This window comes from Pseudidiomarina marina (assembly GCF_003987045.1).
Taxonomy (GTDB): domain Bacteria; phylum Pseudomonadota; class Gammaproteobacteria; order Enterobacterales; family Alteromonadaceae; genus Pseudidiomarina; species Pseudidiomarina marina.
Genome location: NZ_PIPZ01000001.1, coordinates 1 through 57,671, shown reverse-complemented (window position 1 = coordinate 57,671; position 57,671 = coordinate 1). Strand labels below are relative to the sequence as shown.

Sequence of the window (57,671 nt, the reverse complement as noted above, 5' to 3'; positions counted from 1 at the left end):
CGTCTTTTGCCATGAGTACTTGGTCAACGGTTTCGCCGGCAACCATACTGAAGCGTCCGGTAAGTGGTTCACCCTGCGTTCGCGCAGAAGGCAGCGCATGTGCTTCGCACGAATAGCTGCGCCCCGAACTATCAAGGAATACCACTTGTTGATTGCTCTTACCTACAGCTTGCGCTAAGAAGTTATCGCCCGACTTGTAGGCTAAGTTTGCACCATCAACATCGTGTCCTTTCGCGGCGCGCACCCAGCCTTTCTTCGAGAGCACCACGGTAACAGGCTCAGCTGGAGTCAAATCACGTTCACTTAGCGCTTTTGCTTCTTGGCGTTCAACCAACGGCGAACGACGATCATCACCGTACTTTTCCGCATCGGCGAGAATTTCTTTACGAATGAGGGTTTTCATGCGGCGATCTGAGCCAAGCAGGAGCTCAAGTTGCTGACGCTCTTTCTCTAACTCCTCTTGCTCACCTTTTAGCTTAAACTCTTCCAGTTTGGCTAAATGACGCAATTTCAATTCTAAAATAGCTTCTGCTTGCGTATCGGTTAAACCAAAGCGCGCCATCAGTACGGGTTTTGGCTCATCTTCATGACGGATGATAGCAATCACCTCGTCAATATTGAGATATGCAATGAGCAAACCTTCCAAAATGTGCAAACGCGCTAAGATTTTGTCGAGTCGATACTGAACACGACGAGTCACGGTTTCCTGACGGAACACCAGCCACTCTTTGAGCACATTAAGAATTGGTTTTACTTGTGGGCGACCATCAAGACCTAACATGTTTAAATTGACACGGTAGTTTTTCTCGAGGTCTGTTGTCGCAAATAAGTGTTGCATCATTTGCTCAACATCAATTCGGTTCGAGCGCGGCACAATCACCAAGCGGGTTGGATTTTCATGGTCCGATTCATCGCGCAAATCAGTCACCATCGGCAATTTTTTGGCCTGCATCTGCCCCGCAATTTGTTCGAGTACCTTCGCGCCTGAGGCTTGATGTGGCAGCGCTGTAATGACAACTTCGCCATCTTCCATGTGGTATTTTGCACGCATCCGAATGGTGCCACGGCCAGATTCGTATATCTTGACGATTTCATGGTGAGGCGTGATGACTTCAGCGTCCGTTGGATAATCAGGACCACGAAGATGCTCCATGATTTCACTCAAATCAGCGCTAGGTTTCTCAAGTAACAAAGCACAGGCATGTGCCACTTCGCGTACGTTATGAGGAGGTATGTCGGTTGCCATACCAACCGCAATACCAGTCACGCCATTTAATAGAATATGTGGCAGGCGTGCCGGTAACATGCGCGGTTCTTTCATGGTGCCATCGAAGTTAGGCGTCCAATCAACGGTTCCCTGACCTAGCTCGCTTAATAAAACTTCACTAAAACGAGACAGACGAGCTTCGGTATAACGCATTGCTGCAAACGATTTCGGATCATCAGGCGAACCCCAGTTCCCCTGCCCGTCAACTAACGGGTACCGATACGAAAACGGCTGCGCCATCAACACCATGGCTTCATAACAAGCACTGTCACCATGCGGGTGGAACTTACCCAATACGTCACCGACGGTACGTGCTGACTTCTTGTATTTTGCCAGCGCCGATAAGCCGAGTTCAGACATGGCATAAATAATGCGTCGCTGAACTGGTTTCAAGCCATCGCCAATATGTGGCAGCGCACGATCCATGATCACATACATGGAATAATTGAGGTACGCGTCTTCAGTAAACTTGCGTAACGGGAGTTGCTCTAAAGCATCCATAGACATGTGAATAATTCTCCTTAAAGCTCGGCCAAGTCGACTAAGTTGCCTTTACTTTCCAACCAGTCGCGACGGTCACCCGAACGTTTTTTAGCAAGTAGCATATCCATTAACTCTTCGGTCGCTTCAGGTTCATCAACTGTTAGTTGTACTAAGCGTCGAGTATTCGGATCCATGGTGGTTTCGCGCAATTGCAGCGGATTCATTTCACCCAAACCTTTAAAGCGTTGAACGTTCACCTTGCCCTTTTTCTTTTCCGCTTCGATGCGATCTAAAATGCCCTGCTTTTCGGCTTCATCTAATGCGTAGAACACCTCTTTGCCAACGTCTACTCGGTACAATGGAGGCATTGCCACATACACATGACCATGATCGACCAGAGCTCGGAAATGTTTGACGAATAATGCACAGAGCAAAGTCGCGATATGCAAGCCGTCTGAATCAGCATCGGCGAGAATACATATTTTACCGTACCGCAGTTGCTCCAGATCGTCAGAGTTAGGATCAACCCCTAAAGCGACCGAAATATCATGAATTTCTTGCGAGCCTAGAATTTGATCAGACTCAACTTCCCAAGTATTGAGAATCTTACCGCGTAATGGCATCACCGCTTGGAAATCACGATCACGGGCTTGCTTTGCTGAGCCACCTGCCGAGTCACCCTCGACTAGGAATAATTCGCCGCGAGCCGGATCTTGGGTCGCGCAATCGGTCAGCTTACCGGGTAATGCAGGCCCCTGAGTTACTTTCTTCCGCACCACTTTCTTGCTGGCACGCATCCGTCGCTGGGCGTTGTTAATACACAATTCAGCGAGTTGCTCAGCCTGCTCTGTGTGCTCGTTTAGCCACAAACTAAACGCATCTTTTACCACCCCAGAGACGAATGCGGCGCACTGACGAGATGACAACCGTTCTTTGGTTTGACCAGCAAACTGCGGATCTTGCATCTTCACCGACAAAATATAAGCACAACGATCCCAAATATCCTCTGGCGTTAATCTTACGCCACGCGGCAACAAATTACGGAATTCACAAAACTCTCGCATGGCGTCGAGTAAGCCCTGACGCAAACCATTCGCATGGGTTCCGCCTTGAGGCGTTGGAATTAGGTTCACGTAACTCTCGGTGACACCTTCACCGCCTTCTGGCAGCCATGTAACGGCCCAATCAACGGCCTCATCATTGCCAGCAAAGGCTCCAATGAATGGCTCTTCAGGTAGCGTTGGTAGTTCACGAACAGCCTCTACGAGATAATCCCGCAAACCATCTTCGTATAACCACGTTTGCTCTTCATTATCGACGAGATTCCGGAAGGTAATTTTTAAGCCTGGGCACAATACCGCTTTTGCACGTAATAAATGCGTTAATTTCAGTACTGAAAACTTGGGAGAATCAAAATACTTCGGATCTGGCCAAAAACGCAGGTTCGTACCGGTGTTGCGTTTGCCGACAGTGCCTGTCACCTCGAGTTCAGAAACCTTATCACCATTCTCAAAGGCCATTTGAAACACTTGACCATCACGTTTTACGGTTACGTCTACTCGAGTGGATAACGCATTTACAACGGAGATACCTACCCCGTGCAAACCGCCCGAAAACTTATAGTTTTTATTAGAAAATTTACCACCAGCGTGAAGCTTGGTCATGATCAGCTCCACCCCAGGCACACCTTCTTCAGGGTGAATATCAACTGGCATACCACGACCATCATCTTGCACTTCTAATGATTGATCAGGGTGTAACGTCACCACCATTTCGCGTGCATGGCCAGCTAAAGCTTCATCAACACTATTGTCGATGACTTCTTGGCCTAAGTGGTTGGGGCGCGTGGTATCGGTGTACATTCCCGGTCTGCGACGGACCGGTTCGAGGCCATTGAGGACCTCTATCGCATCGGCTTTGTAATCTGACATGCGCTAATCTATCTCGTGTTGCACGGAATCGTTGTTATAGGAATGCCCATATACTGTTACAGGACGTCGAGAAACTCAAGCACAGCTGGTAAGTAGCGCGGAAAATCAACAAAACTGTGATCACCGCCTTGCTCAACAAGCATTCGCTGAGTTCGATAATAGTCTCGGGCGAGCCGATAATCCAAACGCTCGTCGCCAGCTTGAAGCAGCACCATTAACTCCACATCTTGCGAGAACTGCTGCTCTGCTGCAATCAAAACTTCACGATCGTGAGAATCGAGTCGGTAATGTTCGTTGGTATAAGGGTGAACGCGCTCAGTTACCTCTTCCGGCATCCAACTGTAAGGTCGCACCGCTGGATTAATCAGAACGCCGCGAACATGGCGCTGGCGTTGGCGCAATTTACTAACAACATAATGCGTCCAGAATCCCCCCAGCGAGCTTCCCATCACCGCTTTAATTGGACGATGTTCAATCAGGTCATCAAGCAACGCTCGTATTTCGGCCATGCGTGATGGCTGCTGCGGAGCGTATAGCAAATCGGCACCGGCGCCATGCGCTTTCAAATAATCTTGTGTTTGAATGATTTTTAAACTGCCCGGCGAACTTTCAAATCCGTGTAAATACAGCAACAAGGCTTAAACCTCCTGGAAATAGCCATTCGCTCGAATAAGTTGGAGCCACTCTTGCAAAAAGTGATTCACTTGATGTTTTTCATCGGCATGGTACATGCTTGGATTTGGCACGTCATAACTGGCCTGTAATCGAGAAACGCCTTGGCTTCTGACCACTTCAGCGAGCTGAGCATCGTGATAGAGACGCACATCTATTTGCGTCTCTCGCAATCCTGGCAACTGCTTTAGTAACGCCTGCTGTTCAATTCTCACTTCCGTTGTATAGGGTGCTGTTTCTAGCACTGTCACCGCAAAGCGTAATTGCTGCCCAACCTTGATGACTTTCGAGCCTGATTGCTTGACGCCAGCAACCATTGGGCGCAACGCAGCATAGTTGATTGCCGCGAGCCGTTGTAAGGCTGCGAGATCAAACTTATAGCGTTTTCGAATCACATCGGTTGTCATAAATCCTCGAACTGGCGTTTATGTAATTGCAACCATTGTAGCCCAATCACGCTCGCCGCATTGTTAATTTTTCCTGCTTCTAACAACTGCACCACGTCACCATAGGGCAAAACGTGTACGCGGATATCTTCATGTTCTGTCGCCAAACCGGCGTGGCGAGCTGCTTTATCGCTATCAACTAGTGCAATGTATATCGAAATTTTCTCGGTACATCCGCCCGGTGTGGATAAGTAGGTAAGAGCGTAATGTAAGCTATTCGTTGCTAACCCAGCTTCTTCTTGAAGTTCACGATGAGCTACCTGCTCCGCCGTCTCATCGTTACTATCGTACATGCCAGCAACAAACTCGAGCAACCATGGCGAAGCATCCGTACCTAACGCGCCAACCCGGAACTGCTCTAACACCACGAGTGCATCTTTTTGTGGATCATAGGGCAACACGACCACAGCATGCCCACGGTCCATCACTTCACGGTCAAATACTGGCGACCAATCGCCCTCAAATAAGCGATGCTGCAACCGTAATTTATAAAGACTAAGAAAACCCTCTCGTATCAGTGTTTTCTCAATAACTTTTACGTCATTTTGATTATATTTTTGCACAAGCAACCTTTTCTCGTTGTTTAACGTCTTATGTACTCGATTGAACGCGAAATTGATTCATAACAATTGTAAAAAAAACCATCTTTGGCACATAATTAGTTACACTTGAACCTACTCTGTTGCAACTGGCGCCATGCATTTAAATTCGTTTCACAGTAAACTAGTAAACATTCACGAGTGTATGTAAAATGGCAGCCAGTTTTTTGGCAAGATGATGCTTTCAAATAATTAGGACACCCTATCCATGAAAAAGCACGTATTATCAGTTTTAGTTGGCTTAACGCTAAGCGCGACCAGTACTGTCGCCTATGCCGACGACCTTGCACAAGTTTTCCAGCTTGCATTGCAGAACGATCCTACACTACAACGAGTTGATGCTCAGCGTCGCGCCGCACAAAAAGGTATCGATATCACCAAATCAGCTTTTTGGCCGCAGGTGAGTTTCTCGGCTGGTTACTCACGCTCAGAATCAGAGAGTGCAAATTATGATTCTGTTGCGCAAAGTTTTATTGTTATTGATAGCGAGAACCGCGGCTGGAATGCTGGGGTAAACTTAACCCAAACGGTTTTTGATATGAACGTTTGGGATCAAGCTGCATTAAGCGAAAAGCAAGCTTACCAAGCTGAAGTAAATTACCTAAGTGAGCGTCAGCAATTGATGATTCGCGTAGTGAATGCCTATTTCACGGTTCTGGAGCGCATAGACGACTTAGAGTTCGCAACTGCTGAGAAAAAAGCAATTGAACGTCAACTTGAACAAACCAAGCAACGCTTCTCTGTTGGCTTAACCGCGATTACCGATGTGCACGAAGCTCAAGCACAATACGACACGTCGGTGGCGTCAGAAATCCAAGCGAAAAATGCCGTTGAAATTGCACAAGAATCATTGCGCGAAATCACGGGTCGTTATCATCAAGATTTAGCTCAGCTAAACACCGAAACTTTTTCGCCTGAAAGCCCAGAGCCAGCGGATGCCATGCAATGGGTAAAAATTGCAGAAGACAAGAACTTACAGTTATTGGTTCAGCGCGTGTCGGTTGAAATTGCTGAGCAACAAATTGATTTAGCGCGCAATGGTCACTTACCAACCGTGTCGTTGAATGGTTCATACTCGACTCGCGATACCACCACCACGGCACGCGGTAACGAAATTGATATGCCACGGATGGATTCCAACTCGATCGGACTCTCTTTGAATGTGCCGATCTTCACCGGTTTCCGCACGTCATCTGAAGTTGACCAAGCGCGTGAAAACTTTGTCGCCTCAAGCCAAGAGCTTGAGGGAGTTCGTCGCGGTGTCGAACGTCAAGTTCGCAACGCTTATTATGATGTTGTCGCTTCGCAATCAACAATTCGTGCGTTCGAACAAGCGGTTGTTTCAGCTGAGAGCGCGTTGAAAGCCACGCAAACTGGTTTTGAAGTTGGTACCCGCACAATCGTCGACGTATTGAACAGCACCCGCAATTTGTACAATGCTCGGCGTAATCTATCGAGCGCCCGTTATGGATACATTCGTCAGTATTTGACTCTGAAACAAGCTTCAGGTCAGATTAGCGAACAAGATTTAGTAGCCATTAACGCAAGCTTGATTAATGAAAATAATTGAAAAACCGCACTTTGAGCCACGGTTTTTATTACCGAAGTACTGGTTAACGTGGCTTAGCGTCGGCATTCTCTACACCATTTCTTGGCTGCCATATCGTTGGCAGCTAGGAATGGGCAGAGTTTTAGGTCGACTATTCTATCGTTTCGTTCCTCGCCGCGCAGGCATTGCTCGCCGCAATCTCGAATTGTGCTTTCCGAATATGTCGCCTAGCGAAATCGAAACGCTCGTTCGAAAAAATATGCAGAATACTGGTATCGCCTTCTTCGAAACGGGCATGGCTTGGTGGTGGCCAGATTGGCGCATTCGTCGTAAATTACATGTTCACGGCGAAGAACATCTTCATGCAGCCCAAAAAGATGGCAAAGGCGTTTTGCTGTTACTGTTTCACTTCTTGAGCCTAGAAGTTCACGCCAGATTACATGGTTTCGTTAAACCAGCCGTAGGCCTTTACCGACCGCATAACAACGCAGTAATGGAATACCTACAAACCTTAGGACGCGGCCGATCAAACAAATACATGATTCCGCGCACCGACGTGCGGAGCATGCTACAAGCACTCGATCAAGGTGAGATTGCCGGCTACTTGCCAGACCAAGACTATGGCCGCAAGCGCACTGTATTTGCACCACTATTTGCCGTTGAGAAAGCCAGCACCACGACCGGCACGTTGTTATTTGCAAGCAATGCGAATTGCGCAGTATTACCGGTAACTTGTTTTCGACGCGATGACGGTTCTGGGTACGATATGACGTTTTACCCTGAGTTCGAGAATTTCCCGACTGGAAATGACGTCGATGATGTCACTCGCGTCAATCACATGATTGAATTTGCCATTCAGCAAAAACCTGAGCAGTACATGTGGATACATCGACGCTTTAAAACGCGACCGAACGAAAGTGACCCCGACCTTTATAAACCTTAATCCGCTAACCAATGTCGCCATGCTTGAATAACCGTATGGCGATATTCTTCTAAGTCCATTCGTGTAACATTACCACGGTCATCAAGCGCTAACTGATGAATCACTTCACGTTCGGAAATATAAGCTTTCATTAGCTCCTGTGCGCGTTCGGCACTCATTAACCCGACCTGTGCAGCACCTTCTAATATGCGAATATTATCGGTAAATTCAGTTAACGTCGGATGTTCCGGAGCGAAACGTAGCACTAAATATTGAACTAAAAACTCTAAATCAGTGATACCTCCTTCGCCCTGCTTAACGTCAAACTCCTGCCCTTCTACTTTGGCATGTAAGTGCTCGCGCATTTTTTCACGCATACTAAGCACTTGCTTTCTCAGTTCCGCTTCATCACGACTTTGACAGAGCTGTTGCTGACGTATTTCTATTAGCTTTTGACACAACTCAGGACTGCCGAAGACTGGACGCGCTCGCACTAAAGCTTGTAACTCCCAAGTCCAAGCGTCTTCACGCAGATAACTGGCAAAAGTATCCAAGCGCGATACTAACAAACCGGCTTTACCCGACGGTCGCAAACGCATATCGACTTCATACAACGTACCGACCACCGTTCTTGTGGTAAACAAATGCAAAATACGCTGCGCTAAACGAAGATAAAACTGTTGAACCTCAATAACTTTGGCCCCGTTAGTTTCGCCTGAATAATCTGAGTCAGTAATAAATACTAAGTCTAAATCAGAGCCATAGCCCAGCTCCAAGCCGCCGAGTTTGCCGTATGCCATCACAGCAAACCCCATATTGTCGATATCACGACCAGGAGGCACGCCGTGTTTCTCCGCTAACTGAAACCATGCTAAACGCACAACTTTTGCAATAATTGCTTCAGCAAGATAGCTCAGGTGGTCACTGACTTTCATAAGCGGTAGCGCACCACTTATATCAGCCGCAGCAACTTTCAGTTGCAACACTTGACGAGCCTGACGTAGCGCATCCATTTGCGCCTCAAGTTCTTGTTCTTGCTCTGGTAGTCGCATCAAAAACTCATCCAAGAGCGACGGATAATCTTCCAATTTAGGTAGTTGATACAAATGTTGTGGATCAATTAACTCATCGAGCAGCAGCGGATACAACGCAAGTTGATGAGTTAACCACGAGCTGGCACGGCATAACTTAATAAGTTGCTCGCGTGCACCGCTATTTTCAACTAACAACTCAACATACGCAGTACGTGTCATTATCTTTCGCAACACTTGAAGCACGCGCTCGAGTACAGAATCGGAATCAGCAAATTGCACAATCCGCTCCAGCAACAATGGAACCAAACGCGCCATTGCCTTACGCCCACGGGGGCCTGAACCGCGCTTACGAACATCCATCCGTAACTGATTGACTTGTTGCCATATGAGTTGCGCCGTGGCTTTCGCAAGGCCAACATCAACAAGAACGTCGACTGCCGTATCATCTTCAATCATATCCTGCCACAGCAGCTGTAGTTCCCCTGCTTCTTCGTCTTCAGCATCAGGATCGCCAATTACCTGACGGAAGTGCTGATGAACTTTTACCATCGTCGTCTTAATTAACTCATCCACTTTTTGCCAAGGCTGCTGATAAGCCAAGCTAATACGCTCTTGCAATGCCTTCTCAGTAGGTAAGGTTTGCGTTTGTTCATCGTTGAGTTGCTGCAGTACGTGCTCCATTTTGCGCAGCACGGCATAACACGCCAGCAACTCATCAACCGACGATTGCGGAAGAAGCCCGAGTTCGGCAATGGCTTGGTAGGCTTGATAAATCGACTGAGTTTGTAATTGTCGTTGTTGGCCGCCACGAATAAGTTGAAAAACCTGTGCAATGAACTCGATTTCGCGAATGCCGCCGGGACCTAACTTGATGTTGTGTTCGAGCCCTTTTCGTCGCGTTTCCTGGGTGATTAAACTCTTCATTTTACGTAATGCATCGATTGCGGAGAAATCGATGTAGCGACGATAAACAAATGGCCGCAGTAACGCTGATAGCTGTTGCTGATAGTTGGCATCAGCGCCGATGATTCTTGCCTTCACCATGGCATAGCGTTCCCAGTCTCGACCCTGCTCTTGATAGTAGTATTCGAGTGCCGACAAACTGGCAACAACCGGGCCTGATTGACCAAATGGACGAAGTCTCAAATCAACCCGGAACACCCGCCCATCGACAGTGATTTGATCAAGCATACTCACCAAGCCTTGGGCAAGTCTGGTGAAGAACACACTGTTCTCAATTGGTTTACGCGGATGGTCCGTTTCACCTTGCTCTGGATAACAAAATATAAGGTCAATATCGGATGAAAAGTTGAGTTCGCCGCCGCCCAATTTGCCCATCCCAATGACTAACAACGGAAGTGCATCGCCGTGCTCGTCACGCGGCGTGCCAAACCGGTCACAAAACCGCGGATACAACCACGCTAATGAACTGCTAATAAAAGCATCTGCAGTCGCGGTAATGTGCGCTAACACATCCTCTAACGGCATTTGTTGCAGTAAGTCGGCTGCCGCAATGGTGGCGTACCATCGTTGCCGTAATTGCCGTACCAGTTTATTCGCTTCAGCCTCGTTAGTGCAGTGCTCTAAACTCGCATTTAACTTGGCTTGATAATCGCTCGGTTGAGGGAGAACAACTTTTTCCCCCTGCCACTCGATGGCATCGGGATATTGCTCGAGTACACGAGCGACAAATTCACTAATTGATGTTACCCGCGCCAACTTATCCACAGTTACAGTATCCAGTACGGCTCTTGTTTCAGTGCAGCTCTGCGCGAGCGCTCCAAGGCGTATAGCAGTGATTCAAGTTGTACCTCTTGCCAACTCAACAATTTGTCCGTGTTGATGTCGTCGGTATCTTTAATCGCTTCGCGTAAGAGCTTCAAGGCCATGATTTCTCGAATACCACGCAGCATGTCTTGCCATGGTGCACGAAAACTTTCGCGGTCTTCAGCATCGAACAAATAACCCACGCAATACCCCAGTTGCAACGAGCTTTGTAACTGCGGTAGCAGTTTTAAATATTGATCTGCACGCATTTCGTCATGACGCGTAAACGCTTCAACAACCTGTTGCCAATCTTCACGCAAGCGCTGTGCCGCCCATTGCTTTAGTGGCAATTGTGTTAGCTGCTCGTGACGAGGCTGCTGCGCACAAAGTTCGCCCAGCTCGAACAAAGTAAGCTGATAATCATCGCGTTTGCTGAGGTTAATGACTAATTCCAATTGAACCGCATGTTCTTGCTGCTCAAGAATTTCATCGTACAACTTTTGATTTTGCTCAAGTGCGCGGTGGTAGGCGCCATCTTCGGCGGTTAGCTCATTGAGTCCGTCGTAACGACTTAACCACCCGAGATGCCCCAACATTTGCTCTAATCGCACAATGTGATCACTTACATCAATTTCAAAAAGAGCGAGTTGCTGTAGCACCACTTTACATAAACGAATACCGTCGGTAATTCCAGCCACAGCACGCACGCTCGGTTGTTCATTTAAACATGCGTCATTGTGTTGCCAGTATTGCAACGCATACGCAAGAGCGCGATATAGGCCGCTACCAGCATCATCGTTTGGTTGCTGGCGAACAAAGTGAGCATGCGTAAATGGCTCTAACACAGATTTTTCTGCCAACAAATAGCCGCGTGCAGCCTTACTCAAGCTGCCCACTCGTGCATTAACTCGCGTAATAAAACGTCGCGCAAACTTATATGCTTGAGCTATCTCGCCACCTTGAACCTCTAGCTCAACTTCGCAAATTGGTCGCACTTTATCGTTAGCAATAACCTGACCTTCGTCGAAAACCAGTTCAATTACGCCATCACCGCTTGCTATTTGCCAACGATGCCGGGTGAAATCGGTACGAAATATTTCGGTAAGCTCACGCTGTATATCAAAAACTGGGAATTCGTCTGGCCAAATATCTTCTTCAAACAACGTCAAATCAGGTTCGTCGCGGGTTACTACGACATTGTATTCAGGGCGAGAATGCATCCCCCCAAGCACTTGGCCAGCTAGCTTAATGGTTTGTTCACGCTCATCACCACGGCGACGAATACGTAAACCGATGTCGTGCTGACGCAATTGCAGATCCGGCGTGTCAAAGTACGCATTGCTTAATTCCAGTTGGCTGGGTTGCGTTTCTTTGGCTAGCTGTTGGCACAATGCTAGAACCGCATCTCGCTTAGCTGGTTCTACCAGTAACTTTAGTTCGATTTCTTGACTCACGAGTGGTCTCTTACACGTTGATTTTGCTTGTTTCATACGGTACTCGTACTCAATGTGCGGGTCAACTTAAATGGGCTTGACAGCTGTGTTTAAAAAATGCACCGTGGGCGCGATTTAGAGAATTAAAAAAATGTGATCAGACTAGCTTTACGCGCGCCAAAAAAGTCATATACTGGCGCCCGAAATATGTCACCGCCAGCCTTGGGCTGAGTCCAACAGGAGATGCTATGTTCAAAGCGAGTGAAGTACTTGCGGCTCAGTATACCGGCGCCGACCTTGGTCGACTCCAACAAGCAATAACTGCCAACTATTTGGTAGATGAAGATGCTTATTTGCGTGAGCTATTGCCTTTAGTCCCTCAAGAGGATTCAAATCTTGATGCGGTTACTCAGGCAGCAACCGATTTAGTAAATAAAGTTCGCGACCGTGCTGACGGCGGTGGCGTTGATGCGTTTTTGCAAGAATACAGCCTTGATACCAAAGAAGGTATTATTTTGATGTGTCTTGCAGAGGCCTTGCTACGTATTCCAGACGCCACCACAGCTGATGCACTCATTCAAGACCGTTTGTCCGGCGGTGATTGGCAAAAGCATATGGGACAAAGTGCGTCGTGGTTGGTTAATAGCGGCACATGGGGGCTTGCGTTAACCAATTCGATGATTAATCCAACCGGTCAGCCAATGGAAACGCCACGCGGTGTTTTTCGTCGCATGGTTCGTCGGCTGAGTTCACCAGTAGTACGCAAGGCAACCTATGCCGCTATGCGCATCATGGGAACGCAATTTGTTTTAGGTCGGACAATTCAAGAAGCTCTCAAAAACAGCCGTAATAATCGCGACAAAGGCTATACACATTCATACGACATGTTGGGTGAAGCAGCATTAACTATGACTGATGCGCGCCGTTATCACGCCGACTATGTCAACTCAATCAAAGTGGTTGGGAAAGAGAATTTCAATAATCCGAACGCACCGCGACCGACAATTTCAATCAAATTATCTGCGTTACATCCGCGTTATGAAGTGGCCAATCATGAACGGGTTCTTACTGAACTCGCTTCAAGCTTGACCGAATTGGTGAAACTCGCGAAAGAAGCCGACGTTGGCGTGAGCATTGATGCCGAAGAAATGGATCGCTTAGAACTTTCACTCGAACTGTTCGAGAAAGTTTATCGCAGTGGTGTCTGTAAAGGTTGGCCGCGTTTTGGTTTGGTTGTACAAGCTTATTCAAAGCGCGCATTACCCGTATTATGCTGGGTAACCGCTTTAGCTCGTGAGTGCGGTGATGAAATTCCAGTACGTCTCGTAAAGGGCGCTTATTGGGATACTGAGATTAAACTGTGCCAAGTAAACGGCCTAGAAGGCTATCCTGTTTATACTCGTAAAGCGAATACCGACGTATCTTACTTAGCTTGCGCTCATTATTTGATGAGTCCGGCAACCGATGGTGCTATTTATCCACAATTTGCAACGCACAATGCGCAAACTGTTGTCGCTATTCGTGAGTTAAACAACAAGTACCAACGTCGAATTGAGTTCCAACGTTTGCATGGAATGGGTGATGATCTTTACGATACGTTGCTTGAGCAAGACCCGAAAGTTACGGTTCGTATCTATGCTCCAGTAGGCGCTCACAAAGACTTACTTCCGTATTTGGTTCGCCGCTTACTTGAAAACGGTGCAAATACTTCGTTTGTGCACAAGTTAGTCGACCCTGAAACGCCGGTAGCCGAGCTCACCGAACATCCGCTTCGCACCATGCTGAAGCATGAGCATTTCGCAAACCATAAGATTCCATTACCGACGCAGATTTTCAGCGATCGGAAAAACTCGTTAGGATTGAATATGAACATTCACTCGCAAGCTGATGATTTTATCAACGCCGTTCATCAATATCGTGATAAGCAATGGCAAGGTGGACCAATTGTTAACGGTGATGTGGTTGATGCGCACCACCGTGTTGCTATTCACAGTCCACAAAATACCAGTCAGCAGATTGGTACCATTTGTTGGGGTGACAAAGCTTTAGCCGAGCAAGCATTGCAAAGTGCTAATGCCGCTTATCGCCGTTGGCGCGATACCGATGTTGAAGTGCGAGCAGCCTCACTCGAGAAATTGGCTGACTTGATGGAAGCTAATCGTAATGAACTGATTGCCCTGTGTACCATGGAAGCGGGTAAGAGTTTACAAGATGGTATCGATGAAGTTCGCGAAGCAGTCGATTTCTGCCGTTATTATGCGCAACAAGCTCGTGAACTTATGGGTGACGGCACCACCTTGCCAGGTCCAACAGGCGAAACCAACGAACTATTTTTGCAAGGTCGCGGTACGTTTATCTGTATCAGCCCGTGGAACTTCCCTTTAGCAATCTTCATGGGACAAGTAGCAGCGGCTTTAGTTACCGGTAACTGCGTGATTGCCAAGCCAGCTGAACAAACAGGTTTGATTGCCTTCCGTGCTGTTCAATTGGCATTAGAAGCAGGTATTCCTGGTGACGTTTTACATTATATGCCGGGTAGCGGTGCTGAAGTTGGTAGTTTCTTGGTGTCACAAGAAGATATCGGCGGTGTCTGCTTTACCGGTTCAACTTACACCGCGCAATCAATTAACCGCGCATTAGCCGCTCGTACCGGTGCAATCGTGCCATTGGTTGCAGAAACGGGTGGTCAAAATGCAATGTTGATCGATTCAACTGCATTGCCAGAACAAGCCGTTACCGACATCGTTGCCAGCGCCTTCAAGAGCGCCGGTCAGCGTTGCTCTGCGCTACGCGTATTGTTTGTTCAAGACGATATTGCTGACCGCGTGATTGATTTGCTCAAAGGTGCCATGGCTGAACTGAAGGTTGGCGACCCAATGTTGCATGAAACTGACGTCGGCCCAGTGATTGATGGTGTGGCGAAAAGTAATCTCGAGCAGCACATCAATGATATTTCGCAAGCAGGCCGCTTAATTGCTCGTGCCCCAATGCCGGAATATACTAATGGCGGTACTTTTGTGGCGCCAACTGCGATTGAAATCGATAGCATTAATCAGCTCGTTAAAGAAAACTTCGGTCCAATTTTGCACGTTATTCGTTACAAAACGAGCGAACTTGATCAGGTTATCGAGAGCATCAACGGTACTGGTTTTGGCTTAACATTCGGTATTCATAGCCGCAATGAAACCTTTGCAGCAGATATCGCGCGTCGTATTGATGTAGGTAACGTGTATATCAACCGAAATCAGATTGGTGCTGTAGTTGGCGTGCAACCGTTTGGTGGGCGCGGCATGTCAGGTACTGGCCCGAAAGCGGGTGGTCCACACTACTTAACACGCTTTGTGACTGAAAAAACGCGCACCAACAATATAACCGCTGTTGGTGGTAACGCTACCCTGTTGTCGCTAGGTGACTAGCGACAACACGTTATTGCGCTGAGAACACAATAAGTGGGCGATTAAAACTCGCCCACTTCGTGTTGATACAGGCTCTCACTTCCGTCCTCAATAGCTCCAATTAAACCGTGAATACGCGGCAAAATACGAGCCATATAGAACTTCGCTGTCTTCACTTTACTTGCTAAGTACGGGCGCTCATCAACTAATGGCTGAGCAACCTTGGCCATGCGTAGCCACATATAGGCAAATGCCACATAACCGACCAAATTTAGATACTCAACGGCGACGCTATTGATGATGTTTTCATCTTGCGCCACACGCTCCAGCACATGTTTTGTAACCTGATTAATTAATTGAGTCGCTTCCGCAAGTTGTTGATATTCTTTTTCTAAACCGGCTTCGGGCTCAGCCAATAAGGCTTGAATATCGTCTAGCAGTGGTTTGAGTAATTCACCACGCGAACCCGCAACCTTGCGGCCAAGCAGATCGAGTGCTTGGATACCATTAGTCCCCTCATAAATTTGAGCAATACGAGCATCTCGAACTAACTGCTCTTGTCCCCACTCACGTATAAACCCATGACCACCAAATACCTGCTGACCAATAACCGTCGTTTCAAAACCGGTGTCGGTTAAGAACGCTTTGGCAACCGGTGTGAGAAGTTGAACCAGTGCTTCCGCTCGTGCTTTTTGTTGTGGATCTTGAGCGTATTTCGCAATATCTAATTGTTGCCCAACGTAGGTTGAGAATGCCCGACCGCCTTCGACGAAAGCTTTCATCGTCAACAGCATACGGCGGACATCACCGTGTACAATGAGAGGGTCGGCTTCTTTATCAAGTTCACGTGTTGCCTTGGCACCGCGCCCTTGAATACGGTCTTGTGCATACTCTAAAGCGTTCTGGTATGAACGGGCGGCGGCGCCTAAACCCTGAATACCAACGCCGAGACGTTCATAGTTCATCATCGTGAACATGGCTGGCAGGCCTTGATGAGGCGCACCAACTAACCAGCCCTTGGCGCCGTCAAAGTTAAGTACACAGGTCGCTGAAGCATGAATCCCCATTTTATGTTCAATCGAGCCACAGTTAACGCCGTTACGTTCGCCAATCGCTCCGTTTTCATCAACGAGAAACTTCGGAACGAGGAAAAGGCTAATACCTTTGCTGCCAGCTGGTGCGTCAGGTAACTTCGCAAGCACCAAATGAATAATGTTTTCGGCAAGATCATGCTCGCCGCCAGTGATAAAGATTTTGGTACCTGAAATGGCAAAGCTACCATCGTCATTTGGTACGGCTTTGGAGCGAATAATACCTAAATCAGTACCGGCATGTGGCTCAGTTAGACACATTGAACCCGTCCACTGACCAGCAATCATTTTCTCGAGATAAGTAGCTTTTAGAGTGTCGTCAGCGTGCTGATCGATGGTCATGATCGCACCGGCGGTTAGACCTGGATACAAAGAAAACGAAATATCTGCTGCACACAGCATTTCTTCGTACTGAGCTGATACGCTTTTCGGCAAGCCCATGCCGCCAAACTCAGGGGTTGCGGTAACACCAACCCAGCCGCCTTCGGCGAGTTGTTTAAAGTTTTCTTTGTAGCCTTTTGGTGTTGTCACCACGCCATTCTCAAATGACACGCCCTGTTCGTCAGCAGCGCGTGCGTTTGGCGCAATGAGGGTCTCAGCTAGCTTGGCGCCTTCATCAATAATCGCAACAGCGGTTTCAATATCTAATTCTGCGAGTTCACCGAACTGAGCCCAATCTTTATCAACTTTAAAAACGTCCTGCAGCACAAACTGCATATCTTCACGTGGAACACGATAATCCGCCATAACAACACCTCTTTGCTGACGATGATTTCACGCTGAAATCAAACAGTAGATTTAAACAGGTGTTTTAATAACAGATTCGTTATGGCTTTGTCCAGTCTTCTAAAGCCGGTTGTTGAAAAGCTTGATCATTCTTTGACAACACCACATGAGCAGGTGCGATAGCTAAAATAGTTAATCCCTGATAGCTCTCACCTTCAAATAAGCGTACACCACCGAGTTCAATCCAGCGCGAATTTGGCCGCGATGAGTACTGATGTCCATCATAGGTAAAACTTGGCACTGAACGCTGAAAGCTTGGGCTTAACTGTGATAACGCTGGTACCACACTTAAGTTTTCCCCTTGCTCGCCTAATGCACTTTCAAAAGCACTAAGCATTTCAGGAGAAATTTGCTTGAGGTCAATTGCTTGATTGGAATTTACTACAGAAGTGTTGGCTTGCCGCTCTGCCGTGCTAATGAGTTCATCGCCTTCCTCCGCGTCGCCTGCTGGCTCCGACTCTTCCTCAATACGCCAATTGGGTTGAATTACGGACGCCACAGATCCTAATTGATAGCTTGGGGAGACAGTCGGTGACTGAATCTCTTGTGACGCGACTTCAGATTCGGCTATTCCAGAGAGCAATTGCTGACTGATGAACCATCCTGCAATGATCGCCATGATGATGACCAAGGTGGTAATGATCGCTTTTGCGAACGTACCGGTACCCTGTTGTGCTGATTGCAAAGAGATAGTTCCAGGCTGTTGAATCAACGGCGATTGTTGATTGCGCAATGCTTTAAGTACTGATGACATTAACGCACCTCCGAGTTTTTCGATTTAGCTAATCGCGGTCCTGATTCATTTTCGTTTGCACTCAACCATGCTAACGTCAACGCATCCAGTTGCCCTGTCACTTTCACTCCAGCTTGCTGTTGCACATGACGCACTTGTTCCGCTATACCATCGCGTCTATCAACCCCATGCTCGCTCAGCTGTCGTGCAAGCCATTGTTGATATACCGATTGCTCAGCGTCGGCATCGACGTCGAAATACCCCGGGGGTTGCGCAATTACGATTACGAATTCTCCAGTCCAATCGTTGTTTGGTGACGCATCAACATCATTCACAAACTGATAGTCACCGTTCTTCAGCGTCAACAGCGCTGGTAGCTCAGGAATGAGAATTTGATCCAAGCGAGCGCTTGCACCCACGCAGAGTAGTTCGAACGACTGAATCCATTCACAAAACGCTTGTTCTTGTGGCGGATTCGGCAGCTTCCAAGCGCTTGCCATTAATTCAATGCCGCTTCTTATTGGTGTCGTCTGTTCCACCACGGGTTGAGCAATCTCAGCTTGACGCCAGTACCAATTCGCAGCTCCAGTTAAACCAGCAATTACAACCCCCGCAACGATCAACTGCAGCCAACTTCCTCTGGATTTTTCTTCGCGTTGAGGCGACGGACCATCTAACTCCTTCGCGGCAATTTGAATGTGACGTACCGAGACCACGGATTGCTGTTCGTTATACGCAGCCAGCAAGGCGCGGTCACAGAGCAAATTGAGTCGGCGTGGAATCCCTTCACTGGCGAGATGTACTTTTTTGACAGCTTTTTTATCGAACAACCCACGCTGTGCACCGGCTACTTGCAACCGATAATTAATGTATCGCTCCGAGTCAGCTAACTGCAGCGGTAATAAGTGGTACCGAGCTGTAATGCGCTGCGCGAGTTGACGAAGTTCACGACGGCGGAGTAGATCCTGGAGTTCTGGCTGACCGATGAGAATAACCCGTAACAACTTGTTCTGGTTAGTTTCTAAGTTGGTAAGTAACCGCAACTGCTCAAGCACTTGTGGCTGCAGATGCTGAGCTTCATCAATTAACACCACGCACTGCTGATTTTGAGCATGAGCCTCAAGTAAAAATTGGCTAAGTTTATCGGTTAATTGCTTTGCTGTTACTTGGTTTTTGTTGTATTCAATACCAAACTCATCACAAAGGGTTGCCAATAGTTCATCTGAGTTCAGCATTGGGTTCAGGATAAATGCAGTGCGAGTCTGTTCCGGCAACTGCTCCAACAAAGCACGAGAAACAGTTGTTTTACCCGTGCCGACTTCGCCAGTCAGTAATATAAACCCACCACTGCCCTGCAAACCATAACTGAGGTGCGCCAGCGCTTCTTGATGGCGTTCGCTCAGATATAAAAATTGTGGATCAGGTGCAATTGAAAATGGCTCGGTATGCAATCCAAAATAATTAAGATACATGGCAACTTCGCTGCATTAATAGTTATAGTGTGAAACAGTGTAACGACTCGCTTGCATCAGGGCTAGTGATTCGCGATCATCATTAAAAAGCAAAAGGAGCAATTGTGGAAGTTTATCTCGTCGGTGGTGCAGTTCGCGATCAACTCTTAGGTAAGACCGTACACGAACGTGACTACGTGGTTGTTGGCGCGCGACCAGAAGAGATGCTTGCTCAGGGGTATCGACAAGTAGGGAAAGACTTCCCCGTGTTTTTACACCCGCAAACTGGCGAAGAGTATGCCCTTGCTCGAACAGAGCGCAAATCAGGGCAAGGTTATACTGGTTTCACCGTTTACGCCGCACCCGATGTCACCTTAGAAGATGATTTGATTCGTCGCGATTTAACGATTAATGCGATAGCGCAAAAAGCCGACGGCCAACTCATTGATCCGTTCGGCGGTCTTAGCGACCTCAACAATCGCAAACTTCGTCATGTTTCGCCGGCTTTCGCTGAAGACCCATTACGAATTCTTCGTGTGGCTCGCTTCGCAGCCCGTTTTGCTGATGACGGTTTCACTGTTGCCGATGATACGTTAGCACTGATGCGTCAAATAAGCCTCAGCGGTGAGCTTCAAACTCTCGCTGCTGAACGTGTGTGGCGGGAAACTGAAAAAGCAATGGCGACCATCACACCGTATGTTTTCTGGCAAATATTGCAGTCCTGCCAGGCACTTGAACCTTGGTATAGCGAGTTGAAAAGCTCAATTGATATCGAGAAACTCAAAGTTCAAATGGAGAACATAGGCGCTAAACTTAACAGTACTAATGCTTGGGCGCTTAGTTGTTACTCACTATCGATGACCGAGCTTTCGCAACTCCACGAACGTTTGAAAGTGCCCAACTCCTATACCGATATCGCTGTTGCTGCCCGCAAAGTCAATTGGCAACAATCACAACAGATTGATGCCTCATGGGCGTTTCACGCCATTGGCAAAGTTGATGGTTGGCGTCGTCCGAACATTGTGCAAGAACTATTCATTCTGTGGCATGCGTTGGGTATGACGCAGGCAGATATTGAACGTATTCAACTCGCATATACACAGGCGCAACAGGTTAAGGCTGGCAATGTCATCGAGGCGGCTAAGCATCGTGGTCGTGAGTTAAAAGGCCCAGCCATCGGTGCGGCTGTGAGCGCAGAGCGTTTAGCTGCAATGCGCCACAGCTGGCATTCATCTAAATAAAGAATGCGAATAACACCGCGCCGAGTGCTAATCGATAGATAACGAACGGCAACATGCCCATGCGGCTGATAATCTGTAAAAACACGTGAATACACACGTACGCAGCAACGAAGGATGCGACAACGCCTAGGATGATGGCAGACCAAGCAACGGCTTCAGGCTGTTGCACCAACTTCAAGCCTTGGTAGCCTCCGGCCATAATAATAATTGGAATGGATAGCAAAAAACTAAATCGAGCGGCGTCGGTTTTTGTAAGGCCGAGCATCATTCCCGCGGTCATGGTAATTCCTGAGCGCGACGTGCCAGGAATCAATGCTAACGCTTGTGCAGCACCAATAATCAGTACTTGTTTTAACGATAGTTGTTCGATTGTCTGCTGTTGCGACGCGCGCACATCGGCGTACCAAAGTAACAAACCAAAAGCGACGGTACTGGTGGCAATCACCAATGCCGAACGAGCAAAGTTTTCAATTAGGTCATTACCAAGCAAGCCAGCCAGACCCGCGGGAACCGTACCCCAAATAATCAACCAGGCTAGACGACTATGAGCATTATGCTGTCCGCGCAAACTTCCGAACCAATTCACCAATAGTTGCCCAACTTCGTGACGGAAATACAGCACAACCGCCAGCAACGTACCAACATGCGCTGCGACATCGAAAGCGAGCCCTTGATCTTCCCAACCAAACAACTGCGACGGCAAAATCAGATGCGCCGAACTCGAAATCGGTAAAAACTCCGTTAGCCCCTGAATTAAGGCAAGAATGATGGCTTCCCAAATGCTCACAGTACAAATATCCTTCTAATTTGAATCATCAATAACTAGATGTGGTAGCGGGTCAAACGCTAAGAATATCGGCTCTAGTTTTTGTTCACCAGAATAATTTGACCAATGTTCGGTAAATGTTTTATTCGTAACGGGGTGACGAAGTGTGGGACTTAATTCTGCTAGAGGCCATAACACAAATGCGTTCGTTAATATTTCTGCGCGAGGTAACTGAACCGGTGCGTCGCTAATGACGGCGTCATACATCAACATATCAATGTCTAATGTCCTGGGACTAAATCGCGCTGCACTGCCGTCATGACCATGCGCTTTTTCAATCGCCTTACACGTTGCTTGAATGGCTTCAATCGATCGATCTGTTTCGACACAGGCGACTAGGTTGTAGAAGCGACTACCAGCAAATCCAACCGAATCACTTTCAAACACTCTTGAGACGAACAACGGATGTTGTTTACTGGCAAAGGCATCATGCAGTGCTCGCACGCCGGCCTTGATATAATGTTCTCGGTCGCGATTACTCCCGATACCAAACCAAACCCAACTCACTATGCTTGCCTAACAATTTCAACAGCAGTTTGACGAGCTGCAGCAACTGCTTGCGGCTTACTGACTTTTACTCGTACGCGTGGCGTTTTAAAACGCGCTAACACTAGGCTTGCAATTTCTTCAGCAACGGTCTCGATTAGCGCGCGCGGACGCTCTTGAACAAGTTTAATAATCGCTTGGCTCAGTGCGTCATAATCCAAGGCATCTTGGAGCTGTTCAGACTGGGCCGCCTTGCGGTTATCCCAATCCATCTCTAAGTCTAAAATGAGCGGTTGTGTCTGTTCATGTTCCCAGTCGTAAACGCCAATAAATGCATTTACCACTAAGCCTTCAATGAAAACTTTATCCATGCAAGAGTCCGTATCAATAGAAATTCAACGCTAAAGCACTTATGCTATGGGTTTGCATAGTAACGGAAAGCGAATCAGAAGCAAACGGCTACTGACACCAGCACGTGTTTTAATGACAAGATAAGTGAACCAACTTAAGTGAGCCAGCTATGGGTGCCCTGATAATATTAGCGATCATATCAGCCTATTTGTTCGGCTCGATTAGTAGTGCGGTGCTTATTTGTCGCTTGTTTGGCCTGCCCGATCCACGAACTTCCGGCTCCAATAATCCAGGTGCCACCAACGTTTATCGCCTAGGCGGAAAGATTCCTGCCGCTTTAACCTTATGGTTTGATGTGCTCAAAGGTATGATTCCGGTATGGGGCTCTTATTTTCTGGGGATTGAACCGTTTTACCTCGGTATCATCGCCGTCGCGGCCTGTCTGGGACACATTTTCCCACTCTACTTTCACTTTCGCGGTGGTAAAGCCGTCGCCACAGCACTTGGCGCAATGTTCCCCGTAGCATGGGAAATGGCTTTATTACTCATTGCAACTTGGTTGGTGGTTTTTCGAATTAGTCGGGTGTCATCTTTGGCCGCACTCGTTACGGTAAGTCTTGCACCGTTCTATGCGTTCTGGATAAAACCTCAGTACACGGTGCCAGTGATTATGATCTCAGTATTAATCATGTGGCGCCATCAATCTAATATTGTTCGATTACGTAGCGGACAAGAACAGCGTACTCGTCGCAACGATTAAAAACCGAGTTACGATGAAGCACCACTCGGTTCAGATAGCTCAGCTAGAGGCCAACGCGGGAACGTTTTTACTTTAATATCCGTACGTTCACCTGCAAGCAAGCGCTGAGCACCAGCAAAAGCGATCATCGCCCCATTATCAGTACAAAATTCAGGTCGAGGAAAGAATACTTGCCCACCAATGCGTTGCGCAAAGTCTGCTAGCTGCTCCCGTAAATGTTTGTTTGCACTCACGCCACCAGCAATAACCAGTCGTTTTAGGCCGGTCTGCTCTAGCGCACGACGACATTTAATCACCAACGTATCAACCACCGCATCCTGAAATGCTCGGGCGACGTCCGCCAGTTGTTGCGGCGAACCATCGGTACTCGCAATGGTATTCGCGGCAAAGGTTTTTAAACCGCTAAAGGAGAAATCAAGCCCAGGACGGTCGGTCATTGGTCGTGGAAACTTGTATTTATTGGGTAACCCTTGCTCGGCCATTTTCGCCAGCCGTGGCCCACCGGGATAATCGAGTCCCATCAACTTGGCAGTCTTATCGAAAGCCTCACCAGCAGCATCATCAACTGACTCTCCCAACAATGTATATTTGCCAATACCATCGACTTGAACCAGCTGGGTATGTCCACCAGAGACTAATAGAGCAACAAATGGAAATTCTGGCGGGTTTTCTTCGAGCATCGGCGCTAATAAGTGCCCTTCCATATGGTGCACTGCAATTGCCGGCACATTCCAGCCAAAGGCTAAGCTGCGACCAATACATGAGCCCACTAACAAGGCCCCAACGAGCCCTGGCCCTGCGGTGTAGGCAACGCCATCAATGTCTTGAGGTTGTAAATTCGCTTGGGTTAAAGCCGCTTGAATAAGCGGTAGGGTTTTACGAACATGGTCGCGCGATGCCAGCTCTGGCACCACACCACCGTAATCAGCGTGCAACTTAACTTGTGAATACAACTGATGAGCCAACAAGCCATGCTCGGTATCGTAGATAGCAATACCGGTTTCATCACAGGAGGTTTCTATTCCAAGTACACGCATGACAAGCCTCAAAAATCTGGTGTAAAAAACGGCGCACAGTTTACCCCAGATTTTCGTCAAAGTCAGTCGAGATCAACCGTTGCTCCCTGCAAAGCGCTGTCATCATCACTTGCATTACTATCGCCACTCAGTTTAATACGCAAGCGCAAATCGTTTGGCGCGTCAGCATGACGCAAGGCTTCGTCATAACTAATACGACCAGCTTTGTAGAGGTCGAATAGTGCTTGGTCAAAGGTTTGCATACCAAGCTCGCGCGATTTCGCCATTATCTCTTTAATTTCACCCATATCATTGGTTGCAATTTTTTCCGCAACAATCGGGCTATTTAATAAGATTTCAATTGCTGCGACACGCCCACCGTCAATGGTTGGAATTAACTGTTGCGCGACGATACCGCGGAGGTTCAAAGACAAGTCAAACATCAACTTGCCGATTTTTTCCTTAGGTACCATGTGCATGATGCGTTCAATCGCTTGGTTGGCGTTGTTAGCGTGCAGTGTGGCCACACATAAATGACCGGTTTCCGCGAAGGTAAGTGCGTACTCCATAGTTTCTTGCGAGCGAATTTCACCCACCAAGATAACGTCAGGCGCTTGACGCAATGAGCTTTTCAACGCGGCTTCAAACGATTCCGTATCACTGCCGACTTCACGTTGCGTGATCATTGACTTCGCGTGTTCATGAACAAATTCGACGGGATCTTCAATTGTTAAAATGTGACCTTTCGAATGCTGGTTTCGATAACCGATCAATGCTGCCAACGTGGTCGATTTACCGGAGCCTGTGGCACCGACTACCAGCATTAATCCACGTTTATTCATAATTAGCTTAGTCAGTACTTCTGGTAGCTTCAGCTCTTCCACTGTTGGAATTTCGGTAACAATACGACGAACCACCATTCCCGCACGTTGGCGTTGCCAAAATGCACTCACCCGAAAGCGGCCGATACCTTCGCGAAATATCGCAAAGTTGGCTTCCTTTTCATCCATGAACTCTTTCAGATGTTTATCACCCAACGCTTCTTTGACAATAGCTAGCGCCGCATTGTCGCTGAGTCTTTGTTCGGTCAACGGTGTCAGTTCACCATTAATTTTTGCACTTGGTGGTAAGCCCGCGGAGATAAATAAATCCGAGCTATTGCGTTCCACCATTATTTTTAAAAGTTTATCTAGAACCATGATTAAAATGAGTCCTTGTTCGCGGCTTTGGCCTTCGCATCGGCACGAGAAACGAGGCCTTGGTTCAACAGATTCTGCAAGCATTGGTCTAATGTTTGCATACCATGCGCCGCACCGGTTTGAATCGACGAATACATTTGCGCAATTTTATCTTCACGAATGAGGTTTTTAATGGCTGAAGTCGCAATCATGATTTCATGCGCAGCAACACGACCGCCACCGACTTTTTTCAGTAGCGTTTGCGAAATAACTGCGCGTAATGATTCGGACAACATTGAGCGAATCATCGGTTTCTCGTCGCCAGGAAACACATCAACAATACGGTCAATGGTTTTCGGCGCTGACGTGGTGTGTAGGGTACCGAACACCAAGTGACCGGTTTCTGCGGCAGTCATTGCTAGGCGGATTGTTTCAAGATCACGCATCTCACCCACAAGTATTACATCAGGGTCTTCACGTAATGCAGAGCGCAGTGCGTTATTAAAACTGTGTGTATCACGGTGCACTTCACGTTGGTTAATTAGGCTACGCTTGTTTTTGTGCACAAATTCAATCGGATCTTCGATGGTTAAAATATGATGATATTTATTTTCATTAACGTAATCGATCATGGCCGCTAATGTTGTCGACTTACCTGAACCTGTTGGCCCTGTAACCAACACTAAGCCACGCGGATTATCTGAAATAGTCTTGAATATCTCTGGCGCACCCAACTGTTCCAAGGTGAGCACCTCACTTGGAATGGTTCGAAATACAGCGCCAGCACCACGATTCTGCACGAATGCGTTAACACGAAAACGGGCTAAATCAGGAACTTCAAACGAGAAGTCGCATTCTAAGTTTTGTTCGTATTCTTTACGCTGGCGGTCGTTCATGATGTCGTATACCAGTTCTTGTACCTGCTTGTGGCTTAGCGCTGGGATATTTATTTTACGAACGTCACCGTCTACCCGTATCATAGGAGGCGAATCAGCTGATAAATGTAAGTCTGACGATTTATGTTTAACAGCGAAACTGAGTAACTCAGTGATATCCATATAACAGCCTCTTGTAAGTGAGTTTTAGCAATTGATGAATAGCATAGCTGAACGCATAAAAGAAGTCCGTAATGAAATTGCTCGCGTCTGTGAACAATACCAACGCAAGCAAAATAGCGTGAAATTAATTGCGGTGAGTAAAACCAAACCCGCGGCAGATATTGCTTCTGCGTATCATGCTGGACAACGTGATTTTGGTGAAAACTATGTTCAAGAAGCAATTGCAAAGATTATGCAATTGTCAGAGTACGACATCACTTGGCATTTTATTGGCCCAATTCAATCGAACAAAACGCGAGATATCGCCGAGCATTTTGCGTGGGTTCATAGTGTTGATCGCGCAAAAATCGCGCGTCGTTTAGCGCAACAACGCCCAGCAGAAATGCCACCGTTAAATGTTCTCATTCAAGTCAATATCGATGATGACCAAGCAAAATCCGGTGTAGCGCCCGAAGAGGTTGCCGAGCTCGCCGCCGTTATCAATGACCTTCCACAAATACAGCTGCGCGGGCTAATGACCATACCGGCGGTGCAATCCGAACCGAGTGCTTCAGCTTCCAGTTTCGCTGCAATGCAGCGGTTGTTTTTAGAGTTACAGTCCCAATATAAACAAGTAGATACCTTATCGATGGGTATGAGCGCTGACTGGCCCTATGCGGTTGCGGCTGGAGCAACCATGATACGAATTGGCACAGCAGTGTTTGGCGCTCGAGTAAATACACCAAAAAATACAGGAGACCCTGCATGACAACTTCGCCTCGTAATATCGCCTTTATCGGCGCTGGAAATATGACTCAAAGCATTGTTGGAGGCATGGTCAAAAGCGGTTATCCCAGCGATAAAATTTATGTCAGTAATCCAAGTCCAGAAAAACTCGAGAAACTGAAAAGCTCCTTAAACGTACACACCAGTCAAGATAATCAAGTGGTCGCTGAAGCGGCGGACGTCATTGTGCTATCAGTGAAACCTCAGCTCATGGCCGACGTTTGTGCTGCATTGAAGAAACAAGTTTCTAATCTTTCTGAAAAGCTCATTGTGACCATTGCTGCTGGTATTCGTATTGAGAAGTATCGCCAATACTTAGGGGATGACATTCGTATGATTCGTGTCATGCCCAACACGCCTTCATTAGTTGGCAAAGGCATGTCGGGTTTGGTTGCTGACGATCGCGTTTCAGAGGCCGATAAAGCATTTATCACCGAGGCATTTGATGGCGTCGGCGCGACATTGTGGGTAGCTGACGAAGATCAGTTAGATATTCTTGGCGCGGTTGCAGGTAGCGGTCCTGCTTACTTTTTTGAGTTTATGGCAAGTTTACAAAAGGCGGCAACGGCACTTGGATTTGATCGTGACAAAGCGCGGCAGATGGTGCAACAAACCGCTTTGGGTGCCGCTGAAATGGCTATCGCTAGTGAGCTTGAGCTCGAAGAGTTACGCAAACAAGTGACCAGCAAGGGCGGATCGACGGCCAAAGGCATCGAAGTTTATCAAGCCGCAGATATTGATGACATTTCGGGTCAAGCAGTAAAAGCAGCTGTGCAGCGCAACCAAGAAATGGCTAAACTGTTTTAATTAAATTATTTAGAGAACCTATATGAACGCGTTACGCTTTTTGGTCGAGATTGTCTTTGATTTGTTCCTGATTGTTGTGCTGCTGCGCATATGGATGCAGGCTGCGCGAGCTGATTATTTTAATCCAATGAGTCAGTTTGTGGTAAAAGTCACGAACCCCATTATTAAACCGCTGCGCAGTTTTCTGCCCATGGTTGGTCAGTGGGATATTGCGAGCCTCGTTCTCGCCTACTTGGTCGGCATTGGTAAAATTCTTGTACTTGCCAATATCGCGGCAGGAATGACGCCGATGTTCAGCGATACCTTACTCATGGGCCTGGCTGTTGTGGTATTCCAGTTCCTTTCATTGCTGTTTTGGTTGGTGATCATCATGGCGATCATGAGTTGGTTTAATCGTGGATACAACCCAATGATGGCGATGATTGAGCAGCTTACGCAGCCATTCTTGGCGCCAATTCGTCGAGTTATCCCGCCTATTGGTGGCCTCGACCTGTCAGTGTTGGTTTTGATTGTTGCGATTCAATTTGTACGTATCTTGCTAAGCAACCTCTTTGGCATAGGAATGGGGTTATGAAACACATTATTATCAGCATCTTAACTGCCTTGCTTGTTGTGGTTGGTGTCAGCGATGTGAAGGCAGAACAAAGCAAGCGCCTTGGGCCTTGGGAAGTGCATTACAATGCTTTTAATTCGACCTTGCTACGTCCTGAAATGGCAAAGCAATACCAGCTTTCGCGTAGTGAGACACTAGCGACGTTGAATATTTCAGTATTAGATGCGACGGCAGCCGGTAAACCAGCACAGCAAGTTGAAATTTCAGGTTATGTCATGAACCCGTTGAGTCAGCAGCAAACCCTAGAATTCAACGAAGTCATTGAAGGCGATGCGATATATTATCTTGCTCAAACGCGTTTCTCTAATCTCGAAACGTTGCGTTTTTTTATAACGATTAAACAAGGTAATCAAACGCAAGAGTTGCGCTTCCACAAAGAGTTTTGGAGCAACTAAGATTTGCAAAGATAAATCGAGGCCAACGAACTAGTTGGCCTTCTCTTCAAGTAACTTGACACCCACCTGCCGGATAAACCCATCATCAGTGACTTCGCGCACGGTCAGCAAAACCAACCCAAGTTGTAGTTGGTCACCAATAACAACGCGACGATGGAACTTCTGTGTGAAGTAATCGTGTAGTGACATAGCCAGCAATTTGGTATCCAGTTGGCCAACTGGGTAGAAGCCGGCAACATCTTGCATTAATAGATCGCCACGTAAAGTGAAGTCACCGAAGAATTCGCTGCTTTGCAATTCAGTTGCCTTGCCTCCGGCGGCAAGAACTCGGCTAATAGCATCAACATGCTCCAGCTTAGCGACAACAATCACTGTATCGCCCTCTTCCAAAACCGGCTGACTTTTCGGCAATAGCCACTCACCTTCGCGAATGATCCCGACAAACTCGACATCAACATTCCAACGCAGCTCATCCCACCGATGATCGCAAGCCGGTGAGCGTTCACTAATCTGATAAGCCCATACTTCCATTGGATCTTTACTGCCCAAACGATCTAACGGCATGCGACGGTCAGGCTCCGCTGGCGCAGGCACTTCAAGCCCCAACCAGCGCGCCATTGGCGCTAGCGACCAACCTTGCACAATTAATGACACCATCACCACCATAAACGCAATGTCGAAATAGAGTTCTTGATTTGGCACACCAGTCAACCAAGGATACAGCGCCAAAATGATCGGAACAGCTCCACGTAATCCCACCCAACTGATAAATACTTGTTCACGCCAAGGGAACACGAAAGGAATTAGACTCACTAAAACAGCCAATGGACGCGCCACGAATATCATCAATACGGCAACACTCAGCGAAAGCGTCCAGTGCTCCATAAGGTGAGATGGGGTCACCAGTAACCCTAATATCAAAAACATCATAATTTGACTGAGCCAAGCCAAGCCATCTTGTACTTGTAAGATATGCGGTAGTTGCGGCAAACGGGAGTTGCCTATCTTGTATCCCATTAAGTACACAGCCAAATAACCACTACCACCAATGCCCGACGCGATCGCAAAAATAACGACGGCAAATGCTGCCGCTAGCAATGGGAAAAAGGAAAACTGCACTGAAATTTTTTGTGCCATCCAAACAAATGCTCGCCCACCTATCCAACCGGCCAAATAGCCGATAACAACCTGTTGAACAACATCAAGGCTTATCCAAGCCAATGAAAAACTCTCAGCTGATGCAATAATTGAAGTTAAGGTCATGGTCAGAATAATCGCCATCGGATCGTTAGTTCCCGATTCGATTTCGAGCGTTGAGGCGACCCGCTGCTTTATACGTAGGTTCTGAGACTGAAAAATACTGAATACGGCGGCGGCGTCGGTTGAACTTAGAATGGCACCGATGAGAAGTGCTGTTGGCCAGGGTAAATCAAACAACCAAACCACTCCGGCGGCGGTGATTGCACAAGTTAGTGCAACACCCACGGTCGCCAAACTAATCGCCGGCCACAAAGCGACACGAAAACGCTCTTTATGTGTTCGCATACCACCATCAAAGAGAATGATCACCAGAGCTAGTGAGCCAATAAAAAATGCTACTTCAGGGTTACTAAATTCAATGCCGAGCACGCCTTCTTCACCCGCCAGCATGCCAACCACCAGAAATGTGAGTAGCAGTGGTGCGCCGAGTCGATTAGAGACGACAGCTGCGAGTATGCTGATTAACAACAGCGATCCCATCAACAGCATGATTCCAGTAATGCTGGCCAAATTTTCTCTCCTTGGTCACGATGCCCTTGACCCGTATAATAACAGGCAAATACAAATTACGGGTGAAAAGTTCATGCATGAATTAGTCTTAGCAACTAGTAATAAAGGTAAAGTAGCCGAATTAGAGGGGCTTTTAAAACCATTAGGTTGGCAGGTAAAACCACAGTCACAATGGAACTTTGCCGAAGCCGAAGAGACCGGTTTAACCTTTGTTGAAAACGCCATTCTAAAAGCACGTCATGCAGCGCAACACACCGGTCTTCCAGCATTGGCTGACGATTCAGGTTTAGCTGTTGCGGCACTGCAAGGCGCACCTGGAATTTACTCAGCTCGCTATGCAGGTCCAGGTTGCACCGATCAAGATAATATCAATAAATTACTCAGCGCATTAAAGGACACCCCAGAAGCAGAACGTCACGCGAGTTTTCATTGTGTTCTCGCATACTTACGTCACGCTAGTGACCCGACTCCTATTATTTGTCATGGTCGCTGGGATGGAATAATTGCAGCAGCACCTCGCGGTGAACAGGGCTTTGGCTATGACCCGATATTTTGGCTCCCCGATCGCCACTGCACAGCCGCTCAGCTTAGTACCGAACAGAAACAGCAATTAAGTCACCGTGGTAAAGCTCTACGCCAGTTTGTCGCCCAATTGCAGGCATCTCTATGAGCCAGTTAAAACTGCCACCATTGTCATTGTACGTTCACATTCCTTGGTGCATACAAAAATGTCCCTATTGTGACTTTAACTCACATGCCTTAAAACACGATATTCCCGAAACAACCTATGTTGCGCGCCTATTGGATGACCTGCGTGCTGACTTAGCTTGGGTTCAAGGACGAGAACTCACGAGCATATTTATTGGAGGCGGTACACCCAGTTTATTTCGCGCGAATAGCATCAAGCAACTTTTAGACGGCATCGCGAAACTAATACCACTCGAAGCAAACTGCGAAATCACCTTGGAAGCTAATCCTGGTACGTTTGAAACTGAACGCTTTTCCGGCTTTGTAGATGCGGGCGTGACGCGACTTTCGATCGGCGTGCAAAGTCTCCAGCATGAGCAGCTTGAAGCCTTAGGCAGAATTCATGACCCACAACAAGCAATAGCAGCTGCCGCTCACGCCTCCTCCTTGCCGCTGAAAAGCTTTAACCTTGACCTAATGCATGGACTTCCCGGTCAATCACTTAAGGATGCGATGGCTGATTTAGAGGGCGTTATCGAGCTTAATCCACCGCATATATCTTGGTATCAGTTGACCATTGAACCTAATACCGCGTTTGCAAGCCGACCTCCGCAACTACCCGAAGATGATGAATTATGGGCAATTCAAGAACAGGGGCATGAAAAATTAATCGCAGCTGGTTACCAACAGTACGAGGTGAGTGCGTACGCTAAAAACGGGCACCAAAGTAAACACAACCGTAACTATTGGATGTTTGGTGACTACCTCGGAATAGGATGCGGCGCACACAGTAAGATTACGATACCCACAACGGGGGAAATTATTCGTTGTGAAAAAATAAAGCACCCACAGGGGTATCTCGATTTAACCCGGCCATTACGATATCGACAATGGCTTGTTACGGCAGATGAGCGCCCTTTCGAGTTTTTTATGAATTATTTTCGATTACTTGAGCCGGTGCCTAAATCAGCTTTTGAAGACTTCACTGGTTTACCATGTTCAATTGCTGACCAGCTTCTAGAAGAAGCGCTACAAAAGCATCTCGTCGTCGATAAAGGGCGCTATTGGGAAACGACCCAACTTGGTAGGCGTTATCTCAATAGCGTATTGGATTTATTGGTATGATCCCGAGCGAGTTATTCAACTCGTTCAAATTTCATATCCCAAACGCCATGACCAAGACGTTCGCCGCGCTGCTCAAATTTTGTTAGCGGGCGCTCGGCAGGTCTTGGAATGTAGGTATTGTTTGCTGATAAATTGCGCCAACAGCGCGCCGCATTCATTACCTCTAACATATGTTCGGCGTAGTTTTCCCAGTCGGTTGCCAAGTGCAGAACACCCCCAATGGCCAACTTCCGGCGTAGCAATTCAACAAACTCAGGTTGAATAAGACGCCGCTTGTGATGACGCTTTTTGTGCCAGGGGTCTGGAAAGAAAACCTGCACCGTCGCTAAGCTTCCATCGGCAATACAATCTTCGAGAACTTCCACTGCATCATGTTCAAACACACGCAAGTTCTCGAGACCTGCATCTTCAGCATCCATTAAGCATGCGCCAACACCAGGTCGATGTACTTCAATGCCAATAAAGTTCTTTTCTGGTGCAGCTTGCGCCATAGCGACCAATGATTTTCCCATGCCAAAACCAATTTCCAGCACAGTTGGCGCTTGGCGCTCAAAGACTTGCTCGAGATCAAGCATACCTTGGTCATGGGTTAATCCCATCTTTGGCCAACTGCGCTCAAGAGCGGCTGCCTGACCTTTGGTTAAACGGCCTTCGCGCTTTACAAAGCTGCGGATTTTACGAATGTACTTTCCCTCAGCTTGGGCTTTTTCTAAATTCTCGGAGCTCATGATGCCTCTACGTTGTGGTGCGCGAATAATGAATAAGACAAGTTTAAATTTGCGGCGCTCATTATGCAAAAAGGCACGCCAAACGCAAGTTTGGCGTGCCTTTATCTTCTACAGAATAGTTAAATTATTCTTTTACAGGAACCTGTTTAGTCACTGACATAACAGCTTCAATACGGCGATTCTTCGCACGATTTTCTGCTGAATTGTTTGGATATTTCGGACGGCTCTCACCGTAACCTTCTGTTGTTACACGAGAAGCAGCAATACCAAAATCATTCACCAAGCTATCACCAACAGCCTTCGCACGACGTTCAGATAATTGCTGATTGTACGTTGCCGCACCAGTATCGTCAGTATGACCTTCAATAACGACATCTAGCTGTGGGTACTCTTTCAAAAACTCAGCTGTTTCACGAATATCCGATTTCTGAGAATCAGGAATTTCGTCTGAATTCAGCGCAAATGTTACAACCAATTCGCGAATTACCGTTTCGTTGGCGTACATAACACAACCGTCAGCATCAACTTTGAAGCCAGCCTGTGTATTTGGGCATTTATCCATATCGTCATTAACGCCATCACCGTCTGAATCAACGACAGCCGGAGCAGCTGGAGCTGGTTCAGGCTCAGGTGCTGGAGCCGGCTCCGGTTTGGTATAAGTAGACTCTGATGCGCCGCCAAAATAATAGCGAAGCCCTGTCATCAACATAAACTCGGTAAGGTCACCGTCGCTTTGCTGCACTGCGCCTTCGAAAGAGATGGCCCAGTTGTCATTCAAAAACTCTTTATAACCCGCACCAACACGTAAGAAACGGTTGCTAATATCACTGAATTCAGTTGAGTTAATACCTACCGCACCATAAAAATTCGAGGTGAAGTTATAAATTAAATCCACACCGTATGCACTACCAGTAGAGTCGTCGCTAGAAGTCTCTAGATCACCACGCAGGTAATCATAGTAAACACGATAACCCCACTCTGGGGTAAACTGATAGCCAAGCTCTAAACCACCCATGAGTGAATCGAAACCACCACCAAATGTTTGCACTTGATTATTTTCGATAACACGACGGTCAGAGTCTGTGCCGAACACCCCAATGCGCGGACCAACATAAATGCTACCCGGCTCATCGCCTTGGAATGCCATAACTGGTGCAGCCATTAATGAAGAAATGACTGCTGCTGATACCATTGATAACCGTTTCATGAGATGCTCCTTGTGTTTTCTCATAGGCCGATTTACGAACGTGGATGCATTATAGTACAAATGCAGGAAAAAAGCCTGATTCAACGCGGATTTACCGATTTTTTGCGACTTTTTTAACCAATAACTTACAAAAATTTTATGATTGATAAGACTTCTAGCCCCACTACTACGCCGATTGATCCCGTAAAGTTCAGTGAAACCTTAACTTTATGGCAAAAAACACATGGTCGGAATGACTTACCCTGGCAACAGGATGTAACGCCATATCGCGTTTTAGTTAGCGAGCTCATGTTGCAACAAACTCAGGTGGCTACTGTCATCCCTTACTTTGAGCGTTGGCTACAACATTTTCCCACTGTCGTAGCATTGGCCGATGCTTCCGAAGATGAGGTGATGGCTCAATGGCAGGGACTGGGGTATTACTCGCGTGCCAGAAACTTGCATAAAGCGGCAAAGTTTGTTGTGCAAGAAATGAACGGGCAACTACCCGATAATATTGACGAACTCAGAGAAGTTCCCGGTGTTGGACCTTATACCGCCGGCGCAATTTCGGCGTTTGCTTTTAATAAACCAGCTGCGCTAGTCGATGGAAATGTTAAGCGACTATTCAGTCGCTATTTTGGTATTGAAGGCGACATTTCCTCAGTAAAAACCAACAGAACAATTTGGTCGTATGCAGAAAAGTACACACCAAAAGCCGACAATCGCCGCTATGCTCAAGCACTACTTGATCTCGGCGCGACCATCTGTACGCCTCGGTCCCCGGATTGTCAAAGGTGTCCAATAAAAACCAGCTGTAATGCCTATGCAACAAATCGCACCCAAGTTCTTCCTGAGAAAAAAGCAAAGAAAAAAATACCAAAACGTCATGGCTATTTCTTGCTCGACCTAACTGATGAGGGTGTGATGCTAACGCAACGCTCAGGTGACGGCATATGGCCTCGACTATGGTGTCTACCAGAAGTATTAGAACCATTAGAAAAAGCACATCTTCACGGAAGCTTTAAACATGTGTTTTCACATTATAAGCTCGAGGCACTGGTTTTCTCGCAGCCCGTAGCGCAAGGTGGCGTACGAATACCGTTAGAGCAATTGGATAACTATGGATTACCTACCCCAATTCGTAAATATCTTAATACGTTGCGTACATAACTATCAGCAATTAAAGCGTCAGTAAGTTTGCATTCACTGACATCGGCACCGTAAAATAATCCTCTAATTTAAAGCCGAATGAGGTTGTCATGAGCCGTACCGTATATTGTGAATACCTGAAGAAAGAAGCTGAAGGTTTAGACTTTCAACTCTATCCAGGTGAGCTTGGTGAGAAAATCTTTAATAGCATTTCAAAGGAAGCATGGGCTGAGTGGCAAAAGAAACAAACCATGTTGATTAACGAAAAGCGTTTAAATCTTATGGACCCGCAAGCTAGAAGTTTTCTTGAAGAACAAATGAAAGCTTTCTTATTTGAAGGCAAAGAAGTAGATATTGAAGGCTACACCCCACCCACAAAATAAACACCTCTAAAAACCCCGCCTTGCGGGGTTTTTAATGTTTATAAAAAGTAAAGTTTCATTTCACTAAAGCCCTATTTCCTTATCTTATGCCTTATATAGTGGGCATTTCCTTCACTTATCCCTCTGAACTAGAGAAAGCACCCCAAATCTGTTAGACTACATACGAATTTTTCAAGAGGGAGAAGTTATGGAAATGCCTTCCTGGCAACGTGCTGTTCTAAAAGTCGGCAGTGCGTTGATTGCGCCAGACGATACAGGAACGAGCAGTAAATACTTATTAGCTATCGCTCGATTTATTATTGAGTGTCACGAACGCGGACAAGAAATCGTCCTCGTTTCATCAGGTAGTGCTGCAGCGGGCAGAAAACATATTAGTTTCGATGGCGACAAGCTTCCGGTGACCATAAAAAAAGCGATGGCTGCTGTTGGACAAAACGACATGATGGCCAACTGGTCGCGGTTTTTTGACTTCCCGTGCGCACAGGTTTTGATGACCCACGGTGATTTACGCGATCGCGCTCGCTATGTCAGTGTTCGAAACACCCTTCGCACATTGTTAGAACACGATGTATTACCCATCGTGAATGAGAACGATGCATTAGCTACCGACGAAATGAAGGTAGGCGATAATGATAACTTGGCTGCAATGGTAGCGACCCTTGTAGACGCCGATGCATTGTTCATTTGTTCTGACATAGATGGCTTGTTTGATGCCGATCCGCGAGTAAAACCCGATGCGAAAAAAATTCCAGAGGTAAATGAAATTACCGAGGAAATTTTTGCATTAGCCGGTGGAACCACAAATAAAATTGCAACGGGTGGTATGCGTACCAAGATTGAGGCAGCTGAAAAAGCCACCTCTCATGGTATTGATACGTACATCGTTAACGGCCGCAAAGGAGAAACCTTCGAACACTTATTACAGGGCCAAAATCCTGGAACATTGTTCAAGCGCCAGCAAGATCCGATGAGCAATAAAAAACATTGGTTACGGCATACGTTAATTTCACAAGGCGAGCTCGTTATTGACGAAGAATCTGCAGCAGCGCTTAGCCGCGGAGAGTCGTTAACAACGAGTGGCATTGTCGACGTTCAGGGCGACTTCAATCGCGGCGATGCCGTTGTGATTCGTAGCGGAAGTACAGCCGAGGCTATTGGCAAAGGTATCTGCCAATACAGCTCACACGAACTAATGCATATCAAAGGGCAAGAAATTAGTGATATAGCCGAAGCGTATGGCTACAGCCCAATCTCAGAAGTAATAGAAAGTAATGATTTAATGATACTGGAGGACGAATGAGTACTCAGTTAGCTAAACAAATTTCAAAACGCGCAGCAGTTGCTGCCCGCGCAGTCGCCAATTTATCAGAAGCTAAAAAGAATCAAGTATTGCAGCGTATGGCTGATGCCATTCGCGCAGCAAAAAGCACTATCTTAGCGGTTAATGAAAAAGACATGGCTGCGGGGAAAGAAAAAGGCTTATCAGAAGCGATGCTTGACCGGTTGCAACTGAATGATGAGCGCATTGAGGGCATGGCGAGCGCCATTGAGGAGATAATCGAACTCTCCGATCCAGTTGGTGAACGCAAACATTTTGAGACTCGCCCAAATGGTATTCAGGTCGATAAAATGCGTATTCCGCTAGGCGTAATCTGCATGATTTATGAGGCACGCCCGAATGTGACGGCCGACGCTGGAGCTCTGTGTTTCAAATCTGGCAACGCTGTTATCTTACGTTGCGGTCGAGAAGCCATAGAAACGAGTAAGGCTATAGCGGATGCACTGCATCAAGCACTTCGCGATAGCGAATTGCCAGAAGACGTTATTACTGTTGTTCCTTCGCCGGATCGCGATTTGATGACTGAGCTACTCAAGCAAGACAAGTACATTGATTTAGTCATTCCTCGGGGTGGCGAAGGCTTGATCCATTTTGTCAGTGATAACAGTAAAATCCCTGTTATCCAGCACTACAAAGGCGTATGCCATTTATATATTGATAAAGATGCGGATTTAGATAAAGCCCTCAATATCTTGCTGAATGGTAAAACTCAACGTACAGGGGTGTGTAACGCGCTTGAAGGTTTAGTCGTGCATCAAGATATCGCTCCGAAGTTTTTACCGGTTGCAGCAAAAGCCTTGGCTGAGAAAAACGTTGTCATTCATTCAGACAATGCATCAGCATCTTACTTTGATAGTCCTGATGTCATTGCAGAGGATGCTTTTGGTGAAGAGTATCTGGCTTTAGAAATTGCGGTGAGAACCGTCAAGGATTTCGACCAAGCACTTGATCATATTCATCACTTCGGCAGTGGCCATACTGAAGTAATCGTCACTGAGAATAAAGAAGCTGCCGACCGCTTTATTCGTGAAGTCGATTCAGCGGTGACAATGGCAAATGCTTCTTCACGGTTTAGTGATGGCGGTCAGTTAGGCTTAGGTGCTGAAATTGGTATTTCTACCAGTAAATTACACGCATACGGCCCAATGGGGTTACAGGCACTGACAACTGAAAAGTTCGTGGTGACCGGTACTGGGCAAATTCGCGAGTAATTTACTCGCGTCTGTAGCCGTGTAACCGCCTTAAGCAGTCACGTTAGCTATAGGCATCGACTAAAAGAGGCCAATCTCGTGTTTCATTAAAATGAAATGCTCGGTTGGCTTCTTTTGCTTTGGTTAGTTCTTTATTAAACGAACGTAGCAAACGTTGTAGATTGGCTTCTCGCCATTCGCCTTCCGCTTTAAATCCACACTTATCAAAATCGACAATCCAGCACTTGCCGTTATCATCGAGCATGATGTTGTGGCAGTTCAAATCAGAATGATAAACACCTGCACTGTGCAACTCACGTATTGTTCTACCAACTTGTTGCCACTCTGAATCAGTGAGAGACCGTTGCAGTAGTAACTTGAATAGGTCTTGCGCATTAGGAATAACCTCAACCAAGATATCAGCGCGATATCCCCAGACTGGTGCTTCTACATACCGAGCTGCAACTGGCCGAGGCACTGGAAGTGCTAACTCTCGTAATTTCAGCAGTAGCGAGAACTCAGCCATGGCACGACTATTAGCAATTGGCTCACGTTTGAAGCGATCTTTATTCACCTTTCCAACCAGGCCACCGCGATAATAATGCCGTAACAATAAACCGTGCTCTCCTGCATCCACGAAGAACGCTGTGCTCCGCCCTGTCGCCGAGCCCTTCACTTTATTCTGACTCTGCCAAAAACTCGCATCAAAGTGATCTGATGTACAACCATCCAAAATGCTCGGGTCATACCAAATTTCCATTTTGTCGTTCGGCTTAGCTGTTTTTATCATTGACATCGTCCTCACTTTCTCGGCGTTGCGTGCAAACGGCACGAAGCGCTCAATATCCTGTAAAATAGCTTCCGTTGCGCCTTGATCGTTGGCAAATTCATCAAATGCATGGTTTGCATGTTGCGTAGCTTGCTGCGGGTGAGCCAGCCATTCATTCCACGCAGCGGCTAACGCTTTTGCATCAGCAACTATATGAACACCATCCACCGCTTTTAAGCGCTGATAAATTTCATCAAAATTGAATACATGCGGACCGGAGATTACTGCTGTATGGGTCGCGATTGGCTCAAGTGGATTATGCCCACCTCGTTCAATCAGGCTCCCCCCAACAAATGCAGCATCGGCCACGGCGTACCATAACAATAACTCACCCATTGAATCCGCAAGAAAAACTTGATGAGATGGTTGTACAGTTTGCGCGGTACTGCGGCGCACATAACTAAACTGCTGCTGTTCTATTAACCGAGCCACTGAATCAAATCGCTCAGGATGACGAGGCACGATAATTAACAGTGCGTTGGGATGTTGCCCTAGTACCGAGCTAAACGCTTCAAGAATTTGCGCATCTTCACCATCGTGAGTGCTTGCGGCAACAAGAACCGGTCGGTTTAATTCATCGCGCCAGCTCTTAGCTTGTTGATGTATTTCATCGCTGACCTGAAAATCGTGCTTTAAATTTCCGCGCACAGCGAGTTTATCATTCGGTACCTTAAGCGCTTCAAAGCGCTCAGCACTCGCATTCGTTTGTGCGGCAATAAAGTTCACGCGCTGCCAGATTGGACCAAGTAGCCAAGCATATTTCTGATAGCTTTTTGCTGAACGCTCCGACATACGAGCATTAACAACTAAAACAGGTATGTTTCGCAGGTGACATTGCTCGAGCAAACACGGCCACACTTCGGTTTCAAGTACGATAAGTAAGCGCGGACTGAGTTTACTAATAAACCGCTTCATTGCTCCGGGGGTATCAATCGGCAGGTAACTATGAAAGACACGCTCACCAAACAGCTTCAGCGCCATTTCCGCAGCTGTCGGTGTCATTGATGTCAACGTCACCGGAAGATGCGGGTAAGCGTGTAAGACACGCTCGATAAGCCCACGGGCAGCTACCGTTTCGCCAACTGACACACAATGAATGACAATGCCATCGCGAACTTGTGGCGGAATTTTCTGAAGTGCGAGGCGCTCGCTCCAGCGTTCTCGATAAGCCGAAGCCTTCGCTCCACGCAACCAGAGATAAATAAATACCAATGGCGTCGCAAAGCGAATAAGCAGTTTATACCAAACAGTCATTAGCGCTTAACGCCAGTACTCTTTGATCCATGTTGTAGGAAGTACCTTGCGGTACCATTTACCACTGCGTCCAGCTATCGCATCGTCAGGATGTGGGCGACCATGGAAAATGATTACCTTGGCGCCCTCAGGAATGCGTGGCTGTTGAAAGAAACTCAATGGGAATGGACGTAGACAATGACGTTTGAAACTGCGACACCATTGCGCTGGCCAATATTTTAATTTTCCCTGACGCGCAACAAACTGCGTAATGAATTCCTGCTCATTGCGAACATCTTTACGTGAGCCAACTGGATCTGCTTTCAGATGTTCTAGAGCATCAACATGAGCACCAATATTAAAACGAAATACCGAGGTATTTCCGGTAGCATCGGATTTATCCCATTCTTTAATTACCAAAAACTCGCCTTCTGGCTCAAAGAACTCATCCAAGCTTCCTACAATGACAATATCAAGATCCAAGAACAACGTTGGCCCTTGTAAATCGTAAAGTGGATTCGCGAAACAGGTCAATTTCAACCAGCCGTGGGCGAATGTCCATGGTTTACGCTGGTCAAAATCTTCAAATCCGATTTCTGGAATTGGCTTTACTTCAACCTCGTCGCGAATTCCTTCTGCGTCATCTGTGAAGCATACAAAACGGTATGGCAATGAAATATTGCGACTCACCATTGAGTACAGTGTATTGACATAGTCAGAGCCGTACTTGTTGCCCCACTTGATACAAATAATATTAACTGGCTGCATGATGTTCCTGCCTGAGGGTTAACTAATTTAATAGACGCATAATGCCAAATTTTCGGTGATCTCGCTATGCTAAAACACGTATTTAGCATTGATTCCCTATAACTTAGCGTAGATTTAACAGATGGCCACTCATTCGTCGTCCTTATCTTTTGGTGATATCAGTTTTAATCGCCTACCAAATGATTCAATTACCACCTTAGCACTTGTTTTAGGTGATCAATTGAATGCTGGTCATAGCTGGTTTAAAACGATTGATCGCAATCGACTATTCGTACTGATGGAAGTACGCGAAGAAACCGACTACGCCAAACACCACATTCAGAAAATTGTTGGGTTCTTCGCTGCGATGCGTCATTTCGCGCAAGCATTAAGCGCGGCTGGACATCACGTTTGTTACCTATCACTAGATGATCCGAACAACCGTCAGAGTGTTACCAAAAACTTATCCGCGCTGCTTCAGCGTCTTCCTCGTACACGACAAGTTCAGCTCCAACAACCCGATGAGTATCGTGTTGATGAGTACCTACAAGCTTGGGCTGGGCAGCAGTCGGTTGAAGTGCAATGGTATGACAGTGAGCACTTCTTAACTCAACGCAGTGTGTTAAATGACTGGTTCCCAGGTAAAGAAAACTTCTTAATGGAATCGTTCTACCGCCGGGTTCGCCAACAAACTGGCTACCTCATGGAAAACGATAAACCAATAGGTGGTAAATGGAATTTTGATAAAGACAATCGTAACAAACTGCCCAATCAACAAGATGTTGCCAAACCATTATTGTTTTCCCATAACGTAAGCGACATTATCGCTATGTTGAAAAAAGCAGGCGTTGAAACCATCGGTGACATTGAACCGCAGCGATTCATTTGGCCAACATCACGGCTCGAATCGAGGCAACTACTCGACTTTTTCGTGGAAAACCTACTAGAAAATTTTGGACGCTATCAAGATGCTATGCACACGGAGTATTGGTCGCTTTTTCATGCGCGTTTGTCATTTTCACTAAATACCAAAATGCTCAGTCCTCGCGAAGTTGTCGAGAAAGCAATTTCCTATTGGCAGAACAATTCATCTCGAATAAACATCGCACAAATTGAGGGATTTGTACGTCAGATCATTGGTTGGCGAGAGTTTATTCGGGCTATTTACTGGCATCACATGCCTGACTATTCCACCACCAACTTTTTTGAAAACAAAGCCCCTTTGCCAAGTTATTACTGGACCGGCAAAACACACATGCTGTGCATGGCAAAAAGTATTCAGCAATCGCTTGAATTTAGCTATGCACACCACATTCAACGGTTAATGATTACTGGCAATTTTGCACTGCTTGCGAACGTGAACCCTGACGAGGTCGACGCTTGGTATTTAGGAATTTATATCGACGCCTTGCAGTGGGTCGAGTTGCCAAATACACGCGGCATGAGTCAATTTGCTGATGGTGGAGTTCTTGCCACCAAACCCTATGTATCGAGCGGTTCTTACATCAATAAAATGTCGAATTACTGTCAGCATTGTCACTATGACGTCAATCAACGTGTCGGCACAAATTCATGCCCTTTCAACAGTCTGTATTGGCATTTTATAGATTCTCATTACGAGCAACTTAGCAAGAATGCGAGATTGGGATTAATCTTAAGCCAATGGGATAAACGAGATAAGACAGATAAGCAAGAACTATTGGAGCAAGCGCGCTTGTACTTAAACCAAATTGATTCGTTATAAACGGAGTTGATAGAAACGCTAAAAAGGAAAAAATATGAGCAGATTTATAGTTATCTTACTCACCAGTTTTTATATCGTCGGTTGTAGCAGCAATCCAACACCGGTGGCTCCGGTAATTGATAAGTTTGAAGCGACGAAATACCTAGGCACATGGCACGAAATTGTTCGCTTACCACATAGCTTTGAAGAAGGATTAGAACGTGTTACAGCTGAATATCGGCTCAATCAGGACGGTACCATTGAAGTCACTAACCGCGGCTACAATACCGAGCTTGGTGAATGGGAAACAGCAATTGGCCTTGCCAAGCCTGTCGATACGGCCATGTATAAAGTAACATTCTTTTGGCCATTTTATGGTGGTTACTACATTAGTGAATTGCAAACAAATGACGCTGGAGAATACTCATTGGCGGTCATTACGAGCGATAGCCATGATTATTTTTGGGTGCTCTCACGTACACCAAATGTACCAGAAAGCGAACTTGAGGAAATAATGAAGAAAGCTGAGGCTTGGGGGTATGACACCAGCCTGATGATTCGAGTGAACCATCAGGCCGGATATCAATAACACTTACTGAGCGCGACGCGCGCGACGTTCGCCTGGATTACCGCGTCCGCCTTTATTATCACCACGACGTTGCGCACCTTTAAACGGTGGACGTTCGCCGGCAGGTGGACGTGGACGACGAGTAATTTGCTCACCTGGAGCTAACTCGAGGCCCATCTGTTGTTGACGTACACGCGCACGTTGTAATACGCGCACAACAGCTGTCGGCATGCCTTTTGGTAGCTCAACCAAGCTATGGCCGTCAAATAACTGAATTTGACCGATAAAACGGCTATCCATATCAGCTTCGTTCGCAATGGCACCAACGATATCTTGTGGACGAGCACCGTGCTCACGACCAACTTGAATGCGATAAGTGTCAAACTCAACGTTCGCATCACGACGATCTCGAGAGCTGCGTTTTTCGCGACCATCACGACTATCGCGGCTATCGCGGCTATCGCGGCTATCACGAGCATCACGTTTACCACGACGTTCAGTACGTTCTTCAAATTTACGTGGCGCCGGATCATCCGCAACAATCAACGGACGCTGCAAGTTTTGCTGAGCTAACAAAGCGGCAGCAATTTGCTCTGCCGACAAACCCGTATCAGCTTGCATTTTGGCAATGATTTCGTTCAATTGGTTAAATTGACCACCAGCAACCGTCGTTACGATTTGCTCTTGCAGTTTCTGTTGGCGATGCGCACTCAATTCTTTCGCATTCGGAACTTCAAAGTATTCAATAGTTCCGTTGGTTAAGCGCTCATAGGTGCGAAGCAAATGCTTTTCTTTGTTGCGATAGAACAAAATCGCTTCACCACTACGTCCGGCACGGCCGGTACGACCAATTCGGTGAACATAAGATTCGCTATCGCCTGGTAAATCATAGTTCACAACGTGCGTGATTTCTGGCACGTCAAGACCACGCGCTACCACATCCGTTGCTACTAAGATTTCGATACGACCGCTACGCAATTGCGCCACAGTTTGCTCGCGCTGTGCTTGGTTCAAGTCACCACTTAATGGAGACGCTTTAAAACCAGATGCTTGCAGTTGCTCAGTAACATCCATGGTGTCTGAACGCGTACGTACGAAAATCAATACGCGCTGATACTCTAAGGTTTCGAGCAAACGCGTTAACGCTTGCATTTTACTCAAGCCACGCACTAACCACGCGCGTTGACGAATCGTCGCCTTCGCTTTCTCAATGGCTGCAATTTGAATATTTAACGGTTGCTCACCCGCTTCGGTAACAAGGAAAGTCTTCGCTAATTTACGAATTGCCGGAGGCATGGTCGCCGAGAATAACGCGCGCTGTGCTGTGTTCGGCACTGCGCCCATGATGGTTTCGATATCGTCAATGAAGCCCATGTTGAGCATTTCATCGGCTTCATCAAGCACCGCTAAACGCAAAGCGCTTAAGTTCAAAACGCCTTTGTTTAATAAATCGAGTAAACGACCTGGCGTTCCCACAACAACATGAGCACCGCCGCGTAACGCTTTAATTTGTGGACCAAAAGCTGCGCCACCATAAACGGTAGCCACTTCAAGACCGCGCATTTGCTGTCCGAATTCTGCTACAGCTTCAGCAACTTGAATCGCCAGCTCACGAGTCGGTGCAACCACCAACATCTGTGTCGCGCGTTCTTTGGTATCAATTGCAGACAAACCTGGCAAACCAAACGCAGCCGTTTTACCGGTACCGGTTTGCGCTTCGCCAAGCACGTTCTTGCCTTCAATCAGGGCAGGAATTGCTTGTAACTGAATTGGCGTCGGTTGGGTGAAATTCATTTTTTCTAGCTGTTTAAGCACAACAGCAGGCAGGGCCAGATCGGCAAACGATTGGCCAGTCATTACTTCAGACATATTTTTCTCACATGTTTCTGTATTGCATATATAAGGGGGATATACGCCCAGCTACAGAACACGATGAACACTCTGGCAGGAATTTAGGCGCTGTTTACCCCAGCATATTCAGGGGTAAGTCCGCTCCCATCAATAGCGGTAATGACCCTGAGGCGGCGAACTATACGCTAATTGTTAAATAAACACAAGGTAAACTAGCATTGAAGTTCTGACGTATAAGCCTAATACTGAGTTATACATTCAAAAATTGGGAGTAGTCATGTCAACACATACCATGCGTTCACTCGTTCAAACCAATGCTTTCATTGATGGTCATTGGATACCAACCGATAAACGCTTCGAAGTGACCAACCCAGCCACTGGAGAGACTATCGCTGAGGTTGCTGACGGCGACGCAACCATGGCTGAACGCGCAGTGGAGGCTGCTCATAAAGCCTTGAAGCATTGGCGTGAAAAAACCCCGAAACAGCGAGCTGACCTGTTGCGCCGCTGGTATCAAAGCATGCTCGATAATAAACAAGCACTTGGTGAATTAATGAGTGCTGAGCAAGGCAAACCGATTGCCGAAGCCATCGGAGAGATAGAATATGGCGCCAGCTTCGTGGATTGGTTCGCTGGTGAAGCTGAACGTTGTTACGGAGATATTTTGCCCGTTAGTGCAAACGACAAACGCAGTTGGATTATCAAGCAACCGATTGGCGTATGTGCTGCCATCACGCCGTGGAACTTCCCCAATGCGATGATTACGCGAAAGGTTGCTCCCGCCCTTGCTGCAGGTTGCACAATTGTTGTTAAGCCACCACAACTAACGCCGCTTTCAGCACTAGCACTTGCGCAACTTGCTAGTGAAGTAGGCATTCCGGATGGCGTAATTAATTTTGTGCCAACAACACAGTCAAAAGAAGTTGGCGAAGTATTCACTCAACATCCTCGTGTTAAGAAATTTACCTTTACCGGCTCAACTGCAGTCGGTAAAGCACTAATGGAACAGTGTGCGCAAACCATGAAAAAAGTTTCACTTGAGTTAGGAGGCAATGCACCATTCATTGTATTTGACGATGCTGATATTGATGTGGCAGTTCGCGAACTAATTGCATGCAAATTCCGTAATGCAGGCCAAACCTGCATTAGCGCCAATCGTGTTTTAGTGCAAGAAACCGTGCACGAAGCATTCATTGAAAAATTACAGAGCTCATTGGCAACAATCAAAGTTGCTCCTGGCGATGCAGAAGAAGTGGACTATGGTCCCCTGATTAACTCTGCTGCAATAGACAAAGTTGAAGAATTGCTTAAAGATGCGCAGCAGCATGGCGCTAAACTTGTCACCGGCGGCAAAGTTCTAACAGAACTGGGTGAGTTATTCTACGCCCCTACTTTAATCACTGAGATAACGCCGGCAATGCGTATTGCACAAGAAGAAATATTTGGCCCGGTTATTGCCGTACAAAAATTTACCGATGAGGCGCAAGGCATCGCGCGCGCAAATGATACACCGTTTGGTCTAGCCGGTTATTTTTGCGCTCAAGATTACACTCGCATTCAACGCGTCAGTGAACAACTTGAATGTGGCATGTTAGGGATTAATGCCGGCGCAATTTCTCACGCGTACAATGCTTTTGGCGGCGTGAAAGAATCCGGTATTGGCCGTGAGGGCTCTCGCTATGGCTTGGCCGAATACCAAGAAACTAAGAACATCACCTTAGGCGGCTTTGCATGAAACAACAGTTAGAACAACGCTTGCAGCGATTGAGGACCACCTACAATAGCGGTTTGACCCGCTCAGTTGCGTGGCGCAAAGAGCAACTCCAGAAATTGCAGCAGATGCTTGATGAGCACGAAAAAGAACTCCTAAACGCGTTACAAGAAGATTTAGGGAAATCGTCAGCTGAAGGTTGGCTTACCGAGCTAGGTTTTCTAATAAGCGATATCAAGCATACACTGCATCATTTAAATCAGTGGGTGAAGCCAAAACGCGTACGGCAGCCACTGCTAGCGTGGCCAGGTAAAAGTTATCTGCATCCAGAACCTCTTGGTGTGGTTCTTATTATTGGGGCTTGGAACTATCCACTACAATTACTCCTTAGTCCTCTGGTAGCTGCTCTTGCCGCAGGTAACTGTGTGGTTGTTAAGCCATCTGAGTTATCACCTAAAACGGCAGAGCTTATTGAGCGCCTATTGCCTGATTACCTGGCTCCAGAAGCTGTTCATGTTGTCACCGGTGGCGCCGATGTCGCCTCTGAGCTATTAACACATCGTTTCGATCACATTATGTATACAGGTGGTGGACGCGTGGGCAAGATTGTTATGCATGCCGCTGCAGAACATCTAACCCCGGTAACTTTAGAGCTAGGTGGAAAAAGCCCAGCTGTGGTTTTAGCCGATGCCAATATCAGCGTTGCAGCACGACGAATTGCGTGGGGAAAATGGATAAATGCCGGCCAAACCTGCATTGCTCCCGATTATGTCTTGGTGGATGAGGCAAAACATGACGAGTTTATCGCTGCGTTAAAACAATCCTGCGAAGCTTTTTTTGGAGATGATCCGCAACACTCAGCTGATTATGGTCGAATTGTTAATCGTCAGCATTTTGATCGCCTTAAAACTTATCTCAATGACGGCCAAATTGTGTTTGGTGGCGAGTTTGACGGAGACGACCGTTACATTCAGCCGACTGTTCTATCTGACGTTGACCCTGCCAGCAAGGTCATGCAAGAAGAAATCTTTGGCCCTATTTTACCGGTTCTTAAAGTTAAAAATCTGGCGGAAGCTATCAACTTTATACAAGAACGAGATAAACCTCTGGCTCTCTACGGCTTTAGTAATTCCGCACGGCAACTACAACAACTCACCGAACAAACTCACGCGGGGAACCAGTGTAACAATGACACCTTGATGTTTATGCTCAATCCAGAGTTGCCGTTTGGTGGCGTCGGACCTAGTGGTATGGGCCGGTACCACGGTAAATTTGGTTTTGATACGTTTAGCCATATGAAATCGGTAATGACGAGACCATTTGCTATTGACCCAAATTTTCGGTACCCGCCATACACGTCATTTAAGCAAAAAATACTACGTTGGTTCTCGTAATCGACCCGTGACCAGACTAAAACCGCATATTTTTAGCGGTTGGTCTGGTCTGCTTGCCGGCGATGAACGCATGCGCTAGGATTGTGCGGTTTGCAAACCATTATAATAACGAATAGCAAGGGTTCTCTCTATGAGCGCATCTCGTGAGCATTTCAGCTCCAAAATCGGTTTTATTCTTGCCGCAGCTGGTTCTGCGGTCGGCATTGGTAATCTTGTAGGCTTCCCCGTTGCAGCAACCAAAAATGGCGGCGGCGCATTTTTATTAATTTATGCATTATTTGTAGCGTTCATTTGTCTACCTGTCATGTTGGCAGAAATGGGACTTGGCCGCCGAGCTCAGCACAGTCCTTATAAAGCATATTCAGAACTTGGACAGGGCTTAAAACGTTGGCGTATAGCTGGCTTATTGGCAACCATAACGCCGTTTATGATCGCCGTGTTTTATATGGTCATCACGGTATGGATTTTTGGCTATCTCGTGCAATCGTTGCTTGGCAACCTTGATGCTCTGGCCAGTGAGGGTTTCTTTACTAACTTCGTTAACGACTATGATTTCATTTGGTATTTAGTCGGCGTTACCATCATTATCAACTTTATTTTGGTTGGTGGTGTTCGCAAAGGCATTGAGCGCGCATCTAAAATTCTCATGCCAACGCTATTTCTAATGCTCATCTTGCTTGTTATTTTTGTCCTGACATTAGATAACGCATGGGCTGGAGTGAAATTCTATCTGGTGCCAGATTTTAGCCAAATTAATGGTTCAGTGATTAACGGGGCATTGGCGCAGGCATTTTTCTCATTATCGCTCGGTATGGGTATTCTGATCACATACGGTTCTTACTTCCGCCGTAGTGATGACATTGTCACATCAGGTAAACTGGTTGCAGTCACTGACACAGCGGTTGCATTTATTGCCGGTCTAATGACATTGCCAGCAATTTTCGCCATTTATCCAGATACTAATCCTGATTCGTTGAGCGATTCTTCGGTAAGCATGATATTTTCATTCTTTCCAAATATTTTCCTAGCACTATCAGAATCGGTTGGATACTTAGCTGCCAGTGTTGCTGCGACCATTTTCTTTTTATTAGCGTTTGTTGCGGCAATTACGTCGCTGGTTTCTATTATTGAAGTACCAACGTCATCATTAATGGAAAAGCGTGACATTTCACGTAAGAAAGCCCTATTGATTATGGGTATTGCAATTACCGTACTTACGCTAATTGCGGCAACCTCATTTGGTTTGGTTCCATGGTTCACAGCTTTCACCCATTATGCCGGTGTTGATAAATCGGTTTTTGATGTCATCTATGACGTCTTCTACGATACAATTTTACCGCTGAATGGTTTGCTCATCTGTTTGTTTGTACGTTTTCGTTGGAAACGCAGTCAGCTAACCGCAGAATTAAGCGAGGGGAATCAAGCTTATGCAACCTCATGGCTGGAAAAGTACGTAAGCTTTGCAATTGGTACATTTATTCCGTTGATTCTTGCTGTTGTATTCATCAACACCGTGCTAACTAAATTCTTCGCAATCTCGCTCATTTAAACTATGGGATTACAGCGAATTGCTCATCACCTAAAGACTGCTCGCGTTCGAGCAGTCTTTTTGTTTGATGGTCCACGTGATTGGCAGGCATTTCACAAAAATGCAGTGATAAATCAACTTCCTACTGCGTTGTGTTTATCTGATAACGAAAGCAATGACATTGCGGTACATCGGTATCGCGATTACTTAGGTTCGTCGAACGATTTCGTTGTGCTTGAGTTCACAGAAGTGATTCACGCTGATGCCCTTGCTGCATTAGCGGGGACCGTGAACGGAGGTGGCATTTTGTTTGTCTTTCTGCCGGAAGCAGTAACGCCTTTTAAAAAGCGTCTGCTCGCTTCCAGCGTTAATTTTGCTCGAATTGAAATCCTAAAACCGGATACAGATTTAAAAGCCTTAACGCAAGAATTAGCCGGCTCGAACTTACCGAAATCAAAAAAAATAAGCTTACCGAACTCAACGCAAAAGACAATTATTGAGAAAATGATTGATCTACCCGGCACCTGCCATATTCTCATGGCCGACCGCGGGCGAGGGAAAAGCACAACTCTTGGCTTGGCTTGCCAAGCATGGATACGAAATTATCGCGGCCGCGAGCTGGTAGTCACCGGACCTCGGCCCTCCGCAACCACAACGCTACTTGAACATGCAGCAAAATCAGTTCGCTTTGTACCTTGGGATAAATTATTGAGTGATTATGCCCCACAAAGCGTACGACTTATCATTGACGAAGCCGCAGCGATACCAATGCATGTATTACAACAACTAGTGCAACGATTTACCGTTTGGGCAGTAGCGAGTACCGTAGATGGTTATGAAGGTTGCGGCCGAGGTTTTGCAGTTCGCTTTGTTGAATGGTTACAGCAGCAGCGTACGTGCAAGCTGCATGACTTAACAGAGCCAATGCGTTGGTCGGTAAATGATGAAGTGGAGCCGTGGTTGAATCAGGCGTTATTAATGCAGGCTCACCATCAGAAAAACGACCATTCAATTTTTACAGATACGCAATCGTCGACAACGTTTCAAGACACGCACGCAAGCGAACTGTCTGAGTATGACCTGCAAGAAGTTATTACTTTACTTCTAGAAGCTCACTATCAGAGTAGCCCTAACGACTTACGCTTACTGCTCGACGACCAGCAACAAAGACTTGTTTTAGCTCGTCGCCAAGATAGTATCATTGGTGTTATCTGGTATAGCCTCGAGGGTCAATTACCGCAAGAATTACAACAACCTATCGTCGATGGAAAACGCCGCCTGAATGGTCAAATATTGCCACAAGCAATAGCATTTTACTTGCAACAATTAGAGGTTTTGAGCTGGCGGTGGTGGCGAGTTACCCGAGTAGCAGTTCACGATAAAGTTCGTCGCCAGGGTATTGGTTTAGAACTCCTAAACGAGCTAAAGAAGCTATCATTACACGCACAAGTTGATGCGTTAGGATCAAGTTTTGGTGCCAGCCCCGACGTATTAGAGTTTTGGCGTCAAAGTCCTTATAAAATTGTGCGCATGGGCCGAAAACTCAATATGGCGAGTGGTTACCCAAACGCCATCCTCGCACTCGGGCTTAATGATGAAAGTCGCGAGCTTATTGAAAGACTTCACCAGTATTGTAATGCTGAGCTGGATTGGCGTAATCATGTTGATGTGAGTGTTAACACAGCCATGTACCGCATTGCACGAGCAGTATTGGTGGGATTCGCATATGGAAATTTACCATTTACTGAAGCTCAGTTCGCATGGAACGTTTGTGATAAAAAATATCCAATAAAAGCCTCTGGTGTCACCCTTCCAGGGCAGATATTGAATGTGGCTGAAGACCTTGCCCGACTCACTCAAAAGTACGGATACAGTAGTCAGCAAACGATGCAAAATCAGTTGCGCCAAATTGCACGCGAATATCTCGAACTCACCCGTTAAACACTGTTAAAATAGTTACCTAAACATGCTTAGTTAGCAAAATTATGCTATCTTTTAGCCTTTGTGTTCACCCACAACGGAAGGGTATTTTTAACATGTCACGAGTTTTAATTATTGGTGCGGGCGGCGTTGCTGGCGTCGTTGTAAAAAAATGTGCGATGCTGCCGGAGTACTTTTCGGAAATTCACCTAGCTAGCCGAACTGTTTCTAAATGCGAAAAGCTTCAAGAAGAAGTGGGCAAGGATCGCGTCGTCGGTGTTTATCAAGTTGATGCTGATCAAGCTAGCGAAGTTGCTGACCTTATTCGCAAAGTACAACCAAGTCTAGTGATCAACGTTGCCTTACCATATCAAGATTTACCAATTATGGATGCTTGTCTCGAAACTGGCGTACATTATCTTGATACCGCGAACTATGAACCGAAAGACGAAGCCAAGTTTGAATACTCATGGCAGTGGGCTTATCAAGACAAGTTTAAAGAGAAAGGCATTATGGCCTTACTTGGAGCTGGATTTGACCCGGGTGTGACTAACGTGTTCACTGCATATGCAGCGAAACATTATTTCGATGAAGTTCACTATTTAGATATCGTTGACTGTAATGGAGGCGACCACGGTCAAGCCTTTGCAACCAACTTTAACCCAGAAATAAATATCCGCGAAATTACCCAACGCGGTAAATTCTGGGAAAACGGTGAATGGCACGAAACCGATCCAATTAGTGTTCGCGAAGACCTAGACTATCCGGGTGTTGGTGTGCGCGCTTCTTACCTACTTTTCCATGAAGAGTTAGAGTCATTAGTGAAACACTTTCCAACCTTGAAACGTGCGCGATTCTGGATGACCTTTGGCGAGCAATACCTAACGCATTTGCGCGTGTTAGAGAATGTTGGCATGACCTCAATTGAGCCAATTGAGTTCCAAGGGCAAAAAATAGTACCGTTGGAATTCCTTAAAGCCGTTTTACCTAACCCGGGTTCTTTGGCTGAAGGTTACACCGGTATGACTTGTATTGGTACCTACGTCACCGGTATCAAAGATGGCAAAGAGAAGACTATCTTTATCTACAACAATTGTGATCACGCTGTTTGTAATGCTGAAGTCGGCGCTCAGGCTGTGTCATATACAACTGGCGTTCCTGCGATGATCGCTGCATCAATGATGCTGCAAGGTCATTGGATGAAGCCAGGCGTTTGGAACATGGAACAATTTGATCCAGACGAGTTCATGGAACGCCTGAATAAATATGGCTTGCCATGGAAAGTTGTTGAAACTGAATCGCCATTTAAGCGCTAATATCATGACGAATCCATTTCTAGACTCGGCAATTCCGTCGCCTTGTTACGTTTGTGACGAGGCGGCGCTTGAGCGCAATCTTCAATTAATGCAGCGCGTTCAACAAGAAAGCGGTGCCGACATCATTTTGGCACTGAAAGGTTTCTCGATGTGGAGTACCTTTCCTTTAGTAAAACAGTATTTGAAAGGGTGCACTGCTAGCTCAGTTTGGGAAGCACGTTTAGCTGCCGAAGAATTTGGTCGCGAAGTTCATGCTTATGCTCCTGCGTACAAACAAAGTGATATTGATGAATTATTACCAATAGTTCATCACATTTCTTTCAACAGTTTGTCGCAATGGCAACGCTATCGCGAACAAACTCTCGCTTCCGGTGTTTCAGCTGGACTCCGCGTCAATCCTGAACATCAAGAAGCAGAAACTGAGTTGTACGATCCGAGTGCTCCTGGTTCACGCCTTGGCATTCGCGCTTCAGAATTGGCAGGCGCAGATTTAACGGGTATCGACGGACTACACGTTCATAACCTATGCGAGTGCGACTCATTTGCTCTCGAGCGCACCCTTGCGGCGGTCGAGTCAAAGTTCGGGCATCTTCTGCATAAAATGAAGTGGCTTAACCTAGGCGGTGGTCATCTGATGACCCGTAAAGGTTATGATGTTGAACACCTGATTAAACAATTAAAGCGCATTCAAGAAACCTACAGCATTCAGGTTATTCTTGAACCGGGTTCAGCCGTTGCATGGCAAACAGGTCCGTTGGTAGCTGAAGTCGTTGATATTATCGAAAATGATGGGCAAATTGCCTTGTTAGATATATCTGCAACAGCACACATGCCTGATGTATTAGAGATGCCTTATCGACCGAATATCACCGGTGCTCGTGAACCTGGTGTATTACCAAACACTTATAAGCTAGGTGGTAACTCATGCTTAGCTGGTGATGTGATTGGTCTGTATAGCTTTGAGGAACCGCTGCAGCCAGGCGATCGTCTTATTTTTGAAGATATGATGCACTACACAATGGTAAAAACATCATTCTTTAATGGCGTTGAACATCCTAGCATTGGCATTTTGCGCCGCGACGGTAAATTCGATTTGATTCGAAAATTTACTTACGAAGACTTCCGCGGAAGGCTCTCATAATTACTTGTTTTCATCGATGTTTGCTTACGCTTTACAGAAAAAAGCACAGCTAAATAAAGCTGTGCTTTTTTTATGCCTGCCGCGCGTAACAAGCTAGTCCTTGCAGAACTAACTCACTTCGGACTTCTCCTCGACGCTTTAAATCTGCAGGAAGTAGTGGAATCGAGCCACCGCTAAATAGAATGCGATAATCAAACCAGTCAAGCTCAGTTTCAGAAACGGCTATTGCTTGTCGAACTAAGCCAACAAAAGCATTCACGCAGCCATTCAATAAACATTCAGGCGTGTTTTGACCCAGTTGATGCGCCTTACCCCAATGGTCATCACCTTCGTGGCCGACAAACACTCCTGGAGCCCGATTGATAACCGAATGTTTCATGAGATGCACACCCGGCGCAATCCAGCCGCCCAAATGCTGCCCATTCTCATCTATCCAGTCCACCGTGATGGCTGTTCCAGCATCGATGATCACTGTAGCTTTTGGTTGCTCATCAAATGCGCCTACCATAGCCAACCATCTATCAACACCGAGATTCCTGAATTCGGCATACGAGTTTGTTACACCGAAAGCCTTAGATTCTGTAACGACTCGTACAACCGTTTTCTTCGCATTATCGAGCCAAGCTTCAACCACCTGATTGCGGTCTTGGCTGCTCACGCTCGCCAACCACACACTTTCAATACCGTCAGGCAATGTGTGCTGATTAAGTTCTGCGTAAGCCACATTCAGCCATGGCTCTAGGTGCCCTTCTGCATCCATTAAGGCTGTTTTAACTCGCGTATTACCTGCATCTATTAACAGTTTATGCGCCATAACGTAAACTTACCTCTCCTGCGTGAAAACGCTCTAGCTTACCGTCGCGTTTTACTAGTAATGCCCCACTTTCGTCTATACCTTCAGCAATGCCATGCAGTTCCTTCTCTCCCATGATAATGCGAACGGGCTTAAGAGCGAGTCGATCAAATTTTTGCCAGCGAGAAATAAATGGCTTCAATCCCTCACCTTCATATAGCTTCAGAGCTTTTCGGCATTTTGCGAGCAGGAGCGCGGCCAACTGATTTCGGTCAAAGTTATTGTTCAAAAGCGTACTCAAGTCTGTCCATGGTTGATCGATCTGCTCGCCTAGCCATTTTGGCATTTGAATATTGATACCAATTCCAATAATGGCATGCGCAACACCAAGCGCTTGACCTTCGAGTTCTATAAGAATACCGGCAACTTTCTTTCCGTCGACGATCACATCATTTGGCCATTTCACCTCGACATCATAAACGCCAAGCTCCGATAGCAGTTCAGCAATAACAGTACCTAATGCGAGACTCAACCCCATAGCCGCGCCCATACCATCTTCAAGGCGCCAATACATGCTCATGTAAAGATTGCTACCAAATGGTGAGATCCACCGTTTACCACGACGACCGCGGCCTTCGGTTTGCGCTTCAGAGAACACGGCATAACCAGAATCAATCGGACTGTTTAGCGCATGTTTAATAAAGTCATTGGTCGAGCCAATGACTCGCTCGAGGTGAACATTCTCTACGTTTTCATCGTTGGCGCGTAAATAATTGGTAACTCTTTCTAAATCGAGAAGCTTTAACTCTTTGGCAAATTTATATCCTTTACCTGTAACTCGAAAAACATCGATACCAAGCGCTTGAACATCCTTTATATATTGACTAATCGCGGTTCGGCTTACGTGAAGTTTTTCACCCAAGGCTTCACCGGAGTGAAACTGACCGTCACTCAGCATTTCGATAACCTGAACTATTCTCTCTATTCGCTGTGGCTTCATAACGAAACTAATCCTTTTTCGTCTAACAACCGAACTTCAGCTTCCAACTCAATACCGTAATTTTCATAGACAACTGATAGTATATGACGCGCTAGTTTTACCACATCTGCACCAGTTGCCCCGCCTGAATTTATCAATACCAAAGCTTGTTGCATATGAACTGCCGCACCACCAATCTTAAATCCTTTCAGGTTTAAATGATCAATTAACCACCCTGCAGCTAATTTAATTTCACCGGTAGCTAATTCAAAATAAGGCATTGTTGGAAAACGCTCAATCAGCTCGGAATATTTGCTTCTACTTATCACTGGATTTTTGAAAAAGCTACCAGCGTTTGGAATGACTTTAGGATCTGGTAGTTTCGCAGTTCGGATAGCTATAACCTTGTTCAAAATATCAGTAGCGGAAACTGGCTGATTTAATGCTTTTAGTTCACCATAAGATAACTCTGGTTGCCATAATTTTGGAATCAGGAAATGAACCTCAAGAATCACCCAGCGCATAGGATACTGTTTAAAAATGCTATCACGATAGCCAAACTGGCAATCAACAGTCGAAACGTTTACTAGTTTTCTTTCCTGTCTATCCCAAACCTGAACGTAGTCTATAAAATCACTGACTTCTCGACCGTATGCTCCGATATTCTGAACCGGTGCGGCTCCAACTGTACCTGGAATGAGAGCTAAATTCTCAAGTCCATGAATACCCTTCTTGTTTAAGAATAGTACCAGATTATGCCAATCTTCACCGGCTCCGACTTTAACTGACCAGTGCTCTTTAGCTTGCCTTACTTTTATACCTTTAACACGAACACAGACAATCGGCTTTTTAAAATCAGTCAAGAATATAGTATTAGAACCGCCTCCTAATATATATGCATCAGAAGGTATGTCGTTTACCTGTTCTTGGCTATCCAAGAAAATAATATCTTGCGCCTTTGCAGGTAATCGAAATGTATGAAGTGTAGATAAATCAGTGGAGATTTTTGTTTCGCTCATTCGCTGATTATACGGCTAAAAAGTTTAGAACGGTAGAAGGTGAAGGGCGTTATTCGTTATTCGTTGTTCGTTATTCGTTACTCGTTATTCGTGGGTGGGGTTGGCTTTTTCGAATAACCAATAACGAATAACCAATAACGCTTTTGGCTTTCCCCAAACGAAAAAACCCCGAGCGTCAGCTCGGGGTCTCGTCGTATTTGAAGCCTGGCGGTGTCCTACTCTCACATGGGGAAGCCCCACACTACCATCGGCGCTGAAGCGTTTCACTACTGAGTTCGGAATGGATCAGGTGGTTCCACTTCGC

48 protein-coding genes and 1 rRNA gene (1 of these 49 running past the window's edge) are annotated in these 57,671 nt (G+C 46.5%); 23 read left to right on the top strand and 26 right to left on the bottom strand.

Annotation, left to right across the window (positions count from 1 at the left end; all coding sequences use genetic code 11):
* The 5 genes in view from parC to CWI76_RS00225 are tightly spaced (at most 56 nt apart) and all read right to left on the bottom strand, a layout consistent with a single transcriptional unit that may run on beyond the window.
* Window positions 1-1,774: the 5' portion of a DNA topoisomerase IV subunit A gene (parC, locus tag CWI76_RS00245; RefSeq protein WP_126758407.1), read on the bottom strand. The gene continues 467 nt to the left of window position 1, outside the view; the window shows 1,774 of its 2,241 coding nt (coding positions 1-1,774); the start codon lies at window positions 1,772-1,774; the stop codon falls past the left edge of the window.
* Between the two features lie 14 nt (window positions 1,775-1,788).
* Window positions 1,789-3,681, bottom strand: a complete 1,893-nt coding sequence (parE, locus tag CWI76_RS00240) for a DNA topoisomerase IV subunit B (RefSeq protein ID WP_126758406.1) — start codon at window positions 3,679-3,681, stop codon at window positions 1,789-1,791.
* A 56-nt stretch (window positions 3,682-3,737) separates the two neighbouring features.
* The gene (locus CWI76_RS00235; RefSeq protein WP_126758405.1) at window positions 3,738-4,316 is read right to left on the bottom strand and encodes a YqiA/YcfP family alpha/beta fold hydrolase; all 579 of its coding nucleotides are present in this window, start codon (window positions 4,314-4,316) and stop codon (window positions 3,738-3,740) included.
* 3 nt (window positions 4,317-4,319) lie between these two features.
* Window positions 4,320-4,760 carry a DUF1249 domain-containing protein gene (locus CWI76_RS00230; RefSeq protein WP_126758404.1) on the bottom strand — a complete coding sequence of 147 codons (441 nt, stop codon included), beginning with the start codon at window positions 4,758-4,760 and terminating at the stop codon, window positions 4,320-4,322.
* Window positions 4,757-5,362 (bottom strand): NUDIX domain-containing protein, encoded by a 606-nt coding sequence (locus CWI76_RS00225; RefSeq protein ID WP_126758403.1) that lies wholly within the window; start codon window positions 5,360-5,362, stop codon window positions 4,757-4,759. Before CWI76_RS00225 ends, CWI76_RS00230 begins: the two co-directional genes overlap by 4 nt.
* Before the next feature lie 244 nt (window positions 5,363-5,606).
* Here CWI76_RS00225 and tolC point away from each other — a divergent pair, with 244 nt between their 5' ends.
* On the top strand, window positions 5,607-6,968 hold the full coding sequence (tolC, locus tag CWI76_RS00220) for an outer membrane channel protein TolC (RefSeq protein ID WP_126758402.1): 1,362 nt from the start codon (window positions 5,607-5,609) through the stop codon (window positions 6,966-6,968).
* A complete protein-coding gene (gene lpxL / locus CWI76_RS00215; RefSeq protein WP_126759334.1) occupies window positions 6,961-7,890 on the top strand; it encodes an LpxL/LpxP family Kdo(2)-lipid IV(A) lauroyl/palmitoleoyl acyltransferase in 930 nt (309 codons plus the stop codon). Before tolC ends, lpxL begins: the two co-directional genes overlap by 8 nt.
* Here the strand turns inward: lpxL and glnE are convergent.
* Both glnE and CWI76_RS00205 read right to left on the bottom strand, forming a co-directional pair.
* Entirely contained in the window at window positions 7,887-10,631 is a 2,745-nt protein-coding gene (glnE, locus tag CWI76_RS00210; RefSeq protein ID WP_241967913.1) for a bifunctional [glutamate--ammonia ligase]-adenylyl-L-tyrosine phosphorylase/[glutamate--ammonia-ligase] adenylyltransferase, read from the bottom strand. The two genes, lpxL and glnE, sit on opposite strands and share 4 nt — an antisense overlap.
* A 2-nt stretch (window positions 10,632-10,633) precedes the next feature.
* Entirely contained in the window at window positions 10,634-12,124 is a 1,491-nt protein-coding gene (locus tag CWI76_RS00205) for a CYTH domain-containing protein (protein WP_126758400.1), read from the bottom strand.
* A 227-nt stretch (window positions 12,125-12,351) separates the two neighbouring features.
* Between CWI76_RS00205 and putA the strand changes: the two genes are divergently transcribed.
* Window positions 12,352-15,519: a bifunctional proline dehydrogenase/L-glutamate gamma-semialdehyde dehydrogenase PutA gene (gene putA, locus CWI76_RS00200; protein WP_126758399.1), complete on the top strand. Its 3,168-nt coding sequence runs from the start codon at window positions 12,352-12,354 to the stop codon at window positions 15,517-15,519.
* A gap of 41 nt (window positions 15,520-15,560) precedes the next feature.
* On the opposite strand, the gene CWI76_RS00195 is transcribed toward putA, so the two are convergent.
* The 3 genes from CWI76_RS00195 to CWI76_RS00185 all read right to left on the bottom strand — a co-directional run bounded on the left by CWI76_RS00195 (window position 15,561) and on the right by CWI76_RS00185 (window position 19,580).
* The gene (locus CWI76_RS00195) at window positions 15,561-17,336 is read right to left on the bottom strand and encodes an acyl-CoA dehydrogenase C-terminal domain-containing protein (RefSeq protein WP_126758398.1); all 1,776 of its coding nucleotides are present in this window, start codon (window positions 17,334-17,336) and stop codon (window positions 15,561-15,563) included.
* 79 nt (window positions 17,337-17,415) lie between these two features.
* Window positions 17,416-18,129: a general secretion pathway protein GspB gene (locus CWI76_RS00190; RefSeq protein WP_126758397.1), complete on the bottom strand. Its 714-nt coding sequence runs from the start codon at window positions 18,127-18,129 to the stop codon at window positions 17,416-17,418.
* Window positions 18,129-19,580 carry an ExeA family protein gene (locus tag CWI76_RS00185; protein WP_126758396.1) on the bottom strand — a complete coding sequence of 484 codons (1,452 nt, stop codon included), beginning with the start codon at window positions 19,578-19,580 and terminating at the stop codon, window positions 18,129-18,131. Before CWI76_RS00185 ends, CWI76_RS00190 begins: the two co-directional genes overlap by 1 nt.
* Before the next feature lie 104 nt (window positions 19,581-19,684).
* Here CWI76_RS00185 and CWI76_RS11725 point away from each other — a divergent pair, with 104 nt between their 5' ends.
* Complete coding sequence (locus CWI76_RS11725) at window positions 19,685-20,800, top strand: tRNA nucleotidyltransferase/poly(A) polymerase-related protein (protein ID WP_126758395.1); 1,116 nt, start codon at window positions 19,685-19,687, stop codon at window positions 20,798-20,800.
* Here CWI76_RS11725 and CWI76_RS00175 read toward each other — a convergent pair.
* Genes CWI76_RS00175 through folB form a run of 3 tightly spaced genes read right to left on the bottom strand, consistent with a single transcriptional unit; the run spans window position 20,793 to window position 22,483 of the window.
* Window positions 20,793-21,587, bottom strand: a complete 795-nt coding sequence (locus tag CWI76_RS00175) for an undecaprenyl-diphosphate phosphatase (protein ID WP_126758394.1) — start codon at window positions 21,585-21,587, stop codon at window positions 20,793-20,795. The genes CWI76_RS11725 and CWI76_RS00175 overlap by 8 nt on opposite strands.
* A 15-nt stretch (window positions 21,588-21,602) precedes the next feature.
* Window positions 21,603-22,133, bottom strand: coding sequence for a 2-amino-4-hydroxy-6-hydroxymethyldihydropteridine diphosphokinase (gene folK, locus CWI76_RS00170; protein ID WP_126758393.1), 531 nt, complete (start codon window positions 22,131-22,133; stop codon window positions 21,603-21,605).
* Window positions 22,133-22,483, bottom strand: coding sequence for a dihydroneopterin aldolase (gene folB / locus CWI76_RS00165; protein WP_126758392.1), 351 nt, complete (start codon window positions 22,481-22,483; stop codon window positions 22,133-22,135). Before folB ends, folK begins: the two co-directional genes overlap by 1 nt.
* 149 nt (window positions 22,484-22,632) lie before the next feature.
* Here folB and plsY point away from each other — a divergent pair, with 149 nt between their 5' ends.
* A complete protein-coding gene (gene plsY, locus CWI76_RS00160) occupies window positions 22,633-23,223 on the top strand; it encodes a glycerol-3-phosphate 1-O-acyltransferase PlsY (protein ID WP_126758391.1) in 591 nt (196 codons plus the stop codon).
* Window positions 23,224-23,231: 8 nt separating this feature from the next.
* On the opposite strand, the gene tsaD is transcribed toward plsY, so the two are convergent.
* From tsaD to CWI76_RS00145, 3 genes are all read right to left on the bottom strand, one after another.
* Window positions 23,232-24,260, bottom strand: a complete 1,029-nt coding sequence (gene tsaD / locus CWI76_RS00155) for a tRNA (adenosine(37)-N6)-threonylcarbamoyltransferase complex transferase subunit TsaD (RefSeq protein WP_126758390.1) — start codon at window positions 24,258-24,260, stop codon at window positions 23,232-23,234.
* Window positions 24,261-24,322: 62 nt separating this feature from the next.
* Window positions 24,323-25,438 (bottom strand): PilT/PilU family type 4a pilus ATPase, encoded by a 1,116-nt coding sequence (locus CWI76_RS00150; protein WP_126758389.1) that lies wholly within the window; start codon window positions 25,436-25,438, stop codon window positions 24,323-24,325.
* Window positions 25,439-25,440: 2 nt separating this feature from the next.
* Window positions 25,441-26,475 (bottom strand): type IV pilus twitching motility protein PilT, encoded by a 1,035-nt coding sequence (locus CWI76_RS00145; protein WP_126758388.1) that lies wholly within the window; start codon window positions 26,473-26,475, stop codon window positions 25,441-25,443.
* 34 nt (window positions 26,476-26,509) lie between these two features.
* Here CWI76_RS00145 and CWI76_RS00140 point away from each other — a divergent pair, with 34 nt between their 5' ends.
* The 4 genes from CWI76_RS00140 to CWI76_RS00125 are packed head-to-tail and all read left to right on the top strand — an operon-like array spanning window position 26,510 to window position 29,055.
* Entirely contained in the window at window positions 26,510-27,223 is a 714-nt protein-coding gene (locus CWI76_RS00140) for a YggS family pyridoxal phosphate-dependent enzyme (RefSeq protein ID WP_126758387.1), read from the top strand.
* Window positions 27,220-28,047: a pyrroline-5-carboxylate reductase gene (proC, locus tag CWI76_RS00135; RefSeq protein ID WP_126758386.1), complete on the top strand. Its 828-nt coding sequence runs from the start codon at window positions 27,220-27,222 to the stop codon at window positions 28,045-28,047. The genes CWI76_RS00140 and proC overlap by 4 nt, the downstream gene beginning before the upstream one ends.
* Before the next feature lie 22 nt (window positions 28,048-28,069).
* A complete protein-coding gene (locus CWI76_RS00130; RefSeq protein WP_126758385.1) occupies window positions 28,070-28,621 on the top strand; it encodes a YggT family protein in 552 nt (183 codons plus the stop codon).
* The gene (locus CWI76_RS00125) at window positions 28,618-29,055 is read left to right on the top strand and encodes a DUF4426 domain-containing protein (RefSeq protein ID WP_126758384.1); all 438 of its coding nucleotides are present in this window, start codon (window positions 28,618-28,620) and stop codon (window positions 29,053-29,055) included. Before CWI76_RS00130 ends, CWI76_RS00125 begins: the two co-directional genes overlap by 4 nt.
* A gap of 30 nt (window positions 29,056-29,085) precedes the next feature.
* On the opposite strand, the gene CWI76_RS00120 is transcribed toward CWI76_RS00125, so the two are convergent.
* Complete coding sequence (locus CWI76_RS00120) at window positions 29,086-30,825, bottom strand: potassium/proton antiporter (RefSeq protein ID WP_276567241.1); 1,740 nt, start codon at window positions 30,823-30,825, stop codon at window positions 29,086-29,088.
* Between the two features lie 73 nt (window positions 30,826-30,898).
* Between CWI76_RS00120 and rdgB the strand changes: the two genes are divergently transcribed.
* Together rdgB and hemW are read left to right on the top strand one after the other, a co-directional pair.
* Entirely contained in the window at window positions 30,899-31,495 is a 597-nt protein-coding gene (rdgB, locus tag CWI76_RS00115; protein ID WP_126758383.1) for an RdgB/HAM1 family non-canonical purine NTP pyrophosphatase, read from the top strand.
* Window positions 31,492-32,637, top strand: a complete 1,146-nt coding sequence (gene hemW / locus CWI76_RS00110; protein ID WP_126758382.1) for a radical SAM family heme chaperone HemW — start codon at window positions 31,492-31,494, stop codon at window positions 32,635-32,637. Before rdgB ends, hemW begins: the two co-directional genes overlap by 4 nt.
* An 11-nt stretch (window positions 32,638-32,648) precedes the next feature.
* On the opposite strand, the gene trmB is transcribed toward hemW, so the two are convergent.
* The gene (gene trmB, locus CWI76_RS00105; protein ID WP_241967959.1) at window positions 32,649-33,368 is read right to left on the bottom strand and encodes a tRNA (guanosine(46)-N7)-methyltransferase TrmB; all 720 of its coding nucleotides are present in this window, start codon (window positions 33,366-33,368) and stop codon (window positions 32,649-32,651) included.
* A gap of 121 nt (window positions 33,369-33,489) precedes the next feature.
* Window positions 33,490-34,572, bottom strand: a complete 1,083-nt coding sequence (locus tag CWI76_RS00100) for an OmpA family protein (protein ID WP_126758380.1) — start codon at window positions 34,570-34,572, stop codon at window positions 33,490-33,492.
* A gap of 138 nt (window positions 34,573-34,710) precedes the next feature.
* On the opposite strand from CWI76_RS00100, the gene mutY reads away from it, so the two are divergent.
* The 4 genes from mutY to CWI76_RS00080 all read left to right on the top strand — a co-directional run bounded on the left by mutY (window position 34,711) and on the right by CWI76_RS00080 (window position 38,636).
* Entirely contained in the window at window positions 34,711-35,724 is a 1,014-nt protein-coding gene (gene mutY / locus CWI76_RS00095; protein ID WP_126758379.1) for an A/G-specific adenine glycosylase, read from the top strand.
* An 89-nt stretch (window positions 35,725-35,813) separates the two neighbouring features.
* Window positions 35,814-36,086 (top strand): oxidative damage protection protein, encoded by a 273-nt coding sequence (locus CWI76_RS00090; protein WP_126758378.1) that lies wholly within the window; start codon window positions 35,814-35,816, stop codon window positions 36,084-36,086.
* 187 nt (window positions 36,087-36,273) lie between these two features.
* Window positions 36,274-37,386, top strand: a complete 1,113-nt coding sequence (gene proB, locus CWI76_RS00085) for a glutamate 5-kinase (protein ID WP_126758377.1) — start codon at window positions 36,274-36,276, stop codon at window positions 37,384-37,386.
* Window positions 37,383-38,636, top strand: a complete 1,254-nt coding sequence (locus CWI76_RS00080; protein WP_126758376.1) for a glutamate-5-semialdehyde dehydrogenase — start codon at window positions 37,383-37,385, stop codon at window positions 38,634-38,636. Before proB ends, CWI76_RS00080 begins: the two co-directional genes overlap by 4 nt.
* A 43-nt stretch (window positions 38,637-38,679) precedes the next feature.
* Here the strand turns inward: CWI76_RS00080 and waaA are convergent, their stop codons facing one another.
* Both waaA and CWI76_RS00070 read right to left on the bottom strand, forming a co-directional pair.
* Window positions 38,680-40,698: a lipid IV(A) 3-deoxy-D-manno-octulosonic acid transferase gene (gene waaA / locus CWI76_RS00075; RefSeq protein ID WP_126758375.1), complete on the bottom strand. Its 2,019-nt coding sequence runs from the start codon at window positions 40,696-40,698 to the stop codon at window positions 38,680-38,682.
* Between the two features lie 6 nt (window positions 40,699-40,704).
* Window positions 40,705-41,445, bottom strand: coding sequence for a glycosyltransferase (locus CWI76_RS00070; protein WP_126758374.1), 741 nt, complete (start codon window positions 41,443-41,445; stop codon window positions 40,705-40,707).
* A 121-nt stretch (window positions 41,446-41,566) separates the two neighbouring features.
* On the opposite strand from CWI76_RS00070, the gene CWI76_RS00065 reads away from it, so the two are divergent.
* Window positions 41,567-43,168 carry a cryptochrome/photolyase family protein gene (locus tag CWI76_RS00065; protein ID WP_126758373.1) on the top strand — a complete coding sequence of 534 codons (1,602 nt, stop codon included), beginning with the start codon at window positions 41,567-41,569 and terminating at the stop codon, window positions 43,166-43,168.
* A gap of 34 nt (window positions 43,169-43,202) precedes the next feature.
* A complete protein-coding gene (locus tag CWI76_RS00060; RefSeq protein WP_126758372.1) occupies window positions 43,203-43,736 on the top strand; it encodes a lipocalin family protein in 534 nt (177 codons plus the stop codon).
* Between the two features lie 3 nt (window positions 43,737-43,739).
* On the opposite strand, the gene CWI76_RS00055 is transcribed toward CWI76_RS00060, so the two are convergent.
* A complete protein-coding gene (locus CWI76_RS00055) occupies window positions 43,740-45,584 on the bottom strand; it encodes a DEAD/DEAH box helicase (protein ID WP_126758371.1) in 1,845 nt (614 codons plus the stop codon).
* A gap of 259 nt (window positions 45,585-45,843) precedes the next feature.
* Between CWI76_RS00055 and CWI76_RS00050 the strand changes: the two genes are divergently transcribed.
* From CWI76_RS00050 to nspC, 6 genes are all read left to right on the top strand, one after another.
* On the top strand, window positions 45,844-47,301 hold the full coding sequence (locus tag CWI76_RS00050) for an NAD-dependent succinate-semialdehyde dehydrogenase (protein ID WP_241967912.1): 1,458 nt from the start codon (window positions 45,844-45,846) through the stop codon (window positions 47,299-47,301).
* A complete protein-coding gene (locus tag CWI76_RS00045; protein WP_126758370.1) occupies window positions 47,298-48,671 on the top strand; it encodes an aldehyde dehydrogenase family protein in 1,374 nt (457 codons plus the stop codon). The genes CWI76_RS00050 and CWI76_RS00045 overlap by 4 nt, the downstream gene beginning before the upstream one ends.
* A gap of 130 nt (window positions 48,672-48,801) precedes the next feature.
* On the top strand, window positions 48,802-50,220 hold the full coding sequence (locus CWI76_RS00040) for a sodium-dependent transporter (RefSeq protein ID WP_126758369.1): 1,419 nt from the start codon (window positions 48,802-48,804) through the stop codon (window positions 50,218-50,220).
* 3 nt (window positions 50,221-50,223) lie between these two features.
* A complete protein-coding gene (locus CWI76_RS00035; RefSeq protein ID WP_126758368.1) occupies window positions 50,224-52,140 on the top strand; it encodes a tRNA(Met) cytidine acetyltransferase TmcA domain-containing protein in 1,917 nt (638 codons plus the stop codon).
* 95 nt (window positions 52,141-52,235) lie between these two features.
* Window positions 52,236-53,435, top strand: coding sequence for a saccharopine dehydrogenase family protein (locus tag CWI76_RS00030; RefSeq protein WP_126758367.1), 1,200 nt, complete (start codon window positions 52,236-52,238; stop codon window positions 53,433-53,435).
* A gap of 4 nt (window positions 53,436-53,439) precedes the next feature.
* On the top strand, window positions 53,440-54,576 hold the full coding sequence (gene nspC, locus CWI76_RS00025; protein ID WP_126758366.1) for a carboxynorspermidine decarboxylase: 1,137 nt from the start codon (window positions 53,440-53,442) through the stop codon (window positions 54,574-54,576).
* Between the two features lie 70 nt (window positions 54,577-54,646).
* Here nspC and CWI76_RS00020 read toward each other — a convergent pair whose 3' ends face one another.
* The 4 genes from CWI76_RS00020 to rrf all read right to left on the bottom strand — a co-directional run.
* Complete coding sequence (locus CWI76_RS00020; RefSeq protein ID WP_126758365.1) at window positions 54,647-55,390, bottom strand: type III pantothenate kinase; 744 nt, start codon at window positions 55,388-55,390, stop codon at window positions 54,647-54,649.
* Window positions 55,380-56,369, bottom strand: coding sequence for a bifunctional biotin--[acetyl-CoA-carboxylase] ligase/biotin operon repressor BirA (gene birA / locus CWI76_RS00015; RefSeq protein ID WP_126758364.1), 990 nt, complete (start codon window positions 56,367-56,369; stop codon window positions 55,380-55,382). The genes CWI76_RS00020 and birA overlap by 11 nt, the downstream gene beginning before the upstream one ends.
* Window positions 56,366-57,367, bottom strand: coding sequence for a UDP-N-acetylmuramate dehydrogenase (murB, locus tag CWI76_RS00010; protein ID WP_126758363.1), 1,002 nt, complete (start codon window positions 57,365-57,367; stop codon window positions 56,366-56,368). Before murB ends, birA begins: the two co-directional genes overlap by 4 nt.
* Before the next feature lie 202 nt (window positions 57,368-57,569).
* Window positions 57,570-57,671: ribosomal RNA gene (gene rrf, locus CWI76_RS00005) — 5S ribosomal RNA — on the bottom strand; the annotation flags it as partial.

What these genes read in the sequence shown, in the direction of transcription:
- proB (WP_126758377.1), top strand. Translation starts at nt 36,274, where the DNA reads ATGGAAATGCCTTCCTGGCAACGTGCTGTTCTAAAAGTCGGCAGTGCG.
- parE (WP_126758406.1), bottom strand. Translation starts at nt 3,681, where the DNA reads ATGTCAGATTACAAAGCCGATGCGATAGAGGTCCTCAATGGCCTCGAA.
- proC (WP_126758386.1), top strand. Translation starts at nt 27,220, where the DNA reads ATGACAACTTCGCCTCGTAATATCGCCTTTATCGGCGCTGGAAATATG.
- CWI76_RS00130 (WP_126758385.1), top strand. Translation starts at nt 28,070, where the DNA reads ATGAACGCGTTACGCTTTTTGGTCGAGATTGTCTTTGATTTGTTCCTG.
- birA (WP_126758364.1), bottom strand. Translation starts at nt 56,369, where the DNA reads ATGAAGCCACAGCGAATAGAGAGAATAGTTCAGGTTATCGAAATGCTG.
- mutY (WP_126758379.1), top strand. Translation starts at nt 34,711, where the DNA reads ATGATTGATAAGACTTCTAGCCCCACTACTACGCCGATTGATCCCGTA.
- waaA (WP_126758375.1), bottom strand. Translation starts at nt 40,698, where the DNA reads ATGACTGTTTGGTATAAACTGCTTATTCGCTTTGCGACGCCATTGGTA.
- hemW (WP_126758382.1), top strand. Translation starts at nt 31,492, where the DNA reads ATGAGCCAGTTAAAACTGCCACCATTGTCATTGTACGTTCACATTCCT.
- CWI76_RS00100 (WP_126758380.1), bottom strand. Translation starts at nt 34,572, where the DNA reads ATGAAACGGTTATCAATGGTATCAGCAGCAGTCATTTCTTCATTAATG.
- CWI76_RS00020 (WP_126758365.1), bottom strand. Translation starts at nt 55,390, where the DNA reads ATGGCGCATAAACTGTTAATAGATGCAGGTAATACGCGAGTTAAAACA.
- CWI76_RS00030 (WP_126758367.1), top strand. Translation starts at nt 52,236, where the DNA reads ATGTCACGAGTTTTAATTATTGGTGCGGGCGGCGTTGCTGGCGTCGTT.
- murB (WP_126758363.1), bottom strand. Translation starts at nt 57,367, where the DNA reads ATGAGCGAAACAAAAATCTCCACTGATTTATCTACACTTCATACATTT.
- CWI76_RS00050 (WP_241967912.1), top strand. Translation starts at nt 45,844, where the DNA reads ATGTCAACACATACCATGCGTTCACTCGTTCAAACCAATGCTTTCATT.
- CWI76_RS00185 (WP_126758396.1), bottom strand. Translation starts at nt 19,580, where the DNA reads ATGTATCTTAATTATTTTGGATTGCATACCGAGCCATTTTCAATTGCA.
- CWI76_RS00070 (WP_126758374.1), bottom strand. Translation starts at nt 41,445, where the DNA reads ATGCAGCCAGTTAATATTATTTGTATCAAGTGGGGCAACAAGTACGGC.
- nspC (WP_126758366.1), top strand. Translation starts at nt 53,440, where the DNA reads ATGACGAATCCATTTCTAGACTCGGCAATTCCGTCGCCTTGTTACGTT.
- CWI76_RS00145 (WP_126758388.1), bottom strand. Translation starts at nt 26,475, where the DNA reads ATGGATATCACTGAGTTACTCAGTTTCGCTGTTAAACATAAATCGTCA.
- rdgB (WP_126758383.1), top strand. Translation starts at nt 30,899, where the DNA reads ATGCATGAATTAGTCTTAGCAACTAGTAATAAAGGTAAAGTAGCCGAA.
- CWI76_RS00055 (WP_126758371.1), bottom strand. Translation starts at nt 45,584, where the DNA reads ATGTCTGAAGTAATGACTGGCCAATCGTTTGCCGATCTGGCCCTGCCT.
- CWI76_RS00090 (WP_126758378.1), top strand. Translation starts at nt 35,814, where the DNA reads ATGAGCCGTACCGTATATTGTGAATACCTGAAGAAAGAAGCTGAAGGT.
- folB (WP_126758392.1), bottom strand. Translation starts at nt 22,483, where the DNA reads ATGGATAAAGTTTTCATTGAAGGCTTAGTGGTAAATGCATTTATTGGC.
- plsY (WP_126758391.1), top strand. Translation starts at nt 22,633, where the DNA reads ATGGGTGCCCTGATAATATTAGCGATCATATCAGCCTATTTGTTCGGC.
- CWI76_RS00190 (WP_126758397.1), bottom strand. Translation starts at nt 18,129, where the DNA reads ATGTCATCAGTACTTAAAGCATTGCGCAATCAACAATCGCCGTTGATT.
- CWI76_RS00140 (WP_126758387.1), top strand. Translation starts at nt 26,510, where the DNA reads ATGAATAGCATAGCTGAACGCATAAAAGAAGTCCGTAATGAAATTGCT.
- CWI76_RS00040 (WP_126758369.1), top strand. Translation starts at nt 48,802, where the DNA reads ATGAGCGCATCTCGTGAGCATTTCAGCTCCAAAATCGGTTTTATTCTT.
- CWI76_RS00060 (WP_126758372.1), top strand. Translation starts at nt 43,203, where the DNA reads ATGAGCAGATTTATAGTTATCTTACTCACCAGTTTTTATATCGTCGGT.
- CWI76_RS00045 (WP_126758370.1), top strand. Translation starts at nt 47,298, where the DNA reads ATGAAACAACAGTTAGAACAACGCTTGCAGCGATTGAGGACCACCTAC.
- putA (WP_126758399.1), top strand. Translation starts at nt 12,352, where the DNA reads ATGTTCAAAGCGAGTGAAGTACTTGCGGCTCAGTATACCGGCGCCGAC.
- CWI76_RS00195 (WP_126758398.1), bottom strand. Translation starts at nt 17,336, where the DNA reads ATGGCGGATTATCGTGTTCCACGTGAAGATATGCAGTTTGTGCTGCAG.
- CWI76_RS00035 (WP_126758368.1), top strand. Translation starts at nt 50,224, where the DNA reads ATGGGATTACAGCGAATTGCTCATCACCTAAAGACTGCTCGCGTTCGA.
- CWI76_RS00150 (WP_126758389.1), bottom strand. Translation starts at nt 25,438, where the DNA reads ATGGTTCTAGATAAACTTTTAAAAATAATGGTGGAACGCAATAGCTCG.
- CWI76_RS00080 (WP_126758376.1), top strand. Translation starts at nt 37,383, where the DNA reads ATGAGTACTCAGTTAGCTAAACAAATTTCAAAACGCGCAGCAGTTGCT.
- CWI76_RS00125 (WP_126758384.1), top strand. Translation starts at nt 28,618, where the DNA reads ATGAAACACATTATTATCAGCATCTTAACTGCCTTGCTTGTTGTGGTT.
- CWI76_RS00230 (WP_126758404.1), bottom strand. Translation starts at nt 4,760, where the DNA reads ATGACAACCGATGTGATTCGAAAACGCTATAAGTTTGATCTCGCAGCC.
- CWI76_RS00065 (WP_126758373.1), top strand. Translation starts at nt 41,567, where the DNA reads ATGGCCACTCATTCGTCGTCCTTATCTTTTGGTGATATCAGTTTTAAT.
- tolC (WP_126758402.1), top strand. Translation starts at nt 5,607, where the DNA reads ATGAAAAAGCACGTATTATCAGTTTTAGTTGGCTTAACGCTAAGCGCG.
- tsaD (WP_126758390.1), bottom strand. Translation starts at nt 24,260, where the DNA reads ATGCGTGTACTTGGAATAGAAACCTCCTGTGATGAAACCGGTATTGCT.